This is a genomic window from Streptomyces sp. NPDC046465, from assembly GCF_040646035.1.
Taxonomy (GTDB): domain Bacteria; phylum Actinomycetota; class Actinomycetes; order Streptomycetales; family Streptomycetaceae; genus Streptomyces.
In genome coordinates this window covers 1-57671 of sequence record NZ_JBEYZK010000024.1, presented here as the reverse complement: position 1 = coordinate 57671, position 57671 = coordinate 1, and the positions used below count along the sequence as shown (strand labels likewise).

Annotated in this window: 31 protein-coding genes and 1 pseudogene (1 of these 32 running past the window's edge); 13 read left to right on the top strand and 19 right to left on the bottom strand. The window is 71.9% G+C overall.

Annotated features, from left to right (window positions below; translation table 11 throughout):
• Positions 1-768: the 5' end (the start) of a S8 family peptidase gene (locus ABZ953_RS31355; protein WP_361730917.1), read on the bottom strand. It extends 807 nt beyond the left edge of the window; 768 of the gene's 1575 nt are visible here — the first part of the coding sequence; it begins with the start codon at positions 766-768; the stop codon falls past the left edge of the window.
• A 289-nt stretch (positions 769-1057) separates the two neighbouring features.
• On the opposite strand from ABZ953_RS31355, the gene ABZ953_RS31350 reads away from it, so the two are divergent.
• The 3 genes from ABZ953_RS31350 to ABZ953_RS31340 are packed head-to-tail and all read left to right on the top strand — an operon-like array spanning position 1058 to position 3837.
• Positions 1058-2254, top strand: a complete 1197-nt coding sequence (locus ABZ953_RS31350) for a threonine synthase (protein ID WP_361730914.1) — start codon at positions 1058-1060, stop codon at positions 2252-2254.
• A gap of 33 nt (positions 2255-2287) precedes the next feature.
• Positions 2288-2869: a sigma-70 family RNA polymerase sigma factor gene (locus ABZ953_RS31345; protein ID WP_361730911.1), complete on the top strand. Its 582-nt coding sequence runs from the start codon at positions 2288-2290 to the stop codon at positions 2867-2869.
• Positions 2866-3837: a CU044_5270 family protein gene (locus ABZ953_RS31340; protein WP_361730908.1), complete on the top strand. Its 972-nt coding sequence runs from the start codon at positions 2866-2868 to the stop codon at positions 3835-3837. The genes ABZ953_RS31345 and ABZ953_RS31340 overlap by 4 nt, the downstream gene beginning before the upstream one ends.
• A gap of 1019 nt (positions 3838-4856) precedes the next feature.
• Here the strand turns inward: ABZ953_RS31340 and ABZ953_RS31335 are convergent.
• From ABZ953_RS31335 to ABZ953_RS31295, 9 genes and pseudogenes are all read right to left on the bottom strand, one after another.
• Positions 4857-5954 carry an alpha/beta fold hydrolase gene (locus ABZ953_RS31335; RefSeq protein WP_361730905.1) on the bottom strand — a complete coding sequence of 366 codons (1098 nt, stop codon included), beginning with the start codon at positions 5952-5954 and terminating at the stop codon, positions 4857-4859.
• The gene (locus ABZ953_RS31330) at positions 5951-8380 is read right to left on the bottom strand and encodes a thioester reductase domain-containing protein (RefSeq protein ID WP_361730902.1); all 2430 of its coding nucleotides are present in this window, start codon (positions 8378-8380) and stop codon (positions 5951-5953) included. The genes ABZ953_RS31335 and ABZ953_RS31330 overlap by 4 nt, the downstream gene beginning before the upstream one ends.
• Positions 8373-16661 (bottom strand): HAD-IIIC family phosphatase, encoded by an 8289-nt coding sequence (locus ABZ953_RS31325; protein ID WP_361730899.1) that lies wholly within the window; start codon positions 16659-16661, stop codon positions 8373-8375. The genes ABZ953_RS31330 and ABZ953_RS31325 overlap by 8 nt, the downstream gene beginning before the upstream one ends.
• Before the next feature lie 10 nt (positions 16662-16671).
• Entirely contained in the window at positions 16672-36591 is a 19920-nt protein-coding gene (locus ABZ953_RS31320; protein ID WP_361730896.1) for an SDR family NAD(P)-dependent oxidoreductase, read from the bottom strand.
• 345 nt (positions 36592-36936) lie between these two features.
• Complete coding sequence (locus ABZ953_RS31315) at positions 36937-37404, bottom strand: response regulator transcription factor (RefSeq protein WP_361730893.1); 468 nt, start codon at positions 37402-37404, stop codon at positions 36937-36939.
• A 632-nt stretch (positions 37405-38036) separates the two neighbouring features.
• Positions 38037-38222 (bottom strand): annotated as a pseudogene (locus ABZ953_RS31310) (ferredoxin); the annotation flags it as partial.
• A gap of 2 nt (positions 38223-38224) precedes the next feature.
• Complete coding sequence (locus ABZ953_RS31305) at positions 38225-39454, bottom strand: cytochrome P450 (protein WP_361730890.1); 1230 nt, start codon at positions 39452-39454, stop codon at positions 38225-38227.
• A 163-nt stretch (positions 39455-39617) separates the two neighbouring features.
• Positions 39618-40460: an alpha/beta fold hydrolase gene (locus ABZ953_RS31300; protein ID WP_361730887.1), complete on the bottom strand. Its 843-nt coding sequence runs from the start codon at positions 40458-40460 to the stop codon at positions 39618-39620.
• 74 nt (positions 40461-40534) lie between these two features.
• Entirely contained in the window at positions 40535-41467 is a 933-nt protein-coding gene (locus ABZ953_RS31295) for an oxidoreductase (RefSeq protein WP_361730885.1), read from the bottom strand.
• A gap of 81 nt (positions 41468-41548) precedes the next feature.
• On the opposite strand from ABZ953_RS31295, the gene ABZ953_RS31290 reads away from it, so the two are divergent.
• Positions 41549-42163, top strand: a complete 615-nt coding sequence (locus tag ABZ953_RS31290) for a TetR family transcriptional regulator (protein WP_361730882.1) — start codon at positions 41549-41551, stop codon at positions 42161-42163.
• A 387-nt stretch (positions 42164-42550) separates the two neighbouring features.
• Here ABZ953_RS31290 and ABZ953_RS31285 read toward each other — a convergent pair whose 3' ends face one another.
• Positions 42551-42856, bottom strand: coding sequence for an HGxxPAAW family protein (locus ABZ953_RS31285; protein WP_361730879.1), 306 nt, complete (start codon positions 42854-42856; stop codon positions 42551-42553).
• Between the two features lie 81 nt (positions 42857-42937).
• Here ABZ953_RS31285 and ABZ953_RS31280 point away from each other — a divergent pair, with 81 nt between their 5' ends.
• Positions 42938-43420 carry a MarR family transcriptional regulator gene (locus ABZ953_RS31280; RefSeq protein ID WP_361730876.1) on the top strand — a complete coding sequence of 161 codons (483 nt, stop codon included), beginning with the start codon at positions 42938-42940 and terminating at the stop codon, positions 43418-43420.
• A gap of 51 nt (positions 43421-43471) precedes the next feature.
• Here the strand turns inward: ABZ953_RS31280 and ABZ953_RS31275 are convergent, their stop codons facing one another.
• Both ABZ953_RS31275 and ABZ953_RS31270 read right to left on the bottom strand, forming a co-directional pair.
• Positions 43472-44128, bottom strand: coding sequence for a response regulator transcription factor (locus ABZ953_RS31275; RefSeq protein WP_361730873.1), 657 nt, complete (start codon positions 44126-44128; stop codon positions 43472-43474).
• On the bottom strand, positions 44125-45432 hold the full coding sequence (locus ABZ953_RS31270) for a histidine kinase (RefSeq protein ID WP_361731082.1): 1308 nt from the start codon (positions 45430-45432) through the stop codon (positions 44125-44127). Before ABZ953_RS31270 ends, ABZ953_RS31275 begins: the two co-directional genes overlap by 4 nt.
• 310 nt (positions 45433-45742) lie before the next feature.
• Here ABZ953_RS31270 and ABZ953_RS31265 point away from each other — a divergent pair, with 310 nt between their 5' ends.
• Together ABZ953_RS31265 and ABZ953_RS31260 are read left to right on the top strand one after the other, a co-directional pair.
• Positions 45743-46759 (top strand): ABC transporter ATP-binding protein, encoded by a 1017-nt coding sequence (locus ABZ953_RS31265; protein WP_361730870.1) that lies wholly within the window; start codon positions 45743-45745, stop codon positions 46757-46759.
• A complete protein-coding gene (locus ABZ953_RS31260; RefSeq protein WP_361730867.1) occupies positions 46756-47805 on the top strand; it encodes an ABC transporter permease in 1050 nt (349 codons plus the stop codon). The genes ABZ953_RS31265 and ABZ953_RS31260 overlap by 4 nt, the downstream gene beginning before the upstream one ends.
• A 46-nt stretch (positions 47806-47851) precedes the next feature.
• Here ABZ953_RS31260 and ABZ953_RS31255 read toward each other — a convergent pair whose 3' ends face one another.
• From ABZ953_RS31255 to ychF, 3 genes are all read right to left on the bottom strand, one after another.
• Positions 47852-48106: a Txe/YoeB family addiction module toxin gene (locus tag ABZ953_RS31255; protein ID WP_361730864.1), complete on the bottom strand. Its 255-nt coding sequence runs from the start codon at positions 48104-48106 to the stop codon at positions 47852-47854.
• Positions 48103-48384, bottom strand: a complete 282-nt coding sequence (locus tag ABZ953_RS31250) for a type II toxin-antitoxin system prevent-host-death family antitoxin (RefSeq protein WP_361730861.1) — start codon at positions 48382-48384, stop codon at positions 48103-48105. The genes ABZ953_RS31255 and ABZ953_RS31250 overlap by 4 nt, the downstream gene beginning before the upstream one ends.
• Positions 48385-48719: 335 nt before the next feature.
• A complete protein-coding gene (gene ychF / locus ABZ953_RS31245; RefSeq protein ID WP_361730858.1) occupies positions 48720-49808 on the bottom strand; it encodes a redox-regulated ATPase YchF in 1089 nt (362 codons plus the stop codon).
• Positions 49809-50167: 359 nt separating this feature from the next.
• Here ychF and ABZ953_RS31240 point away from each other — a divergent pair, with 359 nt between their 5' ends.
• A complete protein-coding gene (locus tag ABZ953_RS31240; protein WP_361731079.1) occupies positions 50168-50665 on the top strand; it encodes a DUF6542 domain-containing protein in 498 nt (165 codons plus the stop codon).
• A 49-nt stretch (positions 50666-50714) separates the two neighbouring features.
• On the opposite strand, the gene ppgK is transcribed toward ABZ953_RS31240, so the two are convergent.
• Positions 50715-51455, bottom strand: coding sequence for a polyphosphate--glucose phosphotransferase (ppgK, locus tag ABZ953_RS31235; protein WP_361730855.1), 741 nt, complete (start codon positions 51453-51455; stop codon positions 50715-50717).
• Between the two features lie 39 nt (positions 51456-51494).
• Positions 51495-52487 carry a 4-hydroxy-3-methylbut-2-enyl diphosphate reductase gene (locus tag ABZ953_RS31230; RefSeq protein ID WP_361730852.1) on the bottom strand — a complete coding sequence of 331 codons (993 nt, stop codon included), beginning with the start codon at positions 52485-52487 and terminating at the stop codon, positions 51495-51497.
• A gap of 85 nt (positions 52488-52572) precedes the next feature.
• On the opposite strand from ABZ953_RS31230, the gene ABZ953_RS31225 reads away from it, so the two are divergent.
• The 4 genes from ABZ953_RS31225 to ABZ953_RS31210 all read left to right on the top strand — a co-directional run bounded on the left by ABZ953_RS31225 (position 52573) and on the right by ABZ953_RS31210 (position 56672).
• Positions 52573-53985, top strand: a complete 1413-nt coding sequence (locus ABZ953_RS31225) for an APC family permease (RefSeq protein WP_361730849.1) — start codon at positions 52573-52575, stop codon at positions 53983-53985.
• A 399-nt stretch (positions 53986-54384) separates the two neighbouring features.
• Positions 54385-55656, top strand: a complete 1272-nt coding sequence (gene xseA / locus ABZ953_RS31220; protein ID WP_361730846.1) for an exodeoxyribonuclease VII large subunit — start codon at positions 54385-54387, stop codon at positions 55654-55656.
• Between the two features lie 9 nt (positions 55657-55665).
• Positions 55666-55923, top strand: a complete 258-nt coding sequence (locus ABZ953_RS31215) for an exodeoxyribonuclease VII small subunit (RefSeq protein ID WP_361730843.1) — start codon at positions 55666-55668, stop codon at positions 55921-55923.
• A 158-nt stretch (positions 55924-56081) separates the two neighbouring features.
• Positions 56082-56672 (top strand): malonic semialdehyde reductase, encoded by a 591-nt coding sequence (locus ABZ953_RS31210; protein ID WP_361730840.1) that lies wholly within the window; start codon positions 56082-56084, stop codon positions 56670-56672.
• Between the two features lie 119 nt (positions 56673-56791).
• On the opposite strand, the gene ABZ953_RS31205 is transcribed toward ABZ953_RS31210, so the two are convergent.
• Positions 56792-57310 carry a DUF4245 domain-containing protein gene (locus tag ABZ953_RS31205; RefSeq protein WP_361730837.1) on the bottom strand — a complete coding sequence of 173 codons (519 nt, stop codon included), beginning with the start codon at positions 57308-57310 and terminating at the stop codon, positions 56792-56794.
• 218 nt (positions 57311-57528) lie between these two features.
• On the opposite strand from ABZ953_RS31205, the gene ABZ953_RS31200 reads away from it, so the two are divergent.
• Positions 57529-57671 (top strand): fructose-bisphosphatase class II (locus tag ABZ953_RS31200; protein ID WP_358777721.1); only part of this gene is annotated, 143 nt, incomplete at its 3' end.

Below are 57671 nucleotides of genomic sequence, written 5' to 3'. Positions count from 1 at the left end.
CGACATGTTGGCGACGGCGGGCTTGACCGCGTTCTTGGTCACCCAGTCGATGCCCGCGACGACCTGCGCGGTCGTGCCGGAGCCCTGGTTGTTCAGGACGCGGACGCCGACGATCTTGGCCTTCTTGGCGACGCCGTGCAGGGTGCCGGCGACGGTGCCCGAGACGTGCGTGCCGTGGCCGTGGCCGTCCTGCGCGGTGTTGTCGTTGTCGATGGCGTCGTAGCCGTAGGAGGCGCGGCCGCCGAAGTCGCTGTGGCTGATGCGGACGCCGGTGTCGATGACGTACGCCGTGACGCCCTCGCCCGCGGAGTCCGGGTAGGTGTACTTCTGGTCGAGGGGCAGGTTCTTCTGGTCGATGCGGTCCAGGCCCCAGGACGGCGGATTGTTCTGGGTCGCGGTGGCAGTGAACGTCCGGTTCTGGACGACCATGTCGACCGCCGGGTCGGCCGCGAACTTCTTCGCCTCGGCCTCGGAGAGCTCGACCGCGTAGCCGTTGAGGGCCTTGTCGTAGGTCCGCTCGATCTTGGCGCCGTACTCCTTGGCCAGGGCCTTGCCCTCGGCAGAGCGGGCTTTCGGCGCGTTCTTGTCGAGGCTCACGATGTAGCTGTTCTTGATCACTCCGGGGGCGCCGGCGTTCTCGATCGTGCCTTCCGCCCGGTCCGGCCGGGCATTCGCCGGAAGGGCGGAGACGACGCCGAGGGCGAGGGCCGCGACCGCTGTCGCGCTGATCCCGGCCAGTCTTCGGCGGTTATGACGCATCACTGCCATCTGAGGGGTCCTCCTCAATAGGTGGTGCGCTGGTGGGGGATTGGTGCGGATTGGTACGCATTGGTGCCGTGGAGCCCACACTCACAGGGGCAGGCGGCAGGGCCATGTCAAGGTGACGTGCCGACTCTTGCCTCCGTCCGGACGAAAGATTGGCGGATCCATGGAAATCCCACAAGGGCCAGGACAGGACGTAACACGGCCGTCACGCCCGGTTCCTGACGGCTCATCACCACCCGACGCGCACCTCCTGCGCCCCTCCCCGACCACCCGCCACAATTAGCCTGCGCGCATGACCCCTGCCACGGATTCGCCCGCCCTGCCGGACGCCCGGCCCGCCCTGCCCGACTACGTGTGTCCGGCCGACGGGACACGCGTCGCCCCGTCCTCGCTCGCCTGGTCCTGCCCCGCCTGTCACGGCCCTCTCGACCTGGACTTCTCCCCCACCCCCGCACCGCTCGGCAAACTGTCCGGCCGGGTGAACTCCCTCTGGCGGTACGCGGAATGCCTGCCGCTGCCCGCCCCCGCGATCTCTCTCGGCGAAGGCCGCACGCCCCTCGTCGGGCTGGCGGGAAACATCTCGGCCAAGCTGGACTTCCTGATGCCCACGCTCTCCTTCAAGGACCGCGGGGCGGTCGTCCTCGCCGCCCTCGCACGGCACCTCGGCCCGGACCGGGTCATCGCCGACAGCAGCGGCAACGCGGGTACGGCCGTCGCCGCCTACTGCGCACGGGCCGGACTCCCCTGCACCGTGTACGTCCCCGCCGGTACGTCGCCCAAGAAGCTGGCGCAGATCGACGCGCACGGGGCACGGCTCGAAGTCGTCGACGGCGACCGCGAGGCGACGGCCCGCGCGGCCCGCGCCGCCGCCGACGAACCCGGCACGTTCTACGCCTCCCACGTCCACAACCCCTACTTCCTCCACGGCACCAAGACATACGTCCACGAGCTCTGGGAGGACCTCGGCGGCACGCTCCCCGACGCCCTCGTCGTACCCGTCGGCAACGGCACCCTGCTGCTCGGCGCGGCGCTCGCCGTACGGGAGTTGCACGCGGCCGGACTCATCGCGCGCCTCCCCGCGCTGTACGCGGTGCAGTCCGCGGCGGTCGCCCCACTCGCCGACGCGTGGCGGGCCGGCGCGGACGACCTGGTCGGCGAGACCCCGCAGGCGCCGACGTTCGCGGAGGGCATCGCGATCCCCCGGCCGCTGCGGGCGCGGCAGATCCTGCGGGCGGTACGTGATCTCGGGGGCGGGTTCTTCACGGTGACCGAGGACCAGATCGCCGCGGCACAACGCGACTTGGCCGCCCGTGGCCTGTACGTCGAGTCGACCGGGGTGGCGTGCTGGGCGGCCGTACGGGACGGCGCGCTCGGAGACCGCACGGCGGTGGTTCCGCTGTGCGGGGCGGGAGCGAAGACGGGACCGGCGGGCGGGGACGTGGGCCGGAGCCGCGAACGCCGGGGGCCTGTCGCGCCAAGTACGGGGTGAGACCGCCGAACGGCGGTCGGGGAAGGAGGGCCCGTGACATCGGTCGAACGGGACGGCCCCGGTACGGACGGCGCGGCCACCGACGAGGAACTGCTCATCCGGGCCGCGCGCGACGCCTCGGCCTTCGAGCCGCTGGTACGACGCCACTCGGCGGCCCTGCACGGCTACTTCGCCCGGCGCGCACCCCAGGCCGCGGACGACCTGCTGTCCGAGGCCTGGCTGCAGGCCTACACCGCGCGGCGCGGCTTCGACGCGGGCCGCGGACTCGCGCGGGCCTGGCTGTTCGGCGTGGCCAGGAACGTCCTGTCCGCGCACTGGCGGCGGACCGACCGGCAGCGGCCCGGCCCACCGGGTGAGGGCCGCGACGATCCGTGGGAGGCGGTGGACGCACGGCTCGACGCGGCGTCCGTGGCCCCACGACTCCGCGCCCTGCTGGCCGAACTCCCACCCGAGGAGCGTGAGTTGCTTCTGCTCGTCGCCTGGGAGCAGCTGACGCCCGGTGAGGCGGCGGCCGTGGTCGGCATCCCGGCGGGCACGGCTCGCTCGCGGCTGCACCGCGCCCGGCGGCGGCTGCGCGCCGACGTTCCCCTCAAGCTGACAGGAGACCCGGCATGACCGAACACACCCACACCGCGCACACCGTGCCCACCGTGCCCACCGACCTGCTCGACTTCCCCGGTGCCGCCGAGCTGATCGCGGCGGGAGACGTGCCTCCGCCGTCCTCCGGCATCGTGGCCGCCGCGCAGGCGGCGGTGGCCCGCGCCGCACGGGGCGAGGCACCTCCCTCCCCGGCGCGTCCCCGTCTCCGCCCCCTCCCCCTCGCGCGGCGTCGCAGGGTGCTTGTCGCCGCTGCCGCCGTGGCGGCGATCGCCGCGGGAGCCGTGGCGTACCCCGTCCTCGACGTGGGGGGCCGACCGGCAGCGACGGCCTCGGCGAGCCAGTTCCTCGACGACATGGCGGCGGTGGCGTCGGACGCCCCCGCGGCCACCGACCCGCAGTACTGGAAGGTGCGCGTCGAGACCGTCAACCAGGACGACGGGAAGCGTACGGACACGACCTTCTTCGACCACGAGGGCCGCGTGTGGTCGGTCGACCCGGACGGCACGGTCCACGAGCCGCCTGCCGGCGAGAAAGGCAAGGTCAAGAAGTGGCCGGTGGGTGAGAAGTGGCTGACGTGGCCCGCGCTCGGCCAGCTGCCGACCGACGAGAAGGCGCTCGCGGCGCTCTTCCCCGCTGACCCGGAGAGCCGGTTCGAGCAGGTCGCGATCCTGCTGGAGGACTCCCCCGCGAGTCCGCAGCTGCGGGGTGCTCTCTTCCGGATCCTCGCCGATGCCCCGGGCGTGCGGTTGGTCGGGGACGTGCGGGACAGCAAGGGGCGGGCGGGAGTCGCCGTCGAGGTCACGCGGAAGTCGTGGTACCGGGTGGGGTCGGCCAAGCCGGTGACGCACCGGACGAAGGACCGCTACGTCGTCGACCCGCGTACGGGGTTGCTCCTGGAGACGACACACAAGCTCCTGGACCGGGATGCTCCCGTGGACCGCTACACGTGGCTGGAGGTGGGTCCGGCGGATCGCGTCGGCTAGGGCGTGGCCGGAGGGTCGGAGGGCCGGGTACGCCGTGGTGGGGCGGTGTCTTTGACGGTGACCGGGGCCGCCCGGCTTTTTGCGGAGTGTGGCGGTTCCGGGCCGCCAGTAAAGGGCGCTCCGCTGCGCTCCACGTCGGCTGCGCCGATTCCGCTCCGCTCCACCCTTGACTGCCGCCCCTCCACCGCACGTGAACTTTGACCCGGACGCCCAGGGGTGGGGCCGACGGGGACTGTGGGGATGGGTCATCACCTTTCACCACCGGGTGCGGACCGGCCCATCGTGAGTGGGCGCCACGCTCGGGGCTCGGCCAGCCGCCCGGCTACGCCGCTCGGGCCATCCCCGCCCGCTGCCGGGTGCGGACCGGCCCATCGTGGCTGGACGTGAGGGTCGAGGCACCGACGAGCAGGCTGGCCCCGCCCCCGGACATCTACTTTGGGAAAGTTGCGAATGGATTCGCCGTGCGCCCCCCGATCACTCCCCGCGCGCCCTCCCCGGCCGTCTTTCACGGGCCCGCACACCCGATGGCGAGGGGGGCGCATTCCCTCCGGTGGGGGGCGCGCGGCGGTCTGCTTCGCAACTTTCCCAAAGTAGATGTCCGGGAGCGGCCGATCCCGCCATTCATTCCGCGTGCCCGGCCGCGTGCCCGGCGGCGTCTCGACCGTGACGGGGACCCACGATGGGCCGGTCCGCACCCGGCAGCGGGCGGGGATGGCCCGAGCGGCGTGGCCCGGGACCGCGCTCAGACCGTAGCCCGCGCTCACGTTGAGCCGGTCCGCACCCGGCAGTGAAAGGTGATGGCCCGAGCAGAGGTCCCCGAAGTCCCCACCCCTGGCCGTCCGGGTCAAAGTTCACGTGCGGTGGAGGGACGGCAGTCAAGGGTGGAGCGGAGCGGAATCGGCGCAGCCGACGCGGAGCGCAGCGGAGCGCCCTTTACTGGCGGCCCGGAACCGCCACACTCCGCAAAAAGCCGGGCGGCCCCGGGAACCATCAAAGACGCCGCCCCGCCAACGTCCCCGTCAGACCTCCGCCGGAACGGCCCGGCACTCGTCCAGGAAATCCACGATGTGCCCGAACACATCCAACGCCGCGTTGCGGCCGATGAACGCGTCGAGGTGGCCATACCCCGGCACCTCCACGTAGCGCACGTCCATCTCCGGATACCGGCGCGAAAGCACGTCGTGGCACAGCTCGTTGGAGTCGTACCAGAAGCGGTTGTCGCTGCCGGACAAGAGCAGCAGCGGCGCCTCGAACTTGCCCGCGTTGTCGAGCGCGTTCTTCGGGAGGGCGTCGTAACGGCCGTCGGCGTCGTTGTACCGCATCATCGTGTGGGCCAGCTCAATGCTGCGCAGATGCGGCAGGATCCACATCGGCACCGTGCCGTACAGGTCAGCCAGGCGGTCGTGGGTGACGTCGTCGAGGTTGTCGTGCTCGAAGAGCGAGCCTCCGACGCCCCACGAGTCGTTGTGCAGGATCTGGCAGTTGGGGTCCTTGCACTCCGCGCCGAGCGAGACCTCCGCGAAGATCAGCGAGTGCTTCGACCAGAGGCCCACCTTCTTGAAGTCGGTGGGGATGTTCACGAAGCGGGACCGCAGGAGTTCGCCGCCGAAGTGCAGGCGCGCCCGCGTCTTCCAGGACATCTTCGGCGTGAGGAAGACGCCTTGCGCGACGACGCCCGCGAGGCCGGGCACCAGGCCCGCCGCCATGCTCAGCGACAGGCACATCGCCCCGATGCAGTGCGCGACGACGAGCAGATCGCGCCCCTCGGTACGTTCCTTGATCAGCGACACCGCCTCGGGGATGTCGTAGAGCGCCACGTCGTCGAAGGTGTAGCGCACCCGGCCCTCGTTGTAGGGCAGTCGGCAGCTGCCCCGCCAGTCGAGGAGCCACGGTTCGTAGCCCGCGTCGAGCAGGACGTCGACCAGGTTGCGGGTCTCCGGGAGCATGAACATGTCCGCCGAGGCGGTCAGTCCGTGCAGGATCAGTACGGGCGGGCGGTCCGTGGAGCCGTCGGCCGGGGCGACCCGGCACAGGCCGAGTTCCGTGCCGTCGGAGGCCGTGAAGGGGATCTCCTCGACCCGGTCCCCGAGTGCGTGGTGAAGGGGCCTGAGCGTCATCGGGTCTGCTCCCTCTTGATCATGAGTTTCCTGATCTTGCGTTGCACCTTGTCCTTGTCCCGGTCGATCGCGTCCTTGCGCAGGTCGAGGAGTTCGGCGGCGACACGCAGCGACGGCTCCGCGAGCCCCATGCCCACCTGCACGAAGAACCACGAGAGCCAGGCCAGCTTGGCGAGCCGCTGCTCCTGCGACGTGAGGCGCGGGTCGACCCGGATCCCGTCGATCTGGTCCGGGACGTAGCTCTTGCCGGGCACCTTGACCACACCGGCCAGGCTCGCGGCTTCGCCTTCGCGCCCGATGGTGACCTCGATGGTCCGGGTCTGCTTCCAGAAGTCGCGGCTGGCGCGGGCCGTCTTCCAGCCCTCCAGCCACCAGCGGCCGCCGTCCCGGTCCGCCAGGACCATGCGGTAGCGCAGGAGCGGGTGGTCGCTGCCGTGCTGGAGCGGGACGCCTTCGTCGGGGCGGACCCAGATCTCGCCCGCCTCCACCGTCAGCGGCTCCGGGTGCAGCCGTTCGCAGGTCACCTCGCCGCGTACGTCGATCTTCCGGTGCCGTACGACCTGGTACATGCTCGCGATGGAGAGGGTGAGGGCCATCCGGCACTTGGTGTCGCGGTCCTCGCCGACCGGGCCCACATGCCCCTTCGTCCGCTCGCGGAACGACAGGTAGGGCGGGTCCTCGCGGCTGGGCAGCCGTGCGACGCCGTCCTTCGCCATCCGCTCGAAGGCCTTCAACTGGGCCTGGGAACCGTACCGTTCGGCCATCGGCAGCCGGTGCCTCGCGACGAACATCTCGGTGCGCTCCGAGCCCGCCTCGGGGCCGAACATCAGCGCCTCGAACAGCTTCATCGCGGTGGGGCTGCGCAGGATACGTATCAGGAAGTCGAGCTCGGGGACCGGCTCGGCCGCGTGCCGCTGGAGCAGGTCGTCGCGCCAGTCCCGCCAGTTGGCGATGCGGACGTTCATACCGGCCAGCTTCATGTCCTTGACCAGTTCCGGCAGCGTCTCCGCGCGGCCGGTCAAGTTGTAGTTCTGGCCCCACGCCTTGGGATCGAACACCACCGCGGCCGCCACCTTGCTGATCCAGTCCACCGGTGCCAGGTTCATGAACTTGAAGGCGGGCACGGTCCGGTACCGGGAGATCGCGCCGATCAGCCCCGTGCTGAGGTCGCGCGGGTTGTAGACGCCGGTACGGGTGTGGCCGCCGATGGCGCCGGGGCGCAGGAAGGTCACCGTCAGGCCGTGCTCGCGGGCCCGTCGCAGCACCGCCTCGGCGGCCCACTTCGACTTGTCGTATCCCGCGAAGAGCCGGTCGATGTGGGCGACCGGGTCGTCCTCGCCCATCTTCTCGATGCCGACCTCGTTGAAGACGGCGACCGACGACACGTGGTGCACGGGCTTGGGCCGCCCCGTCATCGCCAGCTCGGCGAGGACGAGCGGGCCGAGCACGTTGGTCTGGCGCAGCGAAGGGTAGCCGCGCAGGAAGTCGACGGCGGCGGCGACGTTGACGATCGAGTCGATGTCCTGGGCGAGGCCCGCCCAGGTCTCCTCCGACAGGCCGAGGCGCGGCTGCCTGAGGTCGGCGGCGAGCACCGTGACCCGGCGCCGTACCTCGGCGGACCAGGGCTGGTCGAAACTGGCCAGGGCGTCGGCGAGGCGCCGCTCGGCCGCCGCGTCGTCTGCCGCGCGCACCACGCAGACCACCTCGGCGTCCCCCTGCCGGAGCAGGTCGAGCAGGAGGTGGCTGCCGAGGTAGCCGGTGGCGCCGGTGAGCAGGATGCGGCGCGGCGCGCGCGGCTCGGCCTGGCGGCTGAACGGCAGCCGGTCGGCGAGTGCGAGGTCGGCCAGGATCATCTCCAGGTCCTCGTGCGTGCCGTCGTCGTCCGATGCGCGGACGACCACCGGGGCGATGGAGGGTGAGGTGTTCGCGGGGGCGGCCTCCGGGGCCTTCGGGGGCCGCGCGGCCGGAGCCGACTCGGCCACCGTGGCCGGCAGCCCCGCCGCCGCGGCCCAGCGCTGCGCGAGGCGGCGGGGCCGCGCGTCCGCGAAGACGTCGTCCAGGCTCACCCGTACGTCCAGTTCCCGGGCCATGACCGCGACCAGCTCGACCGCGTCGACCGACGACAGACCGGCGTCGAACAGGTCGGTCTCGGCGTCGGGCGTGCCGCCTTGCAGGAAGCGGGCGGCCCGCGCGGCGATGTCCGCGGCGACCTCCGCGACACCGCGCGCGGCGGCCTCCGGCTCTGCGACAGGAGTCTGCGGGGCCGCCGGGGCCTTCTGCCGGTCCGCGGGAACCGCCGTGTTCCGGAAGCGTGCGAGCAGGTCGGACGCCTGGGCACGGCCGGGACCGCGCCGCTCGATCACCTCCTCCTCGGGACGACGGTTGACACTGCGGTTGCGGCTGGTTCCGCTACCCGCCTCAGGCATTGCTGACCTCCGCTGCGTTTTCGGATCCGAGGTCCCAGGAACGGAACGCACGGAGTTGTGCCACCGGCACCGCGACCTCGAGGCGCGGTGCCTCGACGTCGCCGCCGCCCAGGCGGGAGACCAGGCGTCGTGCGGGAATGTTGCGGGGCGTGTTGTCTGCGACGAGGCGCACCGCGGCGCACCCGTGGTCCTCGGCCCGGTCGGCCAGCCACTGCAGCAGCCGGTCCTCCACGCCGCGGCCGAGCACGCGGCAGCTCATCATCCAGGCGACGACTTCGAGCGCCTCGTCGTCCGCGGTGACGGCCAGGACGCCGATCTGCCCGTAGGCGCCGAACCGGTCGCGGGCGGTCGCCGTCCACACCTCGCCGTCCTTCTGCAGCCGCGCCAGTTCGGCGGCGTCCAGGGGGCGGGGCCGCAGGTTGAACTGGTTGGTGCGCCTGCTCAGTTGGACGGTGCGCTCGGCCGTCGCCTCGGACACGGGCTCGATGTCGAGTTCGAGCTGCAGGTTCTCCAGGAAGTCCGCGAAACCCAGCTGGGCGCGGGCCTCGTCGCGGACCTGCTCCTGCTGGTAGAAGTCGGCCCTCGCGGAGTCCTCGGCCGTCGCGGCCCGCGGCACCATCGGCCACAACCGGCCCACGAAGTCGCCGAGTTCGGCGGCGGCCGGGCAGGTCACGCAGAGCACCTCGGGCAACTGGGCGCGCACCCCGGCGATCTCCACCGGGTTGTCGTCCAGGAAGAGGAAGCTGTCGAGGCCGAGCCGCAGCTCGTCGGCGATGCGCGCGATCCGCCGCCACTTGGGCTCCCACTCCGCGGAGATCGCGGCGAAGTGCTCGCGGTGCAGCGGGCTGTCCGGGCGGTCGAGGATGCGGTGCACCGTCTCCTCGTCGTTGTTGGAGACCAGGGCGAGCAGCACGCCGGCCTCCCGCCACTGCAGCAGCCGCCGGGCGAGCAGGGCGCGGGGCCCGGTCCAGTCGACGTTCTCGGGGCCGACCTCACCGGCGATGCCGCTCCACAGCGTCTCGTCGCCGTCGACGACGATCACCTTGGGCGCCGGGCGGCCCAGCTTCCAGACCAGGTCGGCGAGGCGCAGTGCCACCACCGCCTGGAACTCGTCCTGGAACGGCAGGTGGGCCACCGCGTCGGTGTGCGCGTCGAACACGTCCTCCACCGGATACGCGTCGTCGTTCCACCCGTCGGAGGGGAGTACGGCGATGCCCGGCCGGTCGGCGATGCGCTCGGTGACCTGCCGTTCCCACGCGCGCAGCCGGGCGTCGCCGGAGTGTTCCGGCAGGAACGCCACGACGAGCGGGGTGCGGGTGCGGTCGGCGAGGGCGCGCAGGGCGTCCGGGTACTCGACGGCGAGCTGCGCGAGCAGGTCGCCCTCCACGTCGGCGTCGGCGAACCGCGTCAGGTCGCCGGGGCGCAGCAGGACGAGGTTGGCCGCGGTCGACGACTGGGCGAGGACGCTGCCCGGGTCGTGCAGGGCGGCGAGCACCTGGTGGTACGGGGCTTCGACCACGTCGAAGGGGCCGCCGTCGGCGCCGGTGTCCTCAAGGGCGACCGACAGCATGGCCGGGAGGTTGCCGAGGGCGAAGGTGGCGGCGACGGCGATCTGGGCCGTGGGTTGGGGTTGGGGTTGGGGTTGGGGTTGGGAGTCTGTGGCGGTGGCCGTTGCGGGCTCGGGGGCCACGGTGACGGGTCCTTCCGGTAGTGCGGCGAGGGTGTCGGGGCCGTCGGCGATCTCCGCGGCGAGCGCGAGGCAGCCGCGCGCGAGATCCGCGCAGCTCTCCTCGTCCAGGACGTCGGCGTTGTACTCCAGGCCGAACTTCCCGAGGCCCGGCATCACCGTGACCATCAGGTCGAGGTCGGAGTAGCCGGTGCCCGCGGGGACGATCTCCAGGCCCTCCGCCGCACCGGCCTGCGGCGGCATGTAGTTGAAGTAGACCTCGACGAGGGGCGCGTCCTTGCGGTACAGGCCCTCCTCGACGAGGGCGGACATCGCGTCGAAGAACGTGACGCCGCGCTCCAGGACCCGGCTGAGCCGCCTGTCGGTGCGCCGCAGTACGTCCGCCGTGCCCTCGCCCGGCTCGACCTGGGCGGCGTACGGGATGGGCAGTCCGAAGTAGCCGACCGCGTCGAGGGCGGACACGTGCATGCGGGTGTCGACGGGGACCGCGAGGACGAACCTGTTCCGCTCGCGCAGCCGGGCGAGGTGCACGGTCAGGACGCCGAGCCAGAAGGCGGCGGGCGTGATGCCGAGGCGGTTCGCACGGGCCGCCACCTTCTCGTGCAGCTCGGGCGACAGCTCCGCCAGGTGCATGGCGGACCGGAACGACCGCTCGGCGGGCCGCGGTGCGGCCAGTTCAAGGTCGAGGCGCCGGGCCCCCACGAAGTCCGCGCGCCAGTCGGAGGAGGTGGACGGGCTCTGCGCATCCGCCCGGCTCTGCTCGTCCGCCGGGCGCGTGGCCTGGGCCCGCAGGAGCAGGTCGATGTCGCGGTTGGTGACGACGGCATCGGCGGCGGGCGGCTCGGTGGCGCCGAGTCCGGCGCCGAGCCCGTGCGCCACCAGCATCAGCGAGGCCAGGTCGGACACGGCGTGGTGCGCGCCGAACACGAGGACCTGCTCGCCGGACGGGTACGCGAGCAGCTCGAACCGCCACAGCGGGGCGACGGCCAGGTCGAACGGCGGCTCCATCAGCGCGCGCAGCCGCTCGTCCACGTCGGTGCCCCCGGCCACCTCGGACCAGCGCACCAGGTCGCCGTCGAGGGTCCGCCGCACCTCCAGCTGCTGCCCGCCGTCCGCGTCCGCGACGATCGCGGTGCGCAGCGCGGCGTGCCGGGCGGCGAGCGAGCCGATCACCTCGGTCAGCCGGTCCGCGGTCGTCGGCGCCGCGAGCCGTACGGCGAGGCCGATGTGGTGCGTGACGGCGGGCGTTCCGTGCTGCTCGGCGCGGAGCAGGCGTACGACGTCGCGGGTGGCGGGGTGCCGTACGACGTCCGCGACCTCCTCGGTGCCGTCGTCCGCGGCAGGACCCGCGCCCTCCTCGACGGTCCGGCCCGCGCCCGCGCCCTCGATGAGCTGGTCCGCGATGGACTCGACGCTGGCGCCGTTGAACAGGGACGCGATGGGCAGGGACTGGCCGAAGTCCGACTCGATCAGGCTGCGGATCTGCATGGCCATCACGGAGTCGAGGCCCTGGCCGACGAGCGGCGCGACGGTGTCGATCTCCGCGGTGTCGAAGCCCATGGTCCCGGCGAACCGGTACCGGAGCCGGTCCATGACCGCGTCCCGCGAGTCGAGCGCCATGCGCCCGCCCGGGCCGCCGTCATGCTGTCCCGCGCGGGCCACGGAGACGCGGGCGCGCGGCGGGAAAAGACCGGCCAGGAGCGGGGGCAGCAGCCCCGGCTCGGTGGCGCGCAGGACGGGTTCGTCCAGGGCGGCCGCGAGAAGCAGCGCGTCGTCGGTCGCGGGCCCGGTTCGGGTTCCGGTTCCGGTGACGGCGAGCGCGGCGTCCAGGAGCCCGAGCCCCTGATCGGTGCCGAGGGCGGCGATCCCGCCGCGGTTGATCCGCGCCAGGTCGTCCTCGCCGAGGTGCCCGGTCATGCCGGTGGCCTCCGCCCACAGGCCCCAGGCCAGCGAGAGGCCGGGCAGGCCCGCGCGGCGGCGCTGCTGCATCAGCGCGTCGAGGAAGGCGTTGGCCGCGGCGTAACTGCCCTGCCCCGCCCCGCCGAGCACGCCCGCGAGCGAGGAGAAGACCACGAAGGCGGACAGCTCGGTCCCCGCGGTCAGTTCGTGCAGATGCCAGGCCGCGTCGGTCTTCGGCCGCAGGACGGCGTCCAGGTCGTCGGCGGCGATGGACTCGACGACGGCGTCGCGGAGCACCCCGGCGGCGTGCACGACGGCCGTCAGCGGATACGCGTCCGGCACGTCGTCGCGCAGCACCCGCCGGAGCTGTTCCCGGTCGGCCACGTCGCAGGCGCGCACGGTGACCCGCGCCCCGGCGGCGGTGAGTTCGTCGCGCAGCGCCTTCGCGCCGTCGGTCGTGAGGCCGCGCCGGGACAGCAGGAGCAGGTGCCGGGCGCCGAGTCCGGCGGCGTGCCGGGCCACGTGGGCGCCGAGTCCGCTCGTCCCGCCGGTGATCAGTACGGTGCCGGTGCCGAAGGCGGCGGACACGTCGTCGGACGCCGGTCGTCCGGCCTCCTTGCGGCGCAGCGCGGGGGCGTACAACTTGCCGCTTCGGATGGCCAGTTCGGGCTGCCCCGTGCGCAGCGCCTCCTGCATCAGGTCTTCTTCTTCGAGGCCGGGTGCGTCACCGTCGACGTCCACGAGGACGACGCGGCCGGGGTTCTCCGCGCGGGCGGCCCTGGCCAGTCCCCATACGGGTGCGTGGGCGAGGTTGACGTCGGTGCCGGGCTCCTCGGTGCCGGTGAGCACGGCGCGGCGGGTCAGCACGACAAGGCGCGCCGAGGCGGGCCTGTCCTGAGCCAGCCACTCCCGCACACCGCGCAGGGTCTCGGTCAGTACGGTCCGCGCCCGCGCGGCCTCGTCACCGGAACGGCCGGTGGGGTCGGGAGCCTTCAGGACCGTCCCAACCGTCCCAACCGTCTGAACCGTCTGGTCCAACGCGTCGGCGTCCCGGCCCGCCACGTACGGCGACCACTCGACGGACAGCAGCGCGTCCGTGCTGCTGCCCGGGGTGACGAGGTCGCCCGCCGTCACCGGACGTACGAGGAGCGAGTCGATCCGGGCGATCGGCGCACCGGACGGATCGGCCGCCTCGACCGTGAAGGTGTCTCCCCCGGTGGGGGTGATCCGCACGCGCGCCTCGGTCGCGCCACGGCCGTGCAGGGTGACCGTCCCGAAGGAGAAGGGCAGCGGCGTGCGGCCGTCGAGGCCGTCCACCGCGGCGGCCTGCAGCGCGGCGTCCAGGAGAGCGGGGTGCACGCCGAAGCGCTGCGCCTCCTCCGCCTGCCGCCCCGGCAGGGCGACCTTGGCGAGGATCTCGTCGCCGAGCCGCCACACGTCGGACAGGCCCTGGAACGCCGGTCCGTACTCCAGACCCGCGTCGGCCATCGTGTCGTAGTGCGCGGCGGCGTCCAGGCGCTCCGCACCGGCGGGCGGCCACGCGGCGGCGGCCAACGGCCCTTCGACCGCTGCGGGGGCGGCGTCGGAGGCGAGTACGGCGCTCGCGTGCCGGGTCCACTCCGCCGTGCCGTCGTGCGTACGCGGCCGGGAGTAGATGTCGAGCGGACGGCCCGCCCCGGCCACGGCTCCGACCTGCACCTGAAGGTCGATCTCGCCCTGCTCGGGCAGGACCAGCGGCGCATGCAGGGTCAGCTCCCGCAGCACGTCGCAGCCGACCTCGTCGGCCGCGCGGAGCGCCATCTCCACGAAGGCGGTACCGGGGAGCAGGACCGTGCCGAAGACGGCGTGGTCCGCCAGCCACGGGTGGGTGGCGCGGGACATCCGCCCGGTCAGCACGACGTCGTCGCCGCCCGCGAGACGCACGGCCGCGCCGAGCAGCGGATGCCGCACCGCGTCCAGGCCCGCGGATCCGACGTCGGCGGACATGGCGGCGGGCGGCTGCCAGTACCTGCGGCGCTGGAAGGCGTACGTCGGCAGCTCCACGAGCCGCCCGCCCGCCGTCCACGGCGACCAGTCGACGTCGACACCGGCGACGAACACCTCGGCGAGGCCGCGCAGGAGCTGGGCCTCTTCGCCCTCGTCGCGGCGGAGCGTGCCGACGGCGCTCACACCTGTCGTACGGAGGTGATCGGCGTACTGCGTCACGGCGCCGAGCAGGACGGGGTGCGGGCTGGACTCGACGAAGACGCGGTGCCCGGCCTCCAGGAGCTGGTGCAGGGCGGCGTCGAAGCGGACGGTCTGGCGCAGGTTGGTGAACCAGTACTCCGCGTCCATGGCGGTGGTGTCGATCAGGTCGCCGGACACCGTTGAATACAGCGGCACGTGACTCGTGCGCGGCTTGATCTCGGCCAGTACGTCGAGCAGCTCGGCCTTGAGGTCCTCGACCTGCGGCGAGTGCGAGGCGTAATCCACCGCGACGCGCCGCGCCTGAATGCCATCGGCCTCGCACCCGGCCAGGAACGCGTCGAGCTCGTCGGGCGCACCGGAGACGACGACCTGCTCGGGCCCGTTGACGACGGCGACCTGCAGCCCATCCGTCAGCCGCCCGGTCACCCGCGCCTCGGGCGCGAGGACGGACACCATTCCGCCGCGCCCGGACAGCTTCAGGATCGCGCGGCTGCGCAGCGCCACCACCCGTGCGGCGTCATCCAGGGACAGCGCACCGGCCACGCACGCGGCCGCGATCTCACCCTGAGAGTGACCGACCACGGCCGCAGGCTTCACGCCCAGCGACCGCCACAGCTCCGCCAGGGACACCATCACCGCGAACAGGACCGGCTGCACCACATCGACGCGGCGCAGCGTCTCCTCGTCACCGTCGCGCACCACATCCAGGAGCGACCAGCCATCGACGTACGCATCGAGAGCCGCCGCACACTCGCCCATCCGGGACGCGAACACCGGTGAGAAGGACAGAAGTTCACGCGCCATCCCGACCCACTGCGAGCCCTGGCCCGGGAACACGAACACGGCACCCGCGGAGGGCGCCGCGCGCCCCGAAACGACACCCGTCGCCGCCCGCCCGGCCGCCAACTCGCCCAGGACAGACGCCAGTTCGGAGACATTGGCGCCGAGAACGACCGCCCGGTGCTCCAGCACCGCACGCCCGGAAGCCAGCGTGAACCCGACGTCGCGGGGGTCAAGGTCGACGCCCTCCCCGACCCGCGCCAGCAACCGCCCCGCCTGCTCCGCGAGTGCCGCCTCACTGCGCGCCGAAAGCACCCAGGGAACGACCCCGTCGCGCCCGTCACGTACCGGCTCGGTCGCCTCGGCCGGGACCTGCGCCTCGGTCGGTGCCGCTTCCAGGATCACGTGCGCGTTCGTCCCGCTGTAGCCGAAGGACGAGACTCCGGCCCGACGGGGGCGGTCGAGCTCGGGCCACGGACGGTTCTCCGTCAGGAGTCTGACGTTGCCCTCGGTCCAGTCGACGTGGTGCGAGGGCTCGTCCACGTGCAGGGTGCGCGGCATGATGCCGTGCCGCATCGCCTGCACCATCTTGATGATGCCCGCGACACCGGCCGCCGCCTGGGTGTGGCCGATGTTCGACTTCAACGAGCCGAGCCACAGAGGCTGTTCCTCGCCGCGCCCCTGCCCGTACGTGGCGAGGAGCGCCTGCGCCTCGATCGGGTCGCCGAGGGTCGTGCCCGTGCCGTGCCCCTCGACGATGTCGACGTCGGCCGACGTCAGCCGGGCGCCGGTCAGGGCGTCCTGGATCACCCGCTGCTGGGCGGGGCCGTTGGGTGCCGTCTGGCCGTTGGACGCGCCGTCCTGGTTGACCGCCGTGCCGCGGACGACCGCGAGGATCCGGTGGCCGTTCTTCTCGGCGTCGGAGAGGCGTTCCAGGGCCAGCATGGCCACGCCCTCGCCCCAGCCGGTGCCGTCCGCGGCCGTGGCGTACGACTTGCAGCGGCCGTCGGCGGCGAGGCCCCGCTGACGGGAGAACTCGATGAAGACGCCAGGGGTGGACAGCACGGTCACGCCACCGGCCAGCGCCAGGGTGCACTCGCCCTCGCGCAGCGACTGCACCGCCTGGTGCAGCGCGACCAGGGACGACGAGCAGGCCGTGTCGACCGTGACGGCGGGGCCCTGCAGTCCGAGCGCGTACGAGACGCGTCCGGAGACGAGGCTGCCGACGCTGCCGCCCGTGGGGTCGTAGTCGTGGTGGAAGGAGCCGGTGAAGACGCCGGTGCGGGACTCCTTGAGGGTCTGCGGGTTGATGCCCGCGCTCTCCAGGGCCTGCCAGGACGCCTCCAGCATCAGTCGCTGCTGCGGGTCCATCACGTGCGCCTCGCGCGGGGCGATCCCGAAGAACGCCGGGTCGAAGTCCGCGGCATCGTGCAGGAAACCGCCGGAGCGGGTGTAGGTCTTGCCGGGGTTTCCCGGTTCGGGGTCGTAGAGCGCGTCGACGTCCCAGCCGCGGTCGGCCGGGAACGCGCCGATCGCGTCCTCTCCCCCGACGACGACGTCCCACAGGTGGTCCGGCGACGACACCCCGCCGGGCAGGCGGCAGCTCATGCCGACGATCGCCACGGGTTCGTTGCGGCGGCCTTCGAGCGACTGCAACCGCCCGCGCGTGGCGTGCAGTTCCTCCGAAACCGCCTTGAGGTACTTGAGCAGCTCGTCTTCGGTGGGCATGAACTCACTCTCAGCTCTGGTCGGTGGCGAAGGCGTCGGTGGAGATGTCGTGGCCGGAGATGTCGTGGCCGGAGATGTCGTCGCCGGAGATGGAGATGCCGAGGCTGTTGGTGACGAAGTCGAGGACTTCCGCCGCGGTCGCGGATTCGAGTCCGGCCGGCGCCGGTTCATCGGCCCGCGGGGGTACGGAAGGTACGGACTCGCCGTCCGCCCACGGATCCGTCAGACCACGGAAGGCCTCCGCGAGGGCGGCGCGCTGGGCGCCGGTGAGGTCCAGCGCGGCCAGGTTGTCCCCGACCCTGGCGAGGTCGGCCATGACCTGCTCGTAGCTCGGCTCTCCGGAGTCCCGCGCCCCCGCGGGTGCCGGGTCCGGGACAAGGCGGCCGAGGAGGTGGTCCACCAGGGCCCGCGGGCTCGGGTGGTCGAACACCGCGGTGGCGCTCAGCTTCACCCCGATCCGGCTGTTGATCTTGTTACGGAGTTCGACGGCGGTCAGCGAGTCGAAGCCCAGGTCGCGGAACGCCCCGTCGGCGGAGATGCCGCGCGGGTCGCCGTGGCCGAGCACCAGGGCGACGTCCTTGAGGACCAGGTCGAGCAGGAGGGCGCCGCGCTGCTCGGCCGGAAGGCCCCGCAGCTTGCTCCCCACGGACTCCGTGGACCCGGCGGACCCGGCCGGGGCGGGGGAAACGCCCGCCGCGGCCCGCCGGTTCGCCACCGGCACCAGTTCCCGCAGGAGCGGCGGCACGGTCTCGGCGGCCCGCAGCGCGGCCGTGTCGACGCGGACCGGGACGACGGTGGGCAGGGCGGCAGACAGCGCCCGGTCGAAGGCGGCGAGGCCCTCTTCCGTGGAGGTGGGCAGCAGCCCCGTACGGGCGATCCGGCCGAGGTCGGCGGCGCCGAGGCCCGCCGTCATCGTGCTGGTCTGCGTCCACATGCCCCAGGCGAGGGAGACGGCGGGCCGTCCTGCCGCGTGCCGCTGTGCGGCGAAGGCGTCCAGGTAGGCGTTGGCCGCCGCGTAGTTCGCCTGCCCCGCCGAGCCGAGGACTCCGGCGACCGAGGAGAACACCACGAAGGCCGCCAGGTCGGCGTCGGCGGTCAGCTCGTGCAGCGCACGCACCGCGTCCGCCTTCGGCCGCAGCACGGTCGCGAGCCGCTCCGGCGTCAGGGCCTCGAGAACCCCGTCGTCGAGGACGCCCGCCGTGTGCACCACCGCGGTCAGGGGGTGCTCCACGGGAATGCGGGCGACGGCCCGCGCGAGCTGCTCACGGTCGGCCACGTCGCAGGCCACGGAGTCCACCCGTACGCCGTCGTCCAACAGGTCCTGGGGCGCCTCGCCGCCGCTGCGGCTGAGCAACAGCAGGCTGCGCACGCCGTGTTCGGCGACGAGCCGCCGCAAGACGAGCTGTCCCAGGGTGCCGCTCGCGCCGGTGACGAGGACCGTGCCGGACGGGTCGAGGGGGCGGGGCATGGTGAGGACGGTCGTGCCGGTGGGCCGGGCCTCGGTCGCCGACCGTACGTCGCGGGCCGAGACCGGCAGCGGGTGCAGCGATCCGGCGTCGAACAGGCCGGTGAGATCGACGAGTTCGGCCCGTACGGCGTGCGGCTCGGGCGCGACCTCGGCCACGAACCGGCCCGCTCCCCCGAGCAGGACGGCGGCCGACGCCTCGGCGCCCGCGCTTCCCTGCGGGTCGAGGACCACGTCGAGGCCCGTCGGGACCTTCTTCGCGATGTCGCCGGGCTCCGGCGCGGCGAGGTGCGCCTCGTCGAGGCCCAGGGCACGCAAGGCCTCCCTGGCGCCGAGCGGGGCGGTGGCGAACACCTCCGCACCGAGGTGCCGGGCGAGCTGGGCCGCCGCGAGGCCGACGTCGCCGGTGCCCGCGTGGATCAGCACCCGCTCCCCCGCCCGCAGCGCCGCCACGTCCACCAGGGCGTGCCGGGCGGTACGGAAGGCCGTGACCGCCGTCGCCGCCTCGGCGAAGGACAGCGCCCGCGGCATCCGGGCGAGCGAGCCGTCGCCGGTGACCGCCGTGCTGCCCAGGGCGCCGCCGTCGGGGAAGGTGCCCCAGACCCGGTCGCCCACGGCCACGCCGGTCACCGCCGCGCCGACCTCCGTCACGACGCCCGCGCCTTCGGTGCCGGGTGCCCCGGTACCGCCGGTCAGGTCGTCGCGGCCGATCCCGGCGGCCCGCATGGAGACGCGGACCTCCCGCGGACCGACCGGTGCGGCGGGCGCCGGAACGAGGGCGAGGGCGTCCCCGTCCGCGGCGAGGCGCCAGTCGGGCGCGTCGGGTACGGGCAGGAGGGGCGGCGCGGTGCGTACGAGGCGCGGCGCGTACAACTGCCCGTCTCGGATGGCTACTTGCGACTCACCACACGCGGCGGCCGCAGCGATTACGTCGGGTACGTCTGTATCCGCGTCGGTGTCCAGGTCGGTGTTCAGGTCGGTGTCCACGTCGACGATCAGCAGCCGCCCGGGGTGCTCGGCCTGGGCCGACCGCAGCAGCCCCCACACGGCCGCGGTGGCCGGGTCGGGCTGCTCCATGACGCCTCCCCGCGTGACCACGGCGAGCCGCTCGGCGCTGTCGGCCGACTCCGCGAGGAAGCGCTGTACGTGCTGGAGCACCTCGGTCAGGTGAGCCTGTACGTCATCGGAACCCTGTACGTCACCGGGCCCGACATGGACGACGGCGACACCCGAGGCCTCGGGGACTTGCCCCTGGGCCGCCGGAACGGGACGCCAGCGCAGGTGGAGCCCGCCGTCCGGGTCCGGCGCCGCGGCGGCGACCCCGGCCGCGGACATCGGCCGCAGGACCAGCGCGTCGACGGTGACGACGGGCTGCCCGGCGGTGTCGACGGCCGCCAGGGACACGGCACCGTCCCCCGCGGCGGCCAGCCTGACCCGTAGCGCGGCAGCGCCGGACGCCTCCATCGTCACGCCCGTCCAGGAGAACGGCAGCAGCGGCTGCGCGCCGTCGGTGCCGGAGAGGGACGGCACGCCTAGGGTGACGGCGTGCAGGGCGGCGTCGAGCAATGCGGGGTGGATGCCGAACGTGCCGGGCTGCGTGGGCAGTTCGACCTCCGCGTACAGCGCGTCCGCCGTGCGCCAGGCGGTACGGAGGCCCTGGAACACGGGCCCGTACCCGTAACCGCGCTCGGCGAGGCCGGTGTAGAAGCCGTCGACCGGTACCGGCTCGGCGTCGGCGGGCGGCCAGGCCCACGCCCCGGCCGCGTGCGGGGCCGCCGTGGACAGCGTGCCCGTGGCGTGCGGGACCAGTGGCTCGGCGCCACCGATCGAGGAGAGCGAGGAGTGGACGGTGACGGACCTGCGGCCCGTCTCGTCCGGCGCACCGACGGCGACCTGGAGATTCACGGCGGAGTCGGCCGACAGGACAAGGGGTGTCTGGAGCGTCAGTTCCTCGACGAGCGGGCAGCCCACCTCGTCGCCCGCGTGCAGGGCGAGGTCGAGGAAGGCGGTGCCGGGCAGCAGTACCGTGCCGCCCACCGCGTGGTCGGCGAGCCAGGGGTGCGCGCCGGGCAGGACCCGGCCGGTGAGCACCGCCCCGCCGTCGGCAAGGCGCACGGCCGCGCCGAGCAGCGGGTGGCGGGTGGTGGTGAGGCCCGCGGCACGGATGCCGGCCGTCGACTCGAACGCGTCCTGCCAGTAGCGGCGGCCCGCGAACGGGTAACCGGGCAGTTCGGTGCGGGCCGCGCCGGGCAGCAGGTTCTCCCACCGCACCGGAGTGCCGGTCACGAACGTCTCGGCGAGCGCCCGGGTGAGGGCGAAGGCGTCCGCGCGCCCCGACTTGAGCGTCGCCACGGAGACGTACGCGCCCTCGTCGAGGACCTCGTCGAGGGTGGCCTCCACCATCGGGGTCACCACGGCCTCGGGTCCGACCTCCAGGTAGGCGGTGACCCCCTGGTCGGCCAGGCTCCGCACACCGTTGGCGAAGCGGACGGCCCCGCGTACGTGCTCCACCCAGTACCGCGGGGTGCACAGGCGCTCGGGGTCGACGGGGCCGCCGGTGACGTTGGAGACCATGGGGATCCGCGGCTCCCGGAACGTCAGCCCGGCGAGTACGTCGGCGAACTCGTCGAGCATCGCGTCCATGCGGTGCGAGTGGAACGCGTGCGACACGGAGAGGCGGTGCACCCGGTGCCCGGCCGCCTTGAAGTGCTCGGCGACGGCGACCACGGCGGCCTCGTCGCCCGAGACGACCACGGACCGCGGCCCGTTGACCGCGGCGATCCCGACGGCGTCCGCGAGGGACGCCTCCTCGATGTGGTCCACGGCCTCCTGCTCGGTGACGGCGACCGCCACCATCGCGCCGCCCTCCGGCAGCGCCTGCATCAGGCGGCCGCGCGCCGCCACGAGGGCACACGCGTCGGCCTGCGAGAGCACGCCCGCCGCGTACGCGGCGGTGATCTCGCCCAGGGAGTGGCCCATGACGTGGCCGGGCGTGACCCCCCAGGCCTTGAGCAGTTCGAGGAGCGCGACCTCCAGGGCGAACAGGGCGGTCTGGGTGTACATGCTCTGTTGCAGGAGCGGGGCGAGCGGCGAGTCGTCGGAGGCGAACGCGACGTCCCGCAGGGCGTGTTCGGCGTACCCGGCGAGGTGGGTGTCCACAGCCGCGCACACGGCGTCGAACGCCTCGGCGAAGACCGGGTACCGCTCGTACAGCTCACGGCCCATGCCGGGCCGCTGCGAGCCCTGGCCGGAGAAGACGAAGGCGAGCCCGCCCGGTCCGGCGGCGGGGGCGGTTCGGACGGCTCCGGTCACGACGGCTCCGGTCACGACGGCCGGGACCTCCTCGCCGTGCGCGAGGGCCGTCAGCGCGTCGGTGAGCTCCTCGCGTCCGGCGCCGAGGACCACGGCCCGGTGCTCCATCAGCGCACGTCCCACGGCCAGGGTGTAGCCGACGTCGCGCGGGTCGGCGTCGGGGTCGTCGGTAATCCGGGCGAGCAGGCGTTCGGCCTGCCGCCGCACTCCTGCGGGAGTCTTCGCCGACAGGGTCCAAGGGATCATCGGCGCTTCCGGAACCGGGGCAGCCGCCGTGGTGTCGTTCGCATCGTTCGTGTCGTTCGTGTCGCTAGTGTCGCTCGTGTCCTTCGTGTCCTTCGCGGGCGGCGCCTCCAGGATCACGTGCGCGTTCGTCCCGCTGATGCCGAAGGACGACACGGCCGAACGGCGCGGCCGCGCGAGCTCCGGCCACTCCTGGTGCGAGGTCAGCAGGCTGACGGCGCCGGAGTCCCAGTCGACGTGGTGGGAGGGGGTGTCGGCGTGCAGGGTGCGCGGCATGACGCCGTACCGCATCGCGTGGACCATCTTGATGATCCCCGCGACGCCCGCCGCAGCCTGGCTGTGCCCGATGTTGGACTTGATGGAGCCGAGCCACAACGGCCGGTCCTCGTCGCGCCCCTGCCCGTACGTGGCGAGCAGCGCCTGCGCCTCGATGGGATCGCCCAACGACGTGCCCGTACCGTGTGCCTCGACGACGTCGACGTCGGCCGAGGTCAGCCGTGCCGCGGCCAGCGCGTCCCGGATGACCCGCTGCTGCGAGGGCCCGTTCGGTGCGGTCATGCCGTTGCTGCCGCCGTCCTGGTTCACCGCGGAACCCCGTACGACCGCGAGCACCTGGTGGCCGTTGCGCCGCGCGTCGGAGAGCCGCTCGACCACGAGCAGGCCGACGCCCTCCGACCAGCCCGCGCCGTCCGCGTCGTCCGAGAACGCCTTGCACCGGCCGTCCACGGACATGGCCCGCTGGCGCGAGAACTCCACGAAGGTCGTCGGCGTCGACATGACCGTCACACCACCGGCAAGGGCCAGGGTGCACTCGCCGTTGCGCAGCGCCTGCGCCGCGAGGTGCAGCGCGACGAGCGAGGACGAGCAGGCCGTGTCGATCGTCATCGCCGGGCCCTCAAGGCCCAGTTGGTACGAGATGCGGCCGGACGCCACGCTCGACGAACTGCCGAGCATGCGGAAGCCGTCCATGCCCTCGATCGGCTCGTGCAGCGGCGGGCCGTACTCCGCGGGCATGAGCCCGGTGAAGACGCCGGTCCTGCTGCCGCGCAGTGAGGTCGGGTCGACGCCGCCGCGCTCCAGGGCCTCCCACGCGGTCTCCAGGAGCAGCCGCTGCTGCGGGTCCATGGCGACCGCTTCGCGCGGGCTGATGCCGAAGAACTCGGGCTCGAACACGGCGGCGTCGTGCAGGAATCCGCCGCGTCGCGTGTACGTCTTGCCCGCCCGGTCGGGGTCCGGGTCGTAGAGGTCCGCGATGTCCCAGCCGCGGTCGGCGGGGAAGTCGGTGATCGCGTCGACGCCGTCCAGGGTCGCCTGCCACAGCTCTTGCGGCGACCGGATGCCGCCCGGGTAGCGGCAGGCCATGCCGACGATGACGATCGGGTCGTCGTCGGTCGACGTCGTGACCACCGCGCCCGCCCCGGGAGCGGCCGGGGCGGCGTCGGCGCCCTGGATCTGCTCCTTCAGGTAGCCGACCAGCGTGCTCGACGTGGGGTAGTCGAAGACCATCGTCGACGGCAGCCGCAGGCCGGTCACCGCTTGCAGCCGCTGCCGCAGCTCAAGCCCCGTCAGCGAGTCGAAGCCCAGATCACGGAAGGCACGGTCCGCGTCCACGGAGGACGCCGCACCATGACCGAGGACCAAGGACACCTGGGAGCCGACGAGTTCGAGCAGTGCGGCTGTACGGTCCGCGTCGTCCAGAGCCGCCATGTCGGCGCTCCACGACGCGGACTGACCGGCGCCGGGCCCTGCGGCGGCCGCGGCACGGCGTGCGGGCGCGCGGACCAGAGACTTGAAGACCGCGGGCAGGCTGTCCCGCGCCGCCTGATCGCGCAGCGCGGGAAGGTCCAGGCGGGCCGGGAACAGGGTCGCGCGGTCGGCGGCGAGGGCGGCGTCGAAGAGGGCGAGGCCCTGCTCCGCCGACATGGGGGCGAGCCCGCCCCGGGTCAGCCTGGCGAGATCGGCGTCGTCCAGGTGCGCGGTCATCGCGCTGTCACTGGTCCACAGACCCCACGCCAACGACGTGGCGGCAAGGCCTTCGGCCCGACGCGCGTGTGCCAGCGCGTCCAAATAGGCGTTGGCGGCGGCGTAGTTTCCCTGGCCCGCCGTACCCATCACTCCGGCGGCCGACGAGAACAGCACGAAGGCCGCCAGGTCGGCGTCGCGTGTCAACCCGTCGAGGAGCCGGGCGCCGTCGACCTTGGGGCGCATCACCGTGTCGAGACGTTCGGGGGTCAGCGCGGTCAGGATGCCGTCGTCGAGGACACCGGCCGAGTGGATGACGGCGGTCAGCGGGTGCTCGGCGGGAATGCCCGCCAGCGCCTCCGCGAGGGCGTCCCGGTCGGCGACGTCACAGGCCGCGAAGGCGACGGATGCCCCGGCATCCGTCAGCTCGGCGAGCAGCTCTTCCGAGCCTTCACCGCCCCTACGGCTCACCAGGAGGAGGTGGCGTACCCCGTACTCGGTGACGAGGTGCCGGGCCACCAGCTGACCCAGGGCGCCACCGGCACCCGTGATCAGGACGGTGCCGTCGGGCTTCCAGTCCGGCACCGAGGCCGGGTCGCCGGCCACCGCGGCCAGGCGCGGTACGAGCAACCTGCCGTCGCACAGGGCGGCTTGGGGTTCTCCGGAGGCCAGGGCGAGCGCCACGGCCCGGTCCCGGCCCGCATCTGCGCCCGTGTCCGCATCTGCGCCCGTGTCCGCATAGGTGCCCGTGTCCGTGTCGATGATCAGGATGCGGCCGGGGTGTTCGGCCTGCGCGGAACGCAGCAGACCCCAGACGGCGGCGGTAGCGGGATCGGGCTGCGCCGTGACGGCGCCGCGGGTGACCACGACGAGGCGGCCGTCCGACTCCGTACGGCCCCCCGCCTCGGCCAGGAACCGCTGTACCGACTCAAGAACCTCCGCCACAGCCGTACGGACGTCTCCACCCGGCTCGACGTACTCGACCACGACCCCCGACGGCACGCCACCGTGACCGTTGTCCGGCACCGGCACGGCCACCGGCACCGGCACCGGCACCGGCACATCCGTCCACCGCACCTCGAACAACGGGTCGGCGGCCACGGCAGAACCCAACTGCTCCTGCGACATCGACTGCAGCCGCAGCTCGTCGACGGTCACCACCGGCTGCCCGGCGCCGTCGAACACCGCCACGCGTACGGCTCCGTCACCGCGCGGCGACAGACGCACCCGTACGGCGGAAGCTCCCACCGAGTGCAGCCGCACACCGTTCCACGAGAACGGCACCTTCGTGTCACCCGAAGGAAGCGGATGCAGGGCGGCATCGAGGAGCGCCGGGTGAACCCCGAACGTGTCCGGTTCCAGGCCCAGTTGAACCTCGGCGAACACCTCGTCGCCCACTCGCCACAGCGCGCGCAGGCCGCGGAAGGCAGGGCCGTACCCGTAACCGAGACCGGCGAGCAGCTCGTACGCGTCGGCGGCGTCCACCCGCTGACCACCGGCGGGCGGCCAGGCCCCGTCCAGGCGCTCCACGGCCTCACCCCCGGCCCCGGCCCCGACCCCGACGGAAGCAGTCTCGGCCAGTACGCCGACGGCGTGCCGGACCCACTCCACCCCCGTGCCGACACCTGCGTCGCCGTCGCCGTCCTGAGCGTGGGAGTGCACGGAGATCGACCGGCGCCCGGACTCGTCCGGCGCCCCCACCGTCACCTGCAACGCCACCGACGCGTCCTGCGACAGGACGAGCGGCCGCTCCAGCGTCAGTTCTTCGAGCAGCTCGCAGCCGACCTCGTCGCCCGCCCGGAGCGCCATCTCCACGAAGGCGGTACCGGGGAGCAGGACCGTGCCGAAGACGGCGTGGTCCTCCAGCCACGGGTGGGTGGCGCGGGATATCCGCCCGGTCAGCACGACGTCGTCGCCGCCCGCGAGACGCACGGCGGCGCCGAGCAGGGGGTGCCCGGCCGGGTGCAGGCCGAGCCCCGCCGCGTCCACCGCCGAACGACCCGCGGGAAGCCAGTGCCGACGCCGCTGGAAGGCGTACGTCGGCAACTCCACGAACCGCCCGCCCGCCACCCACGACGACCAGTCGACATCGACCCCGGCGACGAACACCTCAGCGAGGCCCTGCAACAACCGCGCCCGCTCGCCCTCACGACGACGCAACGTACCGACCGCCGTCACCCCGGCCGTGCCCATGCCTTCGGCGGCCTGGGTCACCGCGCCCACGAGGACGGGGTGCGGGCTGGACTCGACGAAGACGCGGTGCCCGGCCTCCAGGAGCTGGTGAAGGGCGGCGTCGAAGCGGACGGTCTGCCGCAGATTGGTGAACCAGTACTCCGCATCCATCACGGCCGTGTCGATCAGATCACCCGACACCGTCGAATACAGCGGCACGTGCCCCGTACGCGGCTCAATGGCCGCCAGTACGTCGAGCAGCTCAGCCCTGAGGTCCTCCACCTGCGGCGAGTGCGACGCGTAATCCACCGCGATACGCCGCGCCTGCACCCCGTCCGCCTCACACCCGGCCACCAGCGCGTCCAGCTCATCCGGCGCACCGGACACCACAACCTGCTCAGGCCCATTGACGACCGCGATCTGCAACCCATCCGTCAACCGCCCGACCACCTGCGCCTCAGGCGCAAGCACAGACACCATGCCACCACGCCCGGACAGCTTCAGGATCGCGCGACTACGCAAGGCCACCACCCGCGCCGCATCATCCAGCGACAACGCACCGGCCACACACGCCGCCGCGATCTCCCCCTGCGAATGCCCCACCACCGCCGCAGGCCTCACACCCAACGACCGCCACAGCTCCGCCAGCGACACCATCACCGCGAACAGCACCGGCTGCACCACATCAACCCGACGCAGCACCTCCTCATCACCGTCACGCACTACGTCCAACAGCGACCAGCCATCCACGTACGCATCGAGAGCCGCCGCACACTCACCCATCCGCGCCGCGAACACCGGCGAAAACTCCAGCAACTCCCGCGCCATGCCCACCCACTGCGAGCCCTGACCCGGGAACACGAACACCACACCACCGGAGGAGACGGCACGCCCGGCAACGACGCCCGTCGCCGCCCGCCCAGCCGCCAACTGACCTACAGCAGCTGCCAGTTCAGAGCTGTCGGCACCGAAAACGACCGCCCGATGCTCCAAGACGGCCCGCCCACCGGCCAGCGTGAACCCGACATCCCGGGGGTCGAGATCGACGCCCTCCCCCACCCGCGCCAGCAACCGCCCCGCCTGCTCCGCAAGCGCCGCCTCACTACGCGCCGAAAGCACCCACGGAACCACCGGCGCACCCACCACAGCAGGCGCAACCAGCACCTCAGACGCGTCAGGGGCCACCGGTTCATCGGTCGGCGGCGCCTCCAGGATCACGTGCGCGTTCGTCCCGCCGATACCGAAGGACGACACACCGGACCGACGGGGGCGGTCGATCTCCGGCCACGGCTGGTTGCCCGTCAGGAGCTTGACCTGGCCGGACGTCCAGTCGACGTGGTGGGAGGGGGTGTCGGCGTGCAGGGTGCGCGGCATGACGCCGTACCGCATCGCCTGCACCATCTTGATGATCCCCGCGACGCCCGCCGCCGCCTGCGCGTGACCGATGTTGGACTTCACCGAGCCGAGCCACAACGGCCGGTCCTCGTCGCGCCCCTGACCGTACGTGGCAAGCAGCGCCTGCGCCTCAATCGGGTCACCCAACGACGTACCCGTACCGTGCGCCTCCACCACGTCGACATCCGCCGAGGTCAGCCGTGCCGCGGCCAGCGCATCCCGGATCACCCGCTGCTGCGAAGGACCGTTCGGCGCCGTCAGACCATTGCTGCCACCGTCCTGGTTCACCGCGGAACCCCGTACGACCGCAAGCACCTGATGGCCGTTGCGCCGCGCGTCCGACAGGCGCTCGACCACGAGCAGGCCGACGCCTTCCGACCAGCCCGCGCCGTCCGCGTCGTCCGAGAACGCCTTGCACCGGCCGTCCACCGACATCCCGCGCTGGCGCGAGAACTCCACGAAGGTCGTCGGCGTCGACATGACCGTCACACCACCGGCGAGCGCCAGGGTGCACTCGCCGTTACGCAGGGCCTGCGCCGCGAGGTGCAGCGCGACGAGCGAGGACGAGCAGGCCGTGTCGATCGTCATCGCCGGGCCCTCAAGGCCCAGTTGGTACGAGATGCGGCCCGAGGCGACGCCACCGCTGTTGCCGGTGATCATCAGGCCCTCGACGTCCTCGGGCGCCTGGCCGAGCCAGGACCCGTAATCGTGGTACATCAGTCCGGTGAAGACGCCGGTCCTGCTGCCGCGCAGCGAGGCCGGGTCGACGCCGCTCCGCTCCAGGGCCTCCCACGCGGTCTCCAGGAGCAGCCGCTGCTGCGGGTCCATCGCCGCCGCCTCGCGCGGGCTGATGCCGAAGAACTCCGCGTCGAAGTCGCCGACGCCGACGAGGAATCCGCCGCGGCGGGAGTAGCTCGTGCCGACGTGGCTCGGATCCGGGTCATACAGGTTCGCCAGGTCCCAGCCGCGGTCCTCCGGGAATTCGGTGATCGCGTCGACGCCGTCCAGGGTCGCCTGCCACAGTGCCTGCGGCGAGTCGATCCCGTCGGGCAGTCGGCAGGCCATGCCGACGATGACGATCGGGTCGTCGTCGGTGGCCGCGGCGACCGTCGTGGCCGCCGCGGGGGCGGCCGGGGAGGCGTCGGCGCCCTGGATCTGCTCCGCCAGGTAACCGGCCAACGCGCTCGACGTCGGATAGTCGAAGACCAGCGTCGACGGCAGCCGCAAGCCCGTCGCCGCCTGGAGTCGCTGCCGCAGCTCAAGCCCCGTCAGCGAGTCGAAGCCCAGGTCGCGGAAGGCCCGGTCCGCGTCCACGGAGGACACGGCACCATGGCCGAGGACCAAGGACACCTGGGCGCCGACGAGTTCGAGCAGTGCGGCGGTACGTTCTTCGGCGTCCAGAGCCGCCATCCGGCCGGACCACGAAGAGGCTTCCTCGGCCGTCGGCGCCGCCGCCCGACGAGCGGGCGCGCGGACCAGGGACTTGAAGACCGCCGGCAGGCTGTCCCGCGCCGCCTGGTCGCGCAGCGCGGGCAGGTCGAAGCGGGCCGGGACGATGGTCGCCCGGTCGGCCGCGAGGGCCGCGTCGAACAGTGCGAGGCCCTGGGTCGTCGTCATCGTGCCCAGACCGCTGCGCGAGAGGCGGGCGATGTCGGCGTCGTCCAGGTGCGCGGTCATCGCGCTGTCACTGGTCCACAGACCCCACGCCAACGATGTGGCCGGGAGCCCCTCCGCCCGGCGCGACTGGGCCAGGGCGTCCAGGTAGGCGTTGGCGGCGGCGTAGTTGCCCTGGCCTGCCGTACCCATCACTCCGGCCGCCGACGAGAACAGCACGAAGGCCGCCAGGTCGGCGTCGCGCGTCAGCTCGTCGAGGAGCCGGGCGCCATCGGCCTTGGGCCGCATCACCGTGTCGATCCGCTCACGCGTCAGCGCGGTCACCACGCCGTCGTCGAGCACACCCGCGGCGTGGATGACGGCGGTCAGCGGGTGCTCGGCGGGAATGCCCGCCAGCGCCTCCGCGAGGGCGTCCCGGTCGGCGACATCGCAGGCCGCGAAGGCCACGGAAGCCCCGGCCTCCGTCAGCTCGGCGAGCAGCTCTTCCGAGCCCTCACCGCCCCTACGGCTCACAAGCAGCAGATGCCGCACCCCGTACTCGGCGACCAGGTGCCGGGCCACCAGCTGACCCAGGGCCCCGCTCGCACCGGTGATCAGGACCGTGCCGTCCGGTCGCCAGTCCGCGGCGGCCGAGGTCTCCGGGGCGTGCGTGACCACCGCCTCCGGGACGTGCGTGACCACCACCTCCGGGGTATGCGTGACCAGCCGCGGCGCGACCAACCTGCGGCCCGTATAGGCCACTTGGGGCTCGCCCGACGCCATCGCCGCAGCGACAGCCGACCCGGCGTCCTCCCCGACGGGCACGTCAACAGCCACGACGCGCCCCGGATGCTCGGCCTGCACCGAACGCAGCAGTCCCCACACCGCGGCCGTCGCCGGATCCGGCGTACCCGTAAGGCCGCCCCGCGTGACCACCGCGAGGCGCGCCTCCTCACGGTCCGCCGCCTCGGCCAGGAACCCCTGCACCGACGCGAGCACCTCGGCCACCCGGGCACGGGCGTCGCCGCCCGGCTCGACGTGCTCGACGACGACCCCGGACGGCGCACCGTCGGAGCCGTCGCCCGGCACAGGGACCGGCACCGGCACCGGCACATCCGTCCACCGCACCTCGAACAGCGGATCCCCGCCGGTCACGGCCGAACCGAGCTGCTCCTGCGACATCCGCTGCATCCGCAGCTCGTCCACCGTCACCACGGGCAGCCCGGCGCCGTCGAACGCCGCGAGCCGTACGGCACCGTCGCCGCCCCGCGTCAACCGCACCCGCAGCGCCGACGCGCCCACCGAGTGCAGCCGCACGCCGCTCCACGAGAACGGCACCCACAGTTCGCCGTTGAGCAGCGGATGCAGCGCGGCGTCGAGCAGCGCCGGATGCACCCCGAACTCATCGATGTCGGCGGGGAGTTGCACCTCGGCGAACAGGTCATCACCCGCACGCCACGCCGCGCGCAGGCCACGGAACACGGGCCCGTACCCGTATCCCACCCCCGCCAGCAGCTCGTACGCCTCCGCGACATCCACGCGCTCCGCACCGACGGGCGGCCACACGCCCTCAAGGCGCTCCTCGGCGACCACGGGCCCGGCATCGGCCAGCACACCGACGGCGTGCCGCACCCACTCCACCCCCGCGCCGACCCCGACACCCGCCCCCACACCGGCATCCGCACCGGCGTCCTGAACCCGGGAGTGCACGGAGATCGACCGGCGCCCGGCACCGTCCGGACCCTCCACCGACACCTGCACCGCCACCGAAGCGTCCCGCGACAGGACGAGCGGCCGCTCCAGCGTCAGCTCCTCCAGCACCTCGCAGCCGACCTCGCCACCGGCGTGCAGCGCCAGCTCGACGAAGGCGGTGCCGGGGAGGATGACCGTGCCGTAGACCGCGTGGTCCTCAAGCCAGGGGTACGTGTGTGTCGACAGCTGACCGGTGAGGACCAGGCCCTCCTGAGGCGCGAGGCGCACGGCGGCGCCGAGCAGCGGGTGACCCGACGGGTGCAGGCCGAGCCCCGCCGCGTCCACCGCCGAACGACCCGCGGGAAGCCAGTGCCGACGCCGCTGGAAGGCGTACGTCGGCAGCTCCACGAACCGCCCGCCCGCCACCCACGACGACCAGTCGACATCGACCCCGGCGACGAACACCTCGGCAAGGCCCTGCAACAACCGCGCCCGCTCGTCCTCACGACGGCGCAGTGTGCCGACCGCCGTCACCCCAGCGACACCGCCAACCTCAGCGGCCTGGGTGACCGCGCCCACGAGCACCGGGTGCGGGCTGGACTCGACGAAGACCTGATGCCCCCCGGCCAGCAGCGCCTCAAGCGCGGTGTCGAAGCGGACAGTCTGGCGCAGATTGGTGAACCAGTACTCCGCATCCATCACGGCCGTGTCGATCAGATCACCCGACACCGTCGAATACAGCGGCACGTGACCCGTACGCGGCTCAATGGCCGCCAGTACGTCGAGCAGCTCAGCCCTGAGGTCCTCCACCTGCGGCGAGTGCGACGCGTAATCCACCGCGATACGCCGCGCCTGCACCCCATCGGCCTCACACCCGGCCACCAGCGCGTCCAGCTCATCCGGCGCACCGGACACCACAACCTGCTCAGGACCATTGACGACCGCGATCTGCAACCCATCCGTCAACCGCCCGACCACCTGCGCCTCAGGCGCAAGCACAGACACCATGCCACCACGCCCCGAAAGCCGCAGAATCGCGCGACTACGCAGCGCCACCACCCGCGCCGCATCATCCAGGGACAACGCCCCGGCCACACACGCCGCCGCGATCTCCCCCTGCGAATGCCCCACCACCGCCGCAGGCCTCACACCCAACGACCGCCACAACTCCGCCAGCGACACCATCACCGCGAACAGCACCGGCTGCACCACATCAACCCGACGCAGCACCTCCTCATCACCGTCACGCACCACATCCAACAGCGACCAGCCATCCACATACGACTCAAGAGCCGCCGCACACTCACCCATCCGCGCCGCGAACACCGGCGAAAACTCCAGCAACTCCCGCGCCATCCCGACCCACTGCGAGCCCTGACCCGGGAACACGAACACCACACCACCGGTCGTACCGGTCCGCGCGCGGCCCTCGACCACGCTCGACGTGGGGCGCCCGGACGACAACTCGGCGAGCCCAGCCGTCAGTTCGCCGACGTCGCCGCCGAGGACGACCGCCCGATGTTCCAACACGGCGCGCCCACCGGCCAGCGTGAATCCGACATCCCGGGGGTCAAGATCGACGCTCTCCCCCACCCGCGCCAGCAACCGCCCCGCCTGCTCCGCAAGCGCCGCCTCACTACGCGCCGAAAGCACCCACGGAACCACCGGCGCACCCACCACAGCAGGCGCAACCGGCACCTCAGGCGCGTCAGGGGCCACCGGTTCATCGGTCGGCGGCGCCTCCAGGATCACGTGCGCGTTCGTCCCGCTGATGCCGAACGACGACACCGCCGAACGGCGCGGCCGCTCCCGCTCCGACCACTCCTGCTGCGAGGTCAGGACGCTGACGGCGCCGGACTCCCAGTCGACGTGGCGGGACGGCGTGGTGACGTTCAGCGAGCGCGGCATGATGCCGTTCCGCATCGCCTGCACCATCTTGATGACACCGGCGACACCGGCCGCGGCCTGCGTGTGACCGATGTTGGACTTCACCGAGCCGAGCCACAACGGCTGGTCCGCGTCGCGCCCCTGACCGTACGTGGCGAGCAGCGCCTGCGCCTCGATCGGGTCACCCAACGACGTACCCGTACCGTGCGCCTCCACCACGTCGACATCGGCCGAGGTCAGCCGTGCGGCGGCCAGCGCGTCCCGGATCACCCGCTGCTGCGAAGGACCGTTCGGCGCCGTCAGACCATTGCTGCCGCCGTCCTGGTTCACCGCGGAACCCCGTACGACCGCGAGCACCTGATGGCCGTGCTTCCGGGCCTCGGAGAGCCGCTCGACCACGAGCATGCCGACGCCCTCGGCCCAGCCCGTGCCGTCGGCGTCGTCGGAGAAGGGCTTGCAGCGGCCGTCGGCGGCGAGGCCGCGCTGGCGGGAGAACTCGACGAACATGCCGGGCGTGGACAGCACCGTCACACCACCGGCGAGCGCCAGGGTGCACTCGCCGTTGCGCAGCGCCTGGACCGCGAGGTGCAGGGCCACCAGCGACGACGAGCAGGCCGTGTCGACCGTCATCGCCGGGCCCTCAAGGCCCAGTTGGTAGGAGATGCGGCCCGAGGCGACGCTGGAGGTGTTGCCGGTGAGCCGGAAGCCCTCGGTGCCGTCGACGGGGGCGTCCAGGTGCGGCCCGTACTCCATGTTCGTGGCGCCGACGAACACGCCGGTCCTGCTGCCGCGCAGCGAGGCCGGGTCGACGCCGCCGCGCTCCAGGGCCTCCCACGCGGTCTCCAGGAGCAGCCGCTGCTGCGGGTCCATCGCCGCCGCCTCGCGCGGGCTGATGCCGAAGAACTCCGCGTCGAAGTCACCGGCCCCGGCCAGGAACCCGCCGCGGCGGGCGTAGGTCGTGCCGGGGTGGTTCGGGTCGGGGTCGTAGAGGCTCGCCAGGTCCCAGCCGCGGTCGGTGGGAAATTCGGAGGTGGCGTCCACGCCGTCGACGAGCGCCTGCCACAGCTCCTGCGGCGAGTCGATGCCGCCGGGCAGGTGGCAGGCCATGCCGACGACGGCGATGGGGTCGTCGTCGGTGGCGGACGCCCCGCGGGCGGCGGCTCGGGTGCCGTTGAGGCCCTCGGTGCCGTCCGCAGACTCCAGTACGCCAGAGTCCAGTACGCCAGAGTCCAGTACGCCGAGGATCCGGTCGTGCAGATGCGCGGCGAGGGCGCTCAGCGTCGGGTAGTCGAAGAGGATGCTCGCGGGCATCCGCAGGCCGGTCGCGGAGACGAGACGGTTGCGCAGCCGCACCGAGAGGACGGAGTCCAGGCCCAGGTCGCGGAAGGTCGCGTCGGGGTCGACGGCGGCGGTGCCGGTGGTCTCCGCCATGTGACCGGCGAGCCAGCGGACCAGGAACCCGTCCGGTTCGCTGCGGATGCGGTCGCGCAGGGCGAGGGTCGCGGAGCCGATGTGCTGCTCGGCGTCGGCGTCGGGGGTGGCCGGGCGTTCGTCGAGCCAGTAGCGGCTGCGCTGGAAGGCGTAGGTGGGCAGGTCGACGGTGCGGGCCTCGCCGCTCGCCTCCTCGCCGATGACCTCCTCCCAGTCGACGCTGACACCGGCGGTCCAGGCCTCGGCGAGGCCGGTGAGCAGCGCCTCCGGCTCCGGGCGGTCGCGGTGCTGCAGCGCCACCGCGAGGTCGGTCTCGGCGGTCGGGACGAGCGGGGTCAGCACGCTGCCCGGGCCCAGTTCGATGAACCGGGTCACGCCCTGTTCCCGGCAGGCGGCGATCGCGTCGTGGAAGCGGACGGTGGCGCTGAGGTGCCCGACCCAGTACTCCTCGGTCAGTTCGGCGCCGGTGCGGCCGGTGACGGTGGAGACGATGGGGGTGCCGGGTGCGGAGACGGCGAGGCCGCGGATCCTGCGGGCGAACTCGTCGAGCATGGGGGCCATCAGCGGCGAGTGGGCGGCATTCTGGACCCGCAGCCGGTTTGTTCGGTGACCGCGGGCGCGGAACTCGTCGGCGATCCGGGTGACGGCCTCGTCGGCACCGGAGATCACGACGGCCTGCGGGCCGTTGACGACGCCGACCGAGACGTCGTCGACGCCGTCGACCGCCGCGAGCAGCTCCTCCTCGGTCGCCTCGACCGCGATCATGGCGCCGCCGGGCGGCAGTTGCTCCATCAGTTCGCCGCGCGCGGCGACGAGGGCGGCCGCGTGGGCCAGGGGCAGCGCACCGGACACATGGGCGGCGACGATCTCACCGAACGAGTGGCCGACGAGCAGATCGGGCTCGACGCCCCAGGAGGTGACCAGGCGGTGCAGGGCCACCTGGAAGGCGAACAGGGCGGGCTGCATGTAGCGCATGCCGTCGAGGGCTTCGGCCGCGGCGGCGTCGTCGAGGTCGCCGAGGAGCACGGCGCGCAGGTCGAGGCCGGGGACGAAGTGGTCGAGCACGTCGTCGAGTGCCTCGGCGAACACCGGGTACGCCTCGTACAGTTCACGGCCCATGCCGACGCGGTGGGACCCTACGCCGGAGAACAGGAAGGCCGTACGCCCTTCCGTGGCAACGCCGTTCACTGCGCTGTCGTGCAATCGGGCGAGGCTCGCGGTGAGCTCGTCCCGGTCCTTGCCGATGACCACGGCGCGGTGCTCGAAGGTGGAGCGGCCGATCGCCAACGACCGGGCGACGGCGGTGTGGTCGACCTCCGGCTGCCCCTCGATGTGGCTGAGCAGCCGGGCGGCCTGCGCGTCCAGGGCGCGGCCGGTGCGGGCGGAGAGCACCCACGGCAGGGGGCGGGGGGCCGTGGCCACGGCCACATCGGGGTGGTGTCCGGTGTGGTGGCTGGGGTGGTGACTGGGCTGGTGGCTGGGGTGGTGTCCGGTGTACGGGCCTTCGGCGAGGACGACGTGGCAGTTGGTGCCGCCGACGCCGAACGAGCTGACGCCTGCCACGAGTGGCGCGTCGGGCGCGGGCCAGGCGGTCGGCTCGGTCTGCACCCGGAGGTTCAGTTCGGTCAGCGGGATCGCCGGGTTGGGGGTGGTGAAGTGCAGGCTGGCCGGGAGCCGGCGGTGGCGCAGGGCCAGCGCGGTCTTGACCAGGCCGACGATCCCGGCGGCGGCCTCCAGGTGGCCGATGTTCGTCTTCACCGAGCCCACCCGCAGCGGAGCCCGGTCCCCGGCGCCGCGGCCGACGACGTCGGCGACAGCGGTGGCCTCGACCGGGTCGCCCACCGGCGTGCCGGTGCCGTGGAGTTCGACGTACTGGACGGCTTCGGGGCTGATCCCGGCGTCGGCGTAGGCGCGGCGCAGGACGTCCCGCTGGCCCGCGACGTCGGGGTCGGTGAGCCGCTCGCCGCCGCCGTCGTTGTTGACGGCGCTGCCCCGGATGACGCAGTGCACGGGGTCGCCGTCGGCGATCGCGCGGGCGAGCGGCTTGAGCAGGACCACTCCGCCGCCCTCACCGCGTACGAACCCGTCGGCGCTCTCGTCGAAGGCGGCGCAGCGACCCTTGGCGGACATCGCGCCCAGACCGGCCGTGGCCCGCATGCTCTCCGGCGAGAGGATCAGGCTGACGCCACCGGCGAAGGCCAGGTCGGAGTCGCCGCTGCGCAGGCTCTCGCAGGCCAGGTGGACGGCGACGAGCGACGAGGCCTGCGCCGCGTCGACGGCGAGGCTGGGGCCCCGCAGGCCGAGGGTCCAGGAGACGCGGTTGGCGACGATGGCGCGGTGCCGGCCGGTGAAGTCGTGCAGTTCGCCGCGGCCCGACCCCGTGTCGCGGGCGGCGAGGGTGGCGTAGTCGTCGGAGGAGACACCCACGAAGACTCCGGTGCGGGAGCCGTGCAGCCGGTCGTCGCGGACGCCTGCGTCCTCCATCGCCTCCCAGACCAGTTCGAGGGCGAGCCGCTGCTGCGGGTCCATGGCGGCGGCCTCGTCGGGTGTCACGCCGAAGAAGGCGGCGTCGAAGGTGCCGACCTCGTCGAGGAAGCCACCACGCCAGGACCGGCTGCCCGCGCCGCGCTCCGACGGCCACGGCGAGACCGCGTCGGTCCCCTCCGACAGCAGGCGCCAGAATTCGGCCGGGGTCGACGCCGAGGGAACCCGGCAGGAGAGCCCGATCACTGCGACGGCGGTGTCGTCGGCTCCGTCGATCTCCTGGTCACCTGACATGGATGGCTTCATATGGGGAGTATCTGTTTCGGACCCGGGGTAGGACTTCGGCCAGAGGGTGGGGCTCGACAGCCGGGCTTAGGTGCAGGAACCAGCCATCGGAACCAGGACTTTCGTCCAGGTAGGGCTCCCGAACTCCCCCGTCTTTTACGTGCAGTTCGGGCCCCGTACACCGCGACCCGTGCACCGCGACCCGTACGCCGGGCTGGGCCGCGTTCCTGTATGACGACCTGTATGACGAAGGGGGCGTACGTACAGCCGAAGCCGTACGCACGCCCCCACTCGCCGCGCTGCCGTGCCGCAGCGCCACTACATCGCCCCGCTACCTCACATCGTCCTGCGACCTCACATCGCGGCAGCCGACGCGATCAGTTGGGCCCGGGACGCAACGTGCGCCTTGGCGAGGACGTTGGAGACGTGAAACTTGATCGTCTTCTCGCTCAGTCCAAGCCGCCGGGCGATCTCTTTGTTGGCCATGCCCCGTCGCACCAGTTGGAGCACCTCCGACTCCCGCGAGGTCAGCGGCGTGTGCGTGGGCACGGCCGACAGGTGCCGCGGCAGCGTGGCCCGCATGACCGTGAGCAGCGCCCCGCTCAGACCGGTCGACACGTAGCCGGTGCCGTCGCTCGCCCGGCGCACCGCCTCCACCAGTTCATCCTCGGGGTCGTCGCAGTGGACGAGGGCACGCACGTCGGCCTGCGTGCAGCGCATCCAGCGCGTGGCGATCTCCGCATCCGCCACGACGACCACGGCGGTGCCGATGTCGGTGAGCTCCTGCACGTGGGCGATCTGCGACCGGCCCTCGAGAACCACCACATCCGGTGTGAGTGATTCCGCCGCCGAAAGGAGCTCGACGATATCTCCCGCCTCACCGACCACGGTGAGAGCGGGGTCCTGCTCAAGTGCTACGCGAATACCCAGCCGCGCATATGGGTGAGGATCACATACAACAACTCGTGCCTGATTTAAAGCCTGCAAACCGAACGCCCCCCTGCTGGTTTATCCACTCTCTTGCCATGTGGAATTCACACAGGGGCGAAGAACGCATGCCGAAACGCCATCACCGAGACTCATGTCGACGCAACCGCGTCAATCGAATCAAATCCGCCGGATCGGCGACCGCCGCACAATCCGGACGTGAATGGACAGCACGGCGGCACTCGACCACTTCGCGAAGTGCCAATACTGGCGGGTAACAATTCCCGTCCAGCCCGTCGCCCGCCGAGAAGACTCGGCGGGCGACCGGACCCGCAAGCTCAAGACTCAAGAACTCAAGAACGGCCCGGGTTCCGCGATGAGAATCGAAACGCAGCGCACTTCCCCCGTGTGCTGCGCCGTTCCTACGTCGTCACGTGCGTCGCCGCTCCGGGCGTCACACTCGCCGTCACACTCGCTGTCGCTTCGGCGGTGACTTCCGCTGCCGCTTCCGTCGTCGCGTCCGGGTCGACCTCTATCGCGCCCACCGGACACATCTGCGCGGCCACCTCGACCGGATCGTGCAGATCCTCGGGCGGCTCGGTGATGTGCAGCCGCACCAGGCCGTCCTCGTCATCCTGGTCGAACACCTCCGGGACGTTCATCACGCAGTTCCCGGACCCGACGCACAGATCCCTGTTCACCGTGATGCGCATGGTCACCACGTCACCGGGAGCTCGGCCACGCCGAACGTGACCGCCATGGGGCGCTGCGGGACGTCGGCGAGGGACAGCTCGGACCGCAGCTCCGGGAAGCGGCGGGCCAGCTCGACGAGGGCGATCCGCAGCTCGGCCCGCGCCAGCGGCTGACCGATGCACTGGTGCAGGCCGAAGCCGAACGCCATGTGCCGGTGCGCCTCCCGCCGCTTCGGGTCGAACTCGTCCGGGTCGGCGAAGACGCCGCCGTCCCGGTTGGACATCGCCAGCATCGCCACCACGCCCTCGCCCGCGCGGATCTTCTGACCGCCGATCTCGGCGTCCTCCACGGCCAGACGGGGCAGGCCGGTACGGACGACGGTGAGGTAGCGCAGCAGTTCCTCGACCATGCCCGGGGCCAGATCGGGGTCCTCCCGCAGGGCCGCGAGCTGCTCGGGGTGCTCCAGGAGCACCAGGGCGGAGAGACCGATCATGTTGGCGGTCGTCTCGTGGCCGGCGACGAGCAGGAGCATGGCCAGGCTGACGAGCTCGTCCTCGCGGAGCTCGCCGGGCACCACACGCTCGGCCACAAGGCGGCTGAGCAGGTCGTCGTCGGGCTCGGCCCGCTTGACCTCGATGAGCCTGCCGAGCAGGACGGCGAGGGCCCCGAGGGCCGCCTCGACCTCGGCGGGGCCGGAGTTCCTGTCCATGATCACGCGGCTGTGGTGCTGGAAGTAGTCGTGGTCCGCGTACGGGACGCCGAGCAGGTGACAGATCGTCATCGACGGCACAGGCAGCGCGAACTCGTTCATCAGGTCCGCGGGCGCCCCGCGGGAGCGCATCCGCTCCAGGGCCTCGACCACGTCTTTCTCGATCAGCGGCTCGATCCGCCGAATATTCTTGATCATGAAGTCGGCGGTCAGCATCCGCCGGAAGCGGCTGTGCGCGTCGCCGTCCATGAAGATGAACAGGCCCGAGGCGTCGTCCTGCTTCGGCGGAATCGGATTCAGTACCGGGAACCCGGGCTTGTACTGGTCCGAACTGAAACCCGGGTGGCGCAGCAGCTGCCGCACGTCCTCATGCCGGGTGATGAGCCAGGCCCACCCCCCGAACGGAAGCCGGACCTTTCCCACAGGCCCTTCTCCCTGCTCTTCGAGCCGGTCCAGATCCGCCCCCGTGACGGGAATGAACGGATTGTCGTCCGGCCCAATGAACGGGTATGCCGGGAGTTCGGCAACGTCTACGTCTGTCATGTCCTCCACGACATCCCCCATAACGTCCCCCACTGCTTCAACACCTCGCAGAACTCGGTATTGGAAAGAGGGTTTCAGCCTAACAAGGCGGTTGACCGAAAAACTTCGTTAGTGAGACAGGTCACACAACCCCTAACAGGCCGGAATTAAAGCTTCCCGCCTGCTAAAGAGGTTTTAGCAGGGCCGAGATCTGCCGGGTCACCGCGGCGGCGACGTTCGGCATCCGGTCGGTCAGATAGAAATGCCCGCCCGGATGGGTGTGCATCTCGAACCCGCCTTCCGTGTGCGTCGCCCAGGCACGCACCTCGTCGAGAGTCGCCTTGGGGTCGTCGACGCCCACATGCGCGTGGACGGGAGCGGCGAGCGGCGGCCCTGCCACGTAGCGGTAGGTTTCGGCCGCCTTGTAGTCGCCGCGGATGGCGGGCAGGGCCATCCGCAGCAGGTCCTCGTCCTCAAGGACCCGCGCGTCGGTGCCGCTGAGCGCCCGCAGCTCCGCGATCAGGCCCTGCTCGTCCCGCAGGTGTACGGGGTCGCTGTCCTCGCGGAGCCGCGAGGGCGCGCGCCGGCCGGAGGCGAAGACCACGAGCGGCCGTGTCCCCCGCCGTTCGAGACGTCGGGCGAGCTCGAAGGCGACCATCGCGCCCATGCTGTGCCCAAAGATGGCGAGCGGCCGGTCGGCCCACGGCAGCACCTCGTCCACCAACGCGTCGGCGAGACCGGTGACGGAGTCCACGCACGGCTCGTTGCGGCGGTCCTGACGCCCCGGGTACTGGACGGTCAGTACGTCGACGTCGGGCGCGAGCGAGCGGGAGAACGGGAGATAGAACGAGGCCGACCCACCGGCGTGCGGCAGACAGAGCAGCCGCGCGGGCGCGCCGTCGGCCGGGGTGTACCGGCGGATCCACGGACTGGTCTCAGTGCTATCAGTGCTGTCAGCTCTGTCAGCTCTGTCAGTGCTGTCAGCTCTGTCAGTGCTGTCAGTGGTCGCAGTGATGTTCGCGGTCACCTTCGTGCCTTGCCTTCCAGGAGACTCGTTCAGCGCGTACGACCAGCGCGTACGACGCGTACGGCAGCGCAGCGTCAGGCAGCGGCCCGGAACGCGAACCGCACCGAGGTCTGCTCCTCCGACAGCTGCCACAGCCGACGGCAGGTCTCGGCGTCGGAGGCCCTCGGGGCGAGTTCCACGACCTTCGGGGAGCCGCGCAGCTCTCCCATGCCGTCGGGCCCGATGAACTGTCCACCGGCCACGTTCGGCGCGGTCGCCGCGTACAGCTGGGACAGCGCGCCCTGGTCGGGGGACTGGGCGAGCGGCTTGAGGAGGCCGCCGAACAGGAACTTCACCATGCCGACCGGCGAGCTCGTCTGCAGGTTGGTCGCGGTGTAGCCGGGGTGCGCGAGCACGCTGCGCACCGGGCTTCCGGCCGCGGTCAGCCGCTGGTGGAGCTCCCACCCGAAGACGGCGTTGGCGAGCTTCGACTGGTTGTAGTAGCCCATGGGCGAGTACTTGCGCTCGCCGGTGAGGTCGTCGAAGAAGATGGTGCCCTGCCGGTGGTTGGGCGAACTCACCGTCACCACACGGGGGTTGTCACCGGCTTCGAGAAGGTCGATCAGCAGGCCGGTGAGCGCGAAGTGGCCGAGGTGGTTGGCGGCGAACTGCACTTCGTAGCCCTGCGCGTTGAGCGTGCGGGGCGGAGCCATCAGACCGGCATTGTTGATGAGCACGTCCAGGTGCGCACGGTCGGCGTGCAGCTTCTCGGAGAAGGAGCGGACCGAGTCGAGGTCGGCCAGGTCGACTTGGCGCACCTCGAGCCGGGCGCCCGGGTGCTCGGCGGTGATCTCCGCGACCGCGCGACGCCCCTTGGCCTCGTCCCGTACGGCAAGGATCACGTGAGCGCCCTTGCGGGCGAGCGCGCGCGTGGTCGCCAGGCCGAGGCCGCTGTTGGCCCCGGTGACGACGACGACGCGGTTGCTCTGGTCGGGGATCTGCTCGGCGGTCCAGCTCTGATTGCTCATGCGGCACAAGCTGCCTCACATGGCATTGAGTGTCAAGCCGATACTTGATGCCATCGAAGGCATGGCGTATACGATGGAAAGGTGACTACCCGCCCTGAAGTGAGCCTGGCCCAACGCAAGCGTCAGCTCGTCTCGGACGAACTGACCGGAGCGGCGCTGAAGCTCCTTGCCCGGAAGGGGTTCGACGCGGTCACGATCGACGAGATCGTGGCCGCCGCCGGTGTGTCCAAGCGGACGTTCTTCCGGTACTTCGCGTCCAAGGAGGACGTGGTCATCCAGTTCCTGGCCGAGATGGGCACGGGCATGCGCGCGGAACTGGCGGGCCGCCCCGCCCAGGAGCCGCCGTCGGTGGCGCTGCGGCACACCGTCCGCGTCCCCCTCGACGCTTGCGCGGGCCACGCCGAACAGGCCCTGAGCGTCGTACGGTTGGTCCTGGACACACCCGCCCTGCTCGCCCGCTTCCTGGAGCGCCAGGCGCAGTGGCGCGACGGCCTCGCGCGAGAACTGGCCGACCGCGTGGGCCAGGACGCCGACACGGATCTGTATCCGTATGTGGCCGCGGGAATCGCTCTGTCGGCGTTCGACGCGGTACTCCAACGCTGGAGCGAGAGCGACGGCTCCGAGGACCCGGCCGCACTGACCGACCGAGTCTTCACGGTCATCGCACCGGCGCTGGACAACTCGGCTCGGGGGTAGGCGGGTTGGCGGCGTGAGGGATAGCGGCGTGAGGGATAACGGCGTCCGGGTCTCCGTCACGTCTACGCGCGGGCCAAAGCGGCCGGGCCGCCCCGGGGACACGGGCCACCGGGAGGTCGAATGGCGCGGCCACGCCCGACGCGACCACCCACCCTGGCCGACGAACAAGCCGCGCCCAGGGCCTAGTTGACGCCTTCACTCAACTGGACCAAGCCGGTCAGCAACTCACCGCAACCGACTCAGCCGCAGCCTCCCCCCTCATCCCTCATCCCTCATCCCTCATCCCTCATCCGCGGCGGAGGCTCGCCCCCACCCGGGCACCCGGACCCCCTGGGACCGCCCCAACCGGCCAGGGCGACGCCCCGCCCGAACCCGCCCGACCGTCCGTCAGGACACCCGCACGGCCCGGCGGCCCGCTATCCGGCAGCCGACGCAGTCCGGGTGTCCGGCACGCGCGGCGGCGTCCCGGATGCCGAGGCCGCGGTGGGCCGTCGGCCTGATGCCCGGCGGCTTGCCCCACCCTGCGAGATGCAGGATCCACGTGACGAGCACGGCCAGCACCATCACGCCGAGCCCGAGCCAGATCCCCGGCGTCCAGCCGACCACACCGAATCCGGCGGCCAGCGCCCCCACCGCCCCGAGGGCACACCCGGTCCACCCCGCGACCGTGTGGCCGTCGTCGTGCGTGCTCACGTACTGCCTCCCCGTGCTCGTGCATCCACCTACAATGACTTAGCAAGTAAGCAATTTACCTTACGTTCTAAGGGGTTCTCAATGGCGGGCAAGCGCCGACCCAGCCCCTCCAGCCCCTCCGCGGCCGACGCGATCAGCGCACTGGACGACCTGGTCACGACGAGCCTCGTGGGCCAGCAGGAGTTCGCCAAGAACCTCGGTCTCAGCGTCACGGACCTCGTCTGCTTCGCGTACATCCTGCGGGCCGGGGACTCCCCGGTCACCGCGGGCGATCTGGCCGGACGCGCGCATGTGACGACGGGTGCGGTGACCGGCATCCTCAACCGCCTGGAACGCGGCGGGTTCGTGACCCGCCGCCCCGACCCCACCGACCGGCGCCGGGTGCACGTCACCGCTCTGCCGGACGCCGCCGAGCGCGTACGAAGCGTCTACGAACCGTACAACGCGCGCCTCGCGGAGCTCTTCGCCGCGTACACGCCCGAGGAGATCGAGCTGCTCACCGACTGGTGCACCCGCGCAGGCACGCTGGCCCGCTCGTACCTGGAGGACTCCTGCGAAGAGTGACGCGACGCGCGATACCCGGCCCGACACCCGGTCAGGACGCACCGCTCACACTCACCCGCGCCCCTCGACCAGCCCGGACTCCCAGGCCCAAGCGGCGATCTCCACACGATTACGTGCGGACAACTTGCTCTGCACGTTGGTGAGATGGGTTTTCACCGTGCCCACCGAGATGGACAGCTCGACGGCGATCTCCGCGTTGGTCAGTCCTCTGGCCACCAGGCGCACCAGCCCCTCCTCCCGCGCGGACAGCGCGGTGTGCGGCTCCCGAGAGGCGGGCGCGGCGCTGTTGAGGCGCCGCAGGAGCCGGACGGTGATGGCCGGGCTCACCAGCGCCTCGCCGGAGGCGGCCGCCCTGATGGCCTCGACGAGCAGAGCGGGGCCGGAGTCCTTGATCAGGAATCCGGAAGCCCCTTCGCTCAGGGCCCGTTGCACGTACTCGTCGTCGTCGAACGTCGTGACCACGACGACCTTCGGCGGATTCACGGTGCCGGGACGGGTCAGCCTGCGTAGCGCCTCCAGGCCGTCCATACGGGGCATGCGGATGTCCATGAGGACCACGTCGGGCCGGTGCCGCTCGGCGAGTTCCACGGCGTGCACCCCGTCCGTTGCCTCCCCGACGACGTCGATGTCGTCCTCGGCGGCCAGAATCATCGCGAACCCGGCACGGACCATGGCCTGATCGTCGGCGATCAGCACGCGGATCGTCATGAGCCCGTCACCTTTGCCGAGGTCGAGGCCACAGACGCCCCCACCGACACGGGCGAGACAGGCGACACGGGCGACACGGGAAGCACCGCCTCGACGCCCCACCCACCCCCCGTGACCGGCCCCGCCTGAACGGTCCCACCGATCAAGCCCACGCGCTCAGCCAGCCCCGTAAGGCCGAACCCGCCGCCGGACACGTGGCGCGGCCGCCCGTCGTCAACGACCCGTACGGTGAGCCGGTCCCCGGAACGGTCCACGCTCACCCGCACCTCGGTGCATCCGAGGGCGTGCTTGCGTGCGTTGGTGAGGGCCTCCATCACCACCCGGTGCGCCGTCGTGGTCACCTCCACCGGCAGGTCGTCGAAGGACCCTTCCAGTTCGAGCCGGCCACGGGCGCCGCCGACGACCGAGAACTCCTCGACGAGCGACCGCAGTTCACCGATACCCGCCAGCGGCGTCAGGGCCACTTCCCCGTCGGCGTCGCGCAGCATCCCCACCATGTGCCGCATCGAGGTCAGCGCCTCCCCGCCCGCCTGCTCGATCCGCCGCAGCGCGGGCGCGACCAGTTCGGGCCGCCGGTCCGCGATCGCCTGGGCTCCCTGTGCCTGTACGACGATGCCGGTCACGTGGTGGGCGACGAAGTCGTGCAGATCCCTGGCGAACTCGGTCCGCTGCTCGAGCCGGAGCGCCGCGGCCTGCCGCCGCCGGTCCACCAGGAGCAGGCGCATCCCGAGGCCGATGCCCAATGCCGTCACCGCGGCCAGGGCGAAGAGCAGCGCCATGATGGTGGTGGACTGCCGCACCGAGACCGACATCGGCCGCAGCACGATCGCCAGCCACAGCACGGGCACGGCCGCCATCGCCCACGACGGCTGCCCGCGCCGGGCGACGATCAGAAGCAACCACGCCAGCGCCGCCGGTTCCGCGAATCCCAACGCCTGCGAGCTGCCCCTCATCTCCAAGTGCAGCCATACCGAGACGCACAGCGACAGGACGCCGAGTACGCAGGCGGCCTTCGGCAGGACCCGGCTGCCGAGCCGGGGCGAGGCGATGACGAGACCGATGGCAAGCAGAGCGCCGGTCAGCTTCGGGGGGCCCTGGTTCACGATCCCGTAGGAACCGGTGCGCCCGTAGAGACCGCCCACCCAGTCCAGCACGACGAGGCCGAGCAGGCCGCCGACAAGGAGCGTCCACACCGGCACGGGCAGTGCTTGCGCCAGCTGCGCCGCACGCCGCTTTCCAGGTGTGGCCCTGGCCGCTCCGGGCGTGGCCCCGGCTATGACCGCTCCGTCCGCCGCCTCCCGCATCTCCCTCACCGGCATCTCCCTGACCGGCATCTCTCTCACCGTCGTCCCTCCGCCGACCGGCCGAAAGTCGGAGCCGGCCGCGCATGATCTGTCTTTCGCCCGATCCGCCGCCGGGCCGTGGCGGAGAAGAGTGGCGTGCACCGGGCGACGACGTCCGCCAATCCTCACCAGGGAGCATGTCATGATCACGGCCGACCGCACCGCGACGGGGATCCCCCGCGAGTGCCGGAGCCCGCGTCGAGGACGTGCTGCCCGCCCGCCGATCACGAGGCGCCCGATCGCCCTCCCCCCACGCGCGCAGGAGTCACACATGCACCACTCGTCCCCTCCCCCGCACTACGGAAGCCATGCGAACCCCGCCCACCCGGCACCGTCCCCGACACCGGGACAGGTAAAGATCCCGGCGATCGAAGCCCACGGCCTCGGCAAGGAGTACCGCCGCGGCTGGGCGTTGCGGGACGTCTCGTTCCGGCTGCCGGCCGGGCGTGTGTGCGGACTCGTCGGCCCCAACGGCGCCGGCAAGAGCACCCTGATGAGCCTGGCCACGAACATGATCCGCCCGACGACCGGCGGCCTGCGGGTGTTCGGCGCGGCGCCGGGGTCGACGGAGGCGGTCCTGCGTACGGCGTTCCTGACCCAGGAGAAGCCGCTGTTCCGGCGCTTCACCGTGGCCGAGACGCTGCGCCTGGGCCGCGAGCTCAACCCGCGCTGGGACCAGGGGGTCGCGGAGGGCATCGTCCACGCGGGCCAGGTGCCGCTGAAGGCGAAGATCGGCACCCTGTCCGGCGGGCAGCGCACCCGGGTCGCCTTCGCCCTGGCCTTCGGGAAGCGCCCCGATCTGCTCATCCTCGACGAGCCGATGTCCGATCTGGACCCGCTGGTACGCCGCGAGCTCATGGCCACCCTGACGGCGGAGGCCGCCCAGCACGGCACGACGGTCCTGGTGTCCTCGCACATGCTCGCCGAGCTGCAGTACATCTGCGACTTCCTGCTCGTCGTCGCGAACGGCGGCCTGCGCCTCGCGGGCGAGGTGAACGAACTGCGCGCCGCACACGCCCTGTTCGCCGTGACGGCAGACGGCTCGTCCCCGGCCCTCGCACCGCACACGGTCATCGAGTCGCACAGCGCCGAGGGCCGTCCGGGCGTCCTGGCGCGCCTCGGCGAACCGGTCAGGTACGGCGGTCAGGCCGAGCCCCCCACCCTCGAGGAGCTCCTCCTCGCCTACCTCCGGTCCCCCGACGCACCGCCCCTCATCGCCTCCAGCGCCCGGGTCGGCGACATCCGCGACACCATCACCCGCGACTGGAAGCAGACGGTGACCGCATGAGCACGCTCACGCACGGCCCGGCCCCCACGGCGCCCCCCGGCCACCCGGACCACGACAGGGGCACCCGGCGATCGTCGTCCACTCCCCGGCTCTCCGGCACGGCGTGGCTCGTCTGGCGCCAGCACCGCGCCGCGTACTGGACGGTCATCGCCCTCACGCTGCTCGGCGTGCTCGCCATGGTCTATCTGCGCGGCCAGCTGATGGACCAGCTCGACGCCCTGGACTCCTCCACGCGGAAGTCCGACGGCCTGCCGCCGGATTTCGAGAAGTACACCAACCGCCTGTCAAGCTTCGGAGGGTTCCTGGGCTACGTCCCCATCCTGGTCGGCGTCTTCCTCGGCGCCCCGCTCGTGGCGGGTGACCTGGAGTCCGGCACCGCCAAGCTGGTGACCTCGCAGTCCGTCAGCCGACTGCGGTGGCTCACCACGAAGTACGCCGTGACCGCGGCGCTGATCGCGCTGTCCACCGCGGTACTCGGCACCGTGTTCAGCTGGTGGTGGAGCCCGCTGAGGGGCCGGGCCGACACCCTGGAATGGACCAGCGGCACGTTCTTCGACAGCACGGGGGTCATGCCGGTCGCCTACGCCCTGCTCACGTTCACCGTGGGCGTCGCGGTCGGCCTGGTCCTGCGCCGCACGCTGGTGTCGATGGTGGTCACGCTCGGCATCGTCGGGGCGATCGGGGTCGTCTGGGACCGGTTCCGGCTGGACCTGGGGCACATCCGGACGGTGAGCACCGAGAGCGGCGTCGGCTCCGGCGCCACACGGCCGGAGCTGCCCACGGAGGCGGTGCAGCAGGGCCAGGGCACGGACTTCCTCACGAGCTCCGGAGCCCACCTGGACTGGACCACCTGCGTCGAGAAGTCGGACAACACCCAGGCACACACCGCCTGCCTGGAGTCGAAGCACGTCGTCGGCTGGTCGATGGACTACCTGCCGGCCTCCCAGATGCACCCGATGCAGTGGCTGGGAGCAGCCATCATGCTCACCATCACCGCCGCGTTCCTAGCTTTCATCATCCCCAAATCCCGCAACCGCCTCCTGTAACCCACCCCGACCAACAGAGGGGCCGACTCCCGACGGAGTCGGCCCTTCAGTAGTGGTAGCGGGCGGCGAGGATGACGATTTCCTTGTCCGTGACGAGGTAGACGAGCCGGTGCTCGTCGTCGATCCGCCTCGACCACGCCCCCGGCAAGTGGTACTTGAGCGGCTCGGGCTTGCCGATCCCCGTGAAGGGATCACGCTTCACGTCCGCGATGAGCTTGTTGATCCGGGCCAGCATCTTGCGGTCGTTCTGGAGCCAGGACGTGTAGTCCTCCCAGCCCTGGTCCTCGAAGACAAGCCTCACTCGGCACCCACGACAGGATCCGCTGCGTCCGGGTCGATCAGCTCGCGCTCCGACACGTTGATGTCGCCCAGGGCATTTTCATATGCCTTGAGCAGTCGCCGTGCGTTCGCGGGCGAGCGCAGCAGGTACGAGCCTTCGCGCAGCGCCGCGTAGTCCTCGGCGGACACGAGCACGGCGTTCCCGTGCTTGGAGACGATCTCAATGGCCTCGTGATCGTCGTTGACCCGCCTGATCAGCGGAAAAAGCGCTTTACGGGCTTCGCTCGCGGTGATCGACACGACCTGACACCTTCCATTAAGTGGTACCTAATAACGTACCACTCACACCCACCCCGTGGGGGCGCGATACATGAGGGCCGGGACACCCGGGCACCACGAAGCCCGGCGTCCAGCTCGGTCGTTGCCTGCACGTCCGCCAAGTTCAGCGGGTGGACGGTCGCCTTGGCCGCACCGCCGAAGATCGGGCACCCGTATGACTGCAGCGCTACCATCACCGGCTGATGGAACGTCCTGGAGGCGAGCGAGATCGCGGAAGGGGCCCCACCCCGAAGAGCCGGACCCCTTCTGACCTGGAACTTGCCAGATCAGCGACGCGACGTAACGCCACGTATCCGCTACACGTTGAAGCGGAACTCCACCACATCCCCGTCCTGCATCACATACTCCTTGCCCTCCATGCGCGCCTTGCCCTTCGCGCGGGCCTCGGCCACCGAGCCCGTTTCGACCAGGTCCTCGAAGGAGATGACCTCAGCCTTGATGAAGCCCTTCTGGAAGTCGGTGTGGATGACACCGGCCGCCTCGGGGGCCGTCGCGCCCTTCTTGATCGTCCAGGCGCGGGATTCCTTGGGGCCTGCCGTGAGGTAGGTCTGGAGGCCGAGCGTGCGGAAGCCGACGTGGGCGAGGGTGGCGAGGCCGGGCTCTTCCTGGCCGACGGACTGGAGGAGTTCGAGGGCCTCCTCGTCGTCGAGCTCCGCGAGGTCCGCCTCCAGCTTGGCGTTGAGGAAGATCGCCTCGGCGGGGGCGACAAGGGCGCTCTGCGCGGCCTTGAAGTCGTCGTCCGTCAGCTCGTCCTCGTCCACGTTGAAGACGTAGAGGAAGGGCTTGGTCGTGAGGAGGTGCAGGTCGTGGAGGAGCTCCTCCTTGCCGGAGCCCTGGACGATACCTGCGGAGAAGAGCGTGTCGCCCTTCTCCAGGATCGCCTGGGCCTCCTCGACCGCCTTCACCTTCGGCGCGACGTCCTTCTTGATGCGCGACTCCTTCTGGAGGCGCGGCAGGACCTTCTCGATGGTCTGGAGGTCGGCGAGGATCAGCTCGGTGTTGATCGTCTCGATGTCGTCCTTGGGCGAGACCTTGCCGTCGACGTGGACGACGTTCTCATCCTTGAAGGCGCGGATGACCTGGCAGATGGCGTCCGACTCGCGGATGTTCGCGAGGAACTTGTTGCCCAGGCCCTCGCCCTCGCTCGCGCCGCGCACGATGCCTGCGATGTCGACGAAGTCGACCGTCGCCGGGAGGACCTTCTGCGAGGAGAAGATCTCGGCCAGTTTCGTGAGGCGGGGGTCGGGGACGCCGACCACGCCCACGTTCGGCTCGATCGTCGCGAACGGGTAGTTGGCCGCAAGGACGTCGTTCTTGGTCAGGGCGTTGAACAGGGTCGACTTGCCGACATTCGGCAGACCGACGATTCCGATCGTGAGCGACACGTTGCGACTTCCCGTACGTGAGGGCTGTGGGTGGACGGCCCGGAGGGCCGGAGCGACCGTGGGGCGATCCCCCAGTCTACGGCGTGCCGCCGACGCCCCCGTCGGCCCGTCGCCGCCCCCTCGAACGCATGGCCAAGGTCGACCCAAAGGCGTGTCCCGCATCGGGTTCGGCGCGCTGTCCCGCCTAGGTTGGTCCAGTGGAGCAACACAGGACGCGTCCCCCTCAGTCCGCCCCCCGGACCACCTCACCGGCGCGGCCCCGCCGAACCGCCCCGCTGCCCCCGCAGAGCCGGCCCGCCTCGGCAGGCGCGGTGTACCGGAGCGCGCCACGTCCGCGTCGCCCCGCCCCGCCGTTCGTCCTGGCACTGCGCCGGACCCCGCTCTACCGGACGCTGCGGCGGATTCCGAACCCCCGCCTCACCGGGCTCGGCAGCGGGCTCTTCTGCACCGCCGTGATGTTCCTGCTCGCCTGTCTGCTGCGCCTGGTCGCGGGCGGTTCCGTCGTCGCGTACGGCGTGCTGTTCCTGCCCGTGGCCGCGCTCACCGCCCTGTGGGTGCGCCCGGCCGACCTGGTCACCGCCCCGGTGGGCGTGCCGATCGCCTTCGCGGCCGGGGTGCTGCCCATCTCCGAGGGGTCGGACGGGTTCGGCGGCCAGGTCATGGGGCTCGTGACGACGCTGGCGTTCCACGCGGGCTGGCTGTACGGGGGGACGCTCGTCGCCGGACTGATCGTGACCGTACGCCGGATCCGGCTGATGACGCTGCGGCGGCAGGGCCGCACCGCGCAGCGCCCGGCCGGTGGTGGGGGCGGCAGCGGTGGCGGTGGCGGTGGCGGCAAGCGCGTGCCCGCCGCCTGAGCCTCGCGCCGAGGGACGAGGGACGAGGGACAGGAACGAAGACCGAGGATTACGCCTCTGCCGCCGCCATCGCCGCGCCCACGATGCCCGCGTCGTTCTGCAGCTGGGCCGGGACGATCTCCGCCGAGATGCCCTCGATGAGCGGCAGGAACTTGTGCGCCTTGCGGCTCACCCCGCCGCCGATGATGAACAGCTCCGGCGAGAACAGCATCTCCACGTGCGCGAGGTACTTCTGGACGCGGCGCGCCCAGTGCTCCCAGCTCAGGTCCTCGTCCTCGCGCGCCTTGGACGATGCCTTCTTCTCCGCGTCGTGGCCGCGCAGTTCGAGGTGGCCGAGCTCGGTGTTCGGGACCAGGCGGCCACCGGTGAAGAGCGCGCTGCCGATGCCCGTGCCGAGGGTCAGCAGGATGACCGTGCCCTTGCGGTCACGGCCCGCGCCGAAGTGCATCTCGGCGACGCCCGCCGCGTCCGCGTCGTTCAGGACCGTGACGGAGGCGCCGCCCAGCCGGTCGGAGACCAGCTTCTGGATGTCCGTACCGATCCAGCTCTTGTCGACGTTGGCGGCGGTGCGGGCCGTGCCGCCGGTGATCACGCCGGGGAAGGTCGCCCCGATGGGGCCCTTCCAGCCGAAGTGCTCGACCACCTCGCGCACGCCCTCGACCACGGCCTCCGGCGTCGCCGGATGCGGGGTCAGCACCTTGTGCCGCTCTTGCGTCAGGTCTCCACGGTCCAGGTCCACGGGCGCGCCCTTGATCCCTGATCCGCCGATGTCCACACCGAAGATCTGCATGGCTCCCACCGTACGACGCCCTCGGCCCCTGCGGCGCGCTCAGCCCTGTGACAGCTCGGCCGCCTCGGCGCGCAGGTCCCTGCGGAGCTCCTTGGGGAGGGAGAAGGTGATGGACTCCTCGGCGGTCTTCACCGTCTCCACGTCGCCGTATCCCCGCTCGGCCAGCCACTCGATGACGCCGTCCACCAGAACGTCCGGCACGGAGGCGCCCGAGGTCAGGCCGACCGTGGTCACGCCCTCCAGCCAGGCCTCGTCGATCTCGTCGGCGTTGTCGACGAGGTACGAGGCGGCGGCGCCCGCGTCCAGGGCGACCTCGACCATGCGGATGGAGTTCGAGGAGTTCTTGGAGCCGACGACGATGACCAGCTCGGCGTCCTCGGCGAGCTTCTTGACCGCGATCTGGCGGTTCTGCGTGGCGTAGCAGATGTCGTCGCTGGGCGGCGAGAGCAGGTTCGGGAACTTGCCCTTGAGGGCGTCGACCGTCTCCATCGTCTCGTCCACGGAGAGCGTGGTCTGGGAGAGCCAGACGACCTTGTCCGGGTCGCGGACCTCGACGTTCGCGACGTCCTCGGGGCCGTCGACCAGCGTGATGTGGTCGGGCGCCTCACCGGACGTGCCGATGACCTCCTCGTGGCCCTCGTGACCGATCAGGAGGATGTCGAAGTCGTCCTTGGCGTACCGGACCGCTTCCTTGTGGACCTTGGTGACCAGCGGGCACGTGGCGTCGATGGTGGCGAGCTTGCGCTCGGCGGCCTCCGCGTGGACGGTCGGGGCCACGCCGTGCGCGGAGAACATGACGATGGAACCCTCGGGGACCTCCACCGTCCGGTCGACGAAGATCGCGCCCTTCTTCTCCAGCGTCTGCACCACGTATTTGTTGTGGACGATCTCGTGGCGGACATAGATCGGGGCCCCGTACTGCTCCAGGGCCTTCTCGACGGCGATCACGGCACGGTCCACGCCGGCGCAGTAGCCACGGGGAGCGGCGAGCAGGACACGGCGGGTGCCAGGCGTTGCAGTCATGCCCACCATCGTAAGGCCGCGTCCAGCGCGTCAAAGATCGCCCGGTTGGAGAGACTGGAGAGACTGGGGGCCTGCGCAGATCTACGGAGGCACGATGTCTGGTCAGTCCGCCAGTACGGGAGCCCATGCCGGGCCCGACGGGTCCGCCGGGGGTGAGGGGCTGCGGCGAAGTCTCGGCTTCCGTGACCTCGTCGTCTACGGTCTGCTCTTCATCGCCCCCATGGCACCGGTCGGCGTCTTCGGAACGCTCGATGCGAAGTCGCACGGCGCCGTCGCCCTCGTCTACCTGGTCGCCACGGTCGCGATGGCGTTCACCGCGTTCAGTTACGCGCAGATGGTGCGGGTGGTCCCCCAGGCGGGGTCCGTGTTCGCCTACGCGCGCGCGGGGCTCGGCAAGGGCCCCGGGTTCATCGCCGGATGGATGGCGATGCTCGACTACCTCCTCATTCCGGCGGTCGCCTACCTCTTCTCCGGCATCGCCATGAACTCGCTGGTGCCGTCGGTGTCCCGGTGGGTGTGGACGGCGCTCGCGGTGCTCATCACGACCGCGCTCAACCTGTGGGGCGTGCGGGCGGCGGCCCGGGTGGGCTTCGCGGTGCTCGCCATGGAGGTCGTGGTGCTGCTGGTCTTCATCGTGGCGGCCGTGGTCGTACTGGTACGGGACGGGGCGCAGCGCGACTGGCTCTCGCCGCTGACGGGTGACGGCTCGCAGGGCGCGTTCGCGCTGTCGGCGGTGGTCGGCGCGGTGTCGATCGCCGTCCTGTCGTACCTGGGCTTCGACGCCATCGCGTCCTTCGCGGAGGAGGTGACGGGCGGGTCGGCGAAGGTCGCGCGGGCGGTGCTCGTGTGTCTGACGCTCGCGGGCTTCCTGTTCATCCTCCAGACGTATCTGGTGGCCCTCCTGGAGCCGCTGTCGTCGGCCGAGCTCGCGGCGGAGCCGGGCAAGCAGGGCACGGCGTTCTACGACGCGGTGGACTCGGCGGCCGGTACGTGGCTGCACGATCTGGTGGCCGCGAGCAAGGCGATCGGCGCGGCGTTCGCGGCGCTGGCCGGACAGGCCGCCGCGGGACGGCTGCTCTTCGCGATGGCCCGTGAGCGGCGGCTGCCGAAGGTCCTGGCCAGGACGTACTCCGGGACGCCTCGGGTGGCGTTGCTGTGTGCGGCGGTCGTGACGTTGGTGGCGGCGGTGTGGGCGGCGCGACGGGACGACGGCATGGACCACCTCGTGTCGGTGGTCGACATCGGGGCCCTCACGGCGTTTCTGCTGCTGCATGCGAGTGTCGTGGGGTGGTTCGTGGTGCGGTACCGGGGGGCCGGGGGCGCCGAGGGGGCCGAGTCCGGCTTCAGCTGGTGGCGGCATTTGCTGATCCCCGTGCTCGGGGCGGCGATTGTGGTGGCGGTCATCTGGGAGGCGTCGGGGGCGGCGCAGGTGGTGGGGGCGGTTTGGTTGGGGGTGGGGTTGGTGGTGCTTGTCGCCCAACGGGCGGGGGCCTCCCGGCTGGGGTGACCGTGGGGGGGGTGGGGGCGGTTCAGTTTCTGGTGCGGGTGGTGGGTGGCTGCTCGCGCAGTTCCCCGCGCCCCTGATCGGGGGCCTGGCGTGCGGACTCTTGTGCCGGTCGTACGGGGTTGGTCGCGCCGTTCCCCGCGCCCCTGATCGGAGGCCCGCACCACCGATCCCCGTGCCGGTCGCACGGGGGTGCTCGCGCCGTTCCCCGCGCCCCTGATCGGAGGCCCGCACCACCGCCCCCCGTGCCGGTCGCACGTGGGTGCTCGCGCCGTTCCCCGCGCCCCTGATCGGAGACCCGCACCACCGATCCCCGTGCCGGTCGTACGTGGGTGCTCGCGCCGTTCCCCGCGACCCCGTCAGAGCGGGGGAGGTGTCGGACCCGGCGGCTACGCTCGGGGTATGGCTCTCAATACGTCCCCGGACGCGCCGCTTCCCGTCGGGGAGGTGTCGCGGCTCATCGGTGGGTGGATCGATCGGCTCGGTGCCATCTGGGTCGAGGGGCAGATCACGCAGCTGTCCCGCAGGCCCGGTGCCGGTGTCGTCTTCATGACGTTGCGCGATCCCTCGCACGACATCTCCGTCAGCGTCACCTGCTACCGCCAGGTGTTCGACGCGGTGGCGGACGTCGTCTCCGAGGGCGCCCGCGTCGTCGTACGCGCCAAGCCCGAGTGGTACGAACGGCGGGGGCAGCTGTCGCTGCGGGCCGCCGAGATAAAGCCGGTCGGCGTCGGTGAACTGCTCGCGCGGATCGAGCAGTTGAAGAAGAGCCTCGCCGCGGAGGGGCTCTTCGCTCCCGAGCGCAAGAAGACGCTGCCGTTCCTGCCGCAGCTCATCGGGCTCGTCACCGGCCGCGCCTCCGCCGCCGAGCGGGACGTCCTGGAGAACGCCCGGCACCGCTGGCCCGCCGTCCGCTTCGAGGTGCGCAACGTCCCCGTCCAGGGCGTGCACGCCGTGCCCCAGGTCGTGCAGGCCGTGAAGGACCTCGACGGTCACGACGAGGTCGACGTGATCATCGTGGCGCGCGGCGGCGGCAGCGTGGAAGATCTGCTGCCGTTCTCGGACGAGCAGCTCGTGCGGGCCGTCGCCTCCTGCCGTACGCCCGTCGTCTCCGCGATCGGGCACGAGCCGGACAACCCCCTGCTCGACCACGTGGCCGACCTGCGCGCCTCCACCCCGACCGACGCGGCCAAGAAGGTCGTGCCGGACGTCGGCGAGGAGCACGAGCGCGTGCAGTGGCTCAGGGACCGCGCCCGGCGCAGTGTCGACGCCTTCCTCGACCGCGAGGCCCGCGGCCTGGCCCACGCCCTGGCCCGCCCCTGCATGGAGCATCCGCACCGCATGGTCGAGGAGCGCGAGGAGCAGGTCGCGGCGCTCGTCGACCGCAGCCGCCGCACGCTCGGGCACCTCCTCGACCGGGCCGGGTCCGAGCTGACGCACACGCACGCGCGCGTGGTGGCCCTCTCCCCCGCCGCGACCCTCCAGAGGGGGTACGCGGTACTGCAGAAGCCGGACGGCACCGTGGTCCGGGCGCCGGGTGAGGTCGCCGTCGACGAGGAGTTGCGGGCGCGCGTCGCCGAGGGCTCCTTCACCGTACGGACGACGCAGACGGATACCGCCCGGCAGGCCGGTCACACAGACGACGCGAACCATACGAATAACGCCGAGAATTAGGGTGGGCGCATGACCAGCAAGACGGACGAGGCCGCGGTCCCCACGGACGCGCTCGGCTACGAGCAGGCGCGGGACGAGCTGATCGAGGTCGTACGCCGCCTGGAGACCGGCGGGACGACCCTGGAGGAGTCGCTCGCGCTGTGGGAGCGCGGCGAGGAGCTGGCGAAGGTCTGCCGCCGCTGGCTGGACGGCGCGCGGGCGCGGCTCGACGCGGCCCTGGCGGGGCCGGACGCGGACGACGAGCCGGGTGCCGCTCGGGACGCCTGAGGCCTCACCGCCAGAAACAGCCGTGACCTGCGGTTTGTGAACCGGATCACGCAGGTCCGGTTTTAATTGAAAGTTGAACAGTGGCGGCGTACTGTCGTGTTTGCGAGCCCGGTGACGGGTTTGGCAGACACCCCCCGTACGTTCAAGAAGGTTGATCCATGTCTCTCGTACTTGACCCCGCCGCCCAGGACCTGCTCTTCCGCGAGGCCCGCACCGCGAACACCTTCACCGACGAGCCGGTCACCGAGGAGCAGGTCCAGGCGATCTACGACCTGGTCAAGTACGGCCCGACCGCGTTCAACCAGTCGCCGCTGCGCGTCACCCTCGTCCGCTCCCCCGAGGCCCGCGAGCGCCTGGTGCAGCACATGGCCGAGGGCAACCGTCCGAAGACGTCGACCGCGCCGCTCGTCGCGATCCTCTCCGCGGACAACGAGTTCCACGAGGAGCTCCCGGCGCTGTTCCCGCACTTCCCGCAGGCCAAGGACGCCTTCTTCTCGGAGCGCCCGGTCCGCGAGCAGGCCGCCCTGGTCAACGCCACGCTGCAGGCCGGCTACTTCATCGTCGGCGTCCGCGCCGCCGGGCTCGCCGCGGGCCCGATGACCGGCTTCGACTTCGCCGGCGTCCAGAAGGAGTTCCTGGACGACGACCACACCCCGCTGATGGTCGTCAACATCGGCAAGCCGGGCGACGACGCCTGGTTCCCGCGCTCCCCGCGCCTGGCCTTCGACGACGTCATCACGACGGTCTGACACCCCCGTACGCACGCGCGAAGGGCCCCCGGCACACCGCCGGGGGCCCTTCGCGTACGCGCGCCCGTAATCGGAACACGCGATACACGCGATTCACGCGATTCACGCGATTCACGCGATCAAGACATCTTCAGCGACTCGGCCATCTTCGTCAGCTGCCCGAAGGACGCCGTGCCGGTGATCACCGTCGTCGCGCCCTTCTCGCCGCTCACCAGGGCGTTGTACTTCGGGCCCTCGTACCGCTGCCAGGTGCGGCCGCCGATCTCGTCGGTGGCCTTGGTCTTCGAGGCCTTCTGCGTGACGTCCTTGATGAACGCGGCGGGCTTGCCGGTGGACTGCTCGATCGCGACGTACTCCTCGTCCGGATCGAGGAAGCCCAGGTGCCAGGTGTCGTCCTCGGCGCCGTTGAACCGCACCGACGTCGGCTTCCACGCCTTGGGGAGGCCCTCGGGCGCCGCCACCGGATACGCCGCCGCTCGCCGGGCCGTCAGGAGCTCCACCCGGTAGTCGACCCGCTTGACGGCGGTTTTGGACTCGTCATGCGGGACGAAGATGTAGATCACGCCCGCGGCGAGGGCGATCACCACCAACGACCAGAGCATGTTCTTGACGGTCTGAGTGCCTTGTCTTCCTGCCACGCCCCCATGGTCTCAGGCGCCACCCGCACTTCTTCCCCCGGTGCCTCTGTTGGTGCCTCTGTTGGTGTCTCGGTCGGTGCCTCCGTCAGGGCCCCTGGCCTGTCCCACCCGCTCATGCGTGGGGCCCTCTGCTCATTTTGTCGGCCTACGGATAGAGTCGTTCACAATCCCTCACCCGGCATCCGGCCGTCGTCGTATCAGCAGAAAGGTGCGCTCCGATGACCGAGCATCATCTCCCGTCCGAGCTCGAAGTCTCTCCCGAGGCCCCCGACCGCAACCTCGCCCTGGAGCTCGTCCGGGTCACCGAGGCCGCCGCCATGGCCGCGGGCCGCTGGGTCGGCCGCGGCGACAAGAACGGCGC

What these genes read in the sequence shown, in the direction of transcription:
- ABZ953_RS31350 (WP_361730914.1), top strand. Translation starts at nt 1,058, where the DNA reads ATGACCCCTGCCACGGATTCGCCCGCCCTGCCGGACGCCCGGCCCGCC.
- ABZ953_RS31340 (WP_361730908.1), top strand. Translation starts at nt 2,866, where the DNA reads ATGACCGAACACACCCACACCGCGCACACCGTGCCCACCGTGCCCACC.
- ABZ953_RS31335 (WP_361730905.1), bottom strand. Translation starts at nt 5,954, where the DNA reads ATGACGCTCAGGCCCCTTCACCACGCACTCGGGGACCGGGTCGAGGAG.
- ABZ953_RS31330 (WP_361730902.1), bottom strand. Translation starts at nt 8,380, where the DNA reads ATGCCTGAGGCGGGTAGCGGAACCAGCCGCAACCGCAGTGTCAACCGT.
- ABZ953_RS31325 (WP_361730899.1), bottom strand. Translation starts at nt 16,661, where the DNA reads ATGCCCACCGAAGACGAGCTGCTCAAGTACCTCAAGGCGGTTTCGGAG.
- ABZ953_RS31320 (WP_361730896.1), bottom strand. Translation starts at nt 36,591, where the DNA reads ATGTCAGGTGACCAGGAGATCGACGGAGCCGACGACACCGCCGTCGCA.
- ABZ953_RS31305 (WP_361730890.1), bottom strand. Translation starts at nt 39,454, where the DNA reads ATGACAGACGTAGACGTTGCCGAACTCCCGGCATACCCGTTCATTGGG.
- ABZ953_RS31295 (WP_361730885.1), bottom strand. Translation starts at nt 41,467, where the DNA reads ATGAGCAATCAGAGCTGGACCGCCGAGCAGATCCCCGACCAGAGCAAC.
- ABZ953_RS31280 (WP_361730876.1), top strand. Translation starts at nt 42,938, where the DNA reads ATGGCGGGCAAGCGCCGACCCAGCCCCTCCAGCCCCTCCGCGGCCGAC.
- ABZ953_RS31275 (WP_361730873.1), bottom strand. Translation starts at nt 44,128, where the DNA reads ATGACGATCCGCGTGCTGATCGCCGACGATCAGGCCATGGTCCGTGCC.
- ABZ953_RS31270 (WP_361731082.1), bottom strand. Translation starts at nt 45,432, where the DNA reads ATGCGGGAGGCGGCGGACGGAGCGGTCATAGCCGGGGCCACGCCCGGA.
- ABZ953_RS31265 (WP_361730870.1), top strand. Translation starts at nt 45,743, where the DNA reads ATGCACCACTCGTCCCCTCCCCCGCACTACGGAAGCCATGCGAACCCC.
- ABZ953_RS31260 (WP_361730867.1), top strand. Translation starts at nt 46,756, where the DNA reads ATGAGCACGCTCACGCACGGCCCGGCCCCCACGGCGCCCCCCGGCCAC.
- ppgK (WP_361730855.1), bottom strand. Translation starts at nt 51,455, where the DNA reads ATGCAGATCTTCGGTGTGGACATCGGCGGATCAGGGATCAAGGGCGCG.
- ABZ953_RS31230 (WP_361730852.1), bottom strand. Translation starts at nt 52,487, where the DNA reads ATGGTGGGCATGACTGCAACGCCTGGCACCCGCCGTGTCCTGCTCGCC.
- ABZ953_RS31225 (WP_361730849.1), top strand. Translation starts at nt 52,573, where the DNA reads ATGTCTGGTCAGTCCGCCAGTACGGGAGCCCATGCCGGGCCCGACGGG.
- xseA (WP_361730846.1), top strand. Translation starts at nt 54,385, where the DNA reads ATGGCTCTCAATACGTCCCCGGACGCGCCGCTTCCCGTCGGGGAGGTG.
- ABZ953_RS31215 (WP_361730843.1), top strand. Translation starts at nt 55,666, where the DNA reads ATGACCAGCAAGACGGACGAGGCCGCGGTCCCCACGGACGCGCTCGGC.
- ABZ953_RS31210 (WP_361730840.1), top strand. Translation starts at nt 56,082, where the DNA reads ATGTCTCTCGTACTTGACCCCGCCGCCCAGGACCTGCTCTTCCGCGAG.